Origin of the sequence: Prevotella sp. 20925_1_30 (genome assembly GCF_041433025.1) — a bacterium.
Lineage (GTDB): Bacteria > Bacteroidota > Bacteroidia > Bacteroidales > Bacteroidaceae > Prevotella > Prevotella vespertina.
The window spans coordinates 1-44,014 of sequence record NZ_JAPWAR010000022.1; the positions used below are offsets into that span (position 1 = coordinate 1).

Genomic DNA, 44,014 nt, shown 5'->3' on the forward strand with positions numbered 1-44,014 from the left:
AATAAAAACAACACTTTTCTTTTTCATTATTTATGGTGTAATGGACATTTGGTAGGCTGAAACCTCTCGGAACGCTTTTATTTACTACCTTTGCAGCATTTGAAAATCTATGAATAAGAAACAGTATCTTCTGTAATAGCTCAAATGTTAAAAAGAATGGGCATCGACGTTCTATTCAGATGTATTCCTGCAAGGATTGTGGTAGACAATTTCAAGGTGGTCTGCGTATAAATAATATTTCTCTATGGAACGACTATCTGACGGCAAATCGAACGATATCTGATCTACCCACTCTTTATAAATGTTCAGAGCGAACCATACGACGTAGGTTGAGCTTAGTAGTAGATAGCTTTACTGCTACTTACCCCAAATCTGCAGTAATAATATTGGATACAACATACTTTTCCAGGACATTTGGTGTGATGCTGTTTCAGGATGCTTCATCAGGCAAAATACTTTATCGCAAGTTTGTCAAAAACGAAACTAACAGAGATTATCTTGATGGACTTCGGTATATTGCGGAGCGTGGAACTATGATAAAAGCAGTGGTGTGTGATGGGCATGTAGGACTTTTACAAGCTATAAGTTTCTGCCCCGTACAAATGTATCAATTTCACCAATTTCAAATAGTTAGAAGATTCCTTACTAACAATCCACATTTGCCTGCAGGCGTTGAACTATTGGCATTAATGAGAAGGATGTTCTCTATGAGAAAAGAAGAGTTTATAACCGCTTTTGATAAATGGTGTGATAAATGGAAAGAGTTCCTAAATGAACGAACTCTCCTAATCTCGGGTAAGACAACACACAGAAGACTGAGAACGGCAAGACGTTCTATTAAGACACATCTGCCATGGCTCTATACGTGTGAGGAGCATCCGGATATGCAAATACAACAAACCTGTTGGAAGGATTTAACTCACAACTTAAAAGAGCACTGCATAATCATAATGGATTGAATGAAGCTAACAAGAAGAAGTTTATAGATGGATTCATAAATACAAAAAAGTAGGCTAGAATAACCAGCCTACCAAATGTCCATTACTAAAACCCGAGAGGTTTTCAGCCTACCAAATGTCCATTACGCCCAGAAATTCAAATAATTCGACCTCTCAAGTCATTCCCTTCGTCCTTTCATGGATTCTTTCTCCATCTTACATCAGCCTAAGTAAGACACAAGAAAGAGGCAATCTACATGAAACAAGATAATCTCTATCTTACTTTATAACTCTCATATCGCTTATTGACAATAAGGATAAAGAAGGGTTGTGTTGAATAGCTCTGCTTCGATCCCTGCTTTAAATCATAGGTCAAAAGCAATTCCTTCTTACCAACCTCGCAGAGTGACAAAGGTCGGAGGTCTGTTTTAAGACTAGTCTTAGGCATGATATAGGCAACAACAAAACTCTTATTAAAGTCAATATGAGTAGGTTCTCCCCCTTTACCCATGAATGCAGCCTCACCAAACTGCCGCTCAAACTCAGTCTTCGAAGTAATTTTTAGAATTACAGGCTTTGTTTCGTCACCAATATGGAAGTAGTTCCGCGCCTCAACAAAGGCTACTGGTTTACTCTCCTTCAAACTCTTCTGACTCGTTACACATGATGACAATAACACCAATGCAGCACTAAATGCAATTAAAAGTCTCTTCATCTCTATTTTTAATATCATTTAATTTCTAAAAAATTAACCCTATGTATCACTACAAAAAACATATGCGAAACACGTGCCAAAGGACTGACAAACTGCCAAAACATACCATTTTCTATCACAAAAGTAACCATTTAATGGACACAAAAACACATTTATGCACTTAAAAGAGGTTAATATTCTTGCTGGCACAAGCTTTGTTAATACTAATCATAGGCAGAGATTTCATCTTTGACTGACATTATAAACACATTAAAACATCAATTATATGGCACATGGACATGATGTTCTCCACATGATGGAGGGCAATAGTTACAGAACAAAAGAGGATTTGGTAAAAGCAATCATAGAGCACTTTGGATCAGAGGAGGAGTTCCACACTTGCTCTAGAGAGGGTATGAATGCAACAGAACTAGTTGATTTCCTCACCGAACGAGGTAAATTTATGCCTGCAACAGAGGGCTTCACGGTAGATACAACAAAGATTTGTAATCATTAAACATAGGCTTTTTAGTATAGAACAAACCATTTAATAAAAACAAAGAAACATGATAAAAATATATGGAATGAGCACTTGTCCGGATTGTATTGCCGTCGACGAGCATGTAAAGGGAGATAGCCGTTATGAAGTAATAGACATTGGTTCACACATACGATACCTCAAGGAGTTCCTTCGCCTACGCGATAATAACCCTGTATTCGACGATGCGAAAAAGCATGGATATGCTGGTGTCCCTTGCTTCCTACTTGAAGATGGCACCGTAACATTGTCTCCTGAAGAGGCAGGAATCCATCTTGATGATGCACCAGCGGCAGCTTCTTGCCGACTTGATGGCTCTGGTTGCTAAGCAAAACAGACTTAACAACAATCGTTTATATATAATGAGGGGAGGCACAACTGCAGTTACCTGCTATTATGCCTCCCCTTGACTGTCGACAGACAGTCTAATGTGTCTCTCCTGAACAATAATCAATCTAACCTTAATGACTTGATTATCTCTATTGTAACAATCACTAGTTATTTAATCAAAAGAAGACTGAGAAAGTAGTACACCACTACTCATTCCCTGTTAGTCTACCATTGCGTTGCAAATGTACGATAAATAGTTGATAGTAATGTAACGATTTCCGAAAAGATTGAAGAGCCTCTCTTCTTTTTGACATACATCAACATTTCAACCGCAGAAAACCAAGTTTCTTAGATATAATTAACCGTTTAATATATAACTATCAAGCCTTTATCGTTATTACATATTAGTCCTATTAAAAGCAAGAAAAGCTATTTTTAAAAACAAGACAGCAGTTATCTGTCTGCAAATAAGCAGTTACATCAAAGGCTGAGAACCAACCTATGAAATAACTGCTCCTACTTTGCTATCCTATTGTAAGAACCTACTTGTCAACAACTAGATGATCCCTTTCAATCCGTCAGGAACCACAATAGAGTCGCAATGAACCTGTTCCAATTTCTCTAAACCATGTTTGGTAATATGAAATCGTTGGCATCGTCCATCTTCCGAACAAGCCCGACGACGAATAAGAGAGTCCCGTTCAAGTGCAGCAATCACCTTAGATGCATTCGAACGAGTCATCCCCATCTCATCAGCAATCTCACCTGCTAACATCGGATTAGGCTGTTCGGAAAGCAAACAAAGTAGTGCCGCCTCATTGAGATTCAGCCCCACACGTTGTTGCAAGTCGGACTCAAAGCCCGTTACAAGGCGTGAGAGATCACGAATCTTACGAACACATTCACTATTCATGCGCCCTTTCTGCGTTACTTACTTTAGCAAGGTTGACTTGATAACCTCCTCAAATTGAGGCTTATTCATCGCTCCTGTCTGCATTGTAGGCTTACCTTCTTTAGGGATAAAGAGCAATGATGGGATTGAACGAATACCAAAGAGCGAAGCCAATTCAGCCTGTTTATCAACATCAACCTTATATACATCGATCTTACCTTCATAGTCTCCTGCTACCTCCTCAAGTATCGGAGCAGTTGCTTTACAGGGTCCGCACCATGTTGCATAGAAGTCTATAATAACTGGTTTATCGCCTTTGAAAACCCATGATTGTGGGTTCTTCTCATAGTCCATCACCTTCTCTTTGAACATCTCAGCAGTCATTTCTGTTACATTCATACCTTTTTCCTTTCCTTCATTTTGGTTATTTACATTTGTTTCTTTTGTTGCTTTGCCAGCAACAGTACTATCATCTGTCTTCTTAGCAGGCTTGTTATTTGCAGAACATGCTGTCATTCCTAAGATCATGATGGCAAATGCTAGTGTCGAGATACGCTTCATTTCCTTTTTACAATTATCTATTTTTATTATTACTTAAAGGTTTGATAAAACCTTATTGGATTATTCTTTCAATATTGTTTCCTATGGAAAACGATGCAAAGATACGCACTTTTATCAATAAGACCAAATTTCCTTTGGAAATTATTAAACCTTAACAATATCGCACGTGAGCCTTATTTTTGTTAAAACTAGCACTTTGCTCCTCTCCACATAACCAACACTTGGAACATTAGACATTATTTTTTGTACCTTTGTAAACAATCAATCTACTTGGTTGTTAGCACCCTCTTCGTGCCAAACTAAGGTGATAAAGAACTAAGATCATAAATCGTAAATCATAAAAACATCATTCGCATGAAAAGAATTATCTTATCTCTTGCTTGCACAATGGCTTCTGCAACAGGCTTAGCACAGCAAGCGCTCGATTGGAACAAGGCTCCTCTGGCATCACCAGTGGTAAATGCTGATAAGTCAGTAACCTTTAATGTCAATGCACCTGAGGCTCAAAAGGTGGAGATTGTGGGCGACTTTCTACCTATAGAAAAGGTGAAAACACCACAAGGAGAGTACGACCGACAAGGGCCACAACTCTTAAAAAAGAACGAAAAGGGCGTTTGGTCCTTCACTTCTACCCCTCTCCAACCCGAGTTATACACATATAATATACTGATAGATGGCGTCAAAGTAACTGACCCACTGAACGTTTATGCGGTCCGCGACATCGCTAGTACCTTCAGTATCTTTATGATTGATGGGGGCGTCAATGGCTTATATCAAGTGAAGGATGTACCTCATGGCACTGTTTCTAAGACCTGGTATAAGAGTCCAAAGGCTAATATGACACGCCGATTAACCATTTACACACCTGCAGGATACGAACAGAGCAAGGAGAAATATCCTGTTCTTTACCTCTTACATGGCATGGGAGGCGATGAAAATGCGTGGTCGGAACTAGGTCGAGCAACGCAGATTATGGACAATCTCATCGCTTCGGGCAAGGCGAAACCCATGATTGTTGTAATGACAAATGGCAATATCTCGCAGGAAGCAGCACCCGGTGAGACATCCGAAGGACTAAAAGTTCCATCCTTACAACTACCTAAGACGATGGATGGAAACTTTGAGTCTGCCTTCCAAGATGTGGTTAATTTCGTTGAACAAAACTATCGAGTAAAGGCGGACAAAGCGCATAGAGCCATCGCTGGTTTATCAATGGGTGGGTTCCATTCATTGTACATCTCTATCAATAACCCTAACTCTTTCGATTACATCGGATTGTTTTCTGCAGCTGTTAAACCCCATCAGAAGGAGACTACTTCACCGCTATACGAGGATACAAATAGCAAGGTTGACAATCTCTTCAAAGGCTCTCCTAAACTCTTTTGGATAGGTATTGGCAAGGCTGACTTCCTATATAATGAGAATGAGAAATTGCGTAATTACCTTGATTCCAAGCATTATCCTTACACCTACCTAGAGACAGATGGCGGTCACATCTGGCGTAATTGGCGCATCTATCTAGCAACTTTCGCACAACAGTTATTCAAGGATTAAATATCAAGAGAACCTCGCTTCCTATCAAGGAAACACCCTTCTCTATTTGAAGAGGGCGTTTCCTTGCTATGAGAAGAGCCTCCCTTTGATGTGAAGAAACGCCCTCTTCAAATGGAGAAGGGCGTTTCTTTAATTCTAAAATATGATTACCTCTATTCCCGTTCACCATCCACTCTCATCCAACTAGCAGTTTTCACTCCCCTCTCCATTCGGAGAGGGGATGGGGGTGAGGCTTTAGTTGGGATGGGAGTGAGGCTTCTTCTCCATTTCAAATGATATATGTGAAGTTTACTGGTGGGCATTTTATACCTCGCAACTAGCTACTCTTTTCCCAATAATAGACCAGTAGAGAGGATTATTAGTAGAAGCTAATGAGCAAGCAAAATAATGATGATTAGATTCAAATTATGCCTTAGCAGCATTTCAAGTATCGTTTATCAGGAATTGTCGTAACGCCTATTGAGGGTTATAAAAGAGCTTATCAGCAGTCTAAAAAACAAAAGAAGGTGTGCCTCACGACATACCTTCTCTTTCGTTTCTAGTCATTTTATCTATTCGAGCCTCTTGTCGGATTCGAACCAACGACCCCGAGATTACAAATCACGTGCTCTGGCCAACTGAGCTAAAGAGGCGGGTGGACAAGCGATTCCTATCGCACCGCTACAACCTTCTACCCTTGCTTTGTTCCCAACCTGGGGGATTTGAAGGGAGCTGGTCGTAGGAGACTTGCCCGTATGAAGCTCTCTCCTTACTTGGAAAAAGCGCTGCAAAGGTACATAAATTATTTATAAACACGAAAAGAAAGAACACCTTTTTCGCTTTTTAACAAATAATCTTAATTTTAGGAAGGAGGCACCTTATATATAATAAATAATCTGTAATTTTGCAGTATGACACACGATGAGCTCAAACAATTATCGGCGTATTCTCGTTACGACGGATTCTATCTTGCAATCCTTTGGGTTGCTAGTTTCGCCTGTTTATTATACTCTAGTTCCCTTCCAATATTGGGTCAGTTCTATACGATATTGCTCTTTTCTACCCCCTTCTTTGTGGCTTATCGGTTTAAAAAGTTCCGTGAGGAAGGGCGCAATGGGGTCATTTCTTTCAAGCGCGGATTGTTTTACTGCCTTCGAGTTCACTTCAATGCGGCACTCATCTTCAGCCTCCTTCAATGGTTGTATATGAATTATGTCGACAACGGAAGGTTGTTATCTATCCTTACAACTGTCTATTCCACACCACAAGCGAAACAGATGTTTACAACCATGAACGTATCTTACAATGATATAATTCGGCTCCTTTCAATGATGACGGAACCGGCTGTCTTGGCTGCAAATAGCTTTATTTCTGCAGTGGTATTCGGCGTTTTCTTATCATTAATCATTGCTGCATTAATGATGAAACAAGTACCCTCCTCTAATTCAAAACAATATTAATCCGAACATAAACAATGGATATTTCCGTTATAGTTCCTCTATTTAATGAGGAAGAAAGTCTACCAGAATTGCACGCATGGATACAACGCGTGATGATTGCCAACGGCTTCTCTTATGAAATAATCTTCGTTAATGACGGCTCAACTGACAATAGTTGGGGCATTATAGAAGAGCTTCATCGCAAGGACGAGCACGTTCATGGCATTAAATTCCGCCGTAACTATGGTAAGAGTCCAGCCCTATATTGTGGCTTCAAAGCGGCTAAAGGCGATGTTGTCATTACAATGGATGCAGACCTACAAGACTCTCCTGACGAGATTCCAGGGCTCTTCCGAATGATCACGGAGGATAAGTTTGACCTCGTAAGTGGCTATAAGCAGAAGCGTTACGACCCGTTATCTAAGACCTTGCCTACTAAGCTTTTCAATGCGACGGCACGTAAGATTAGTGGTGTACATAACCTCCATGACTTTAATTGCGGACTAAAGGCTTACCGCCGTGATGTGGTGAAGAACATCGAAGTATATGGTGAGATGCACCGTTACATCCCCTATCTTGCCAAAGAGGCAGGCTTCGATCGTATCGGAGAAAAGGTGGTTCACCACCAGGCACGTAAGTATGGTAAGTCTAAGTTCGGCATTAATCGATTCTTTAATGGGTATCTCGACTTACTCACCTTATGGTTCTTGACCAACTTTGGAAAGAAGCCTATGCACGTCTTCGGACTGCTTGGTTCCTTCGTATTCTTCATTGGCTTCATTGCACTCATTAGTCTATTTATAGAGAAGACTGTGATGCTCTTCAATGGAGAATATGGTGATTTGCTTTCAAATCACGCCTCTTTCTATATCGCTCTGACCGCTATTCTCTTGGGTACACAACTCTTCCTTGCTGGTTTCATAGGCGATTTAATCAGTCGAAGTAACCCTCGACGCAATGATTACCAGATAGAGAAAGAGATGTAAAAAAACTACTGATGTAATGCAAATGATGATAAATGACAAATATGCGAAGGCTAGCATGACGAGTAAAAAAGGGCTAAGAGTAATGCTCCTAGCCGTTTTCACTTGTTTGACAGCAGGTGTATTCCTCTCTTTGACAAGCTGTTCTGATATTGATTGTGGCGTTCACAATCCCGTAATGGCTAATTATGTCATACAGGGCGACAGCCTTCGTGACACCTTAACCATCAGTGCCCTTCGTGACGGAAAGGCTGATACTATATTGATTAACAGCCTTATTAAGACTTCAAAATTCAGTCTGCCGATGAGCTACGGAGGTGCACAAGACCGCCTGCGGTTCGTCTTAACCAATGCAGCAGGGCAATCTGTCGTTGATACCATCACGATAAGTAAGACTAATATTAGCCACTTTGAAAGTGTCGATTGTGCTCCTGCTTTTTTCCATAAACTTACTGCCGTAAGTACAACGGGACGTGCAGTTAGTCAGATAAACATCAATAATCCCAACGTAGACTACGATGGAACGAAAGAGAATATATACCTTCGTCTTACTCAGCATTAGTCTGTTTCTCCTTCTGCCAAGTGTTGCCCATGCACAACGAAAGCAAAAGGTGCAACCCACAAAGCCTGATACTGTGGCGTTCTTCAGGGGTGTTGCCGTTGGAGTTGACGTCGTCGGTCCCGCAATGAAGGCGCTCTCTTCTTACGGACAATACGAGGCTTTGCTACGAGTAAACCTCCAAGATAAGTATTACCCAGTGCTGGAAATCGGTGTGGGAGAGGCTAATAAGACGGATGATAACACTTCGACACAATTTAAGACACGTGCTCCTTATGGTCGTGTAGGTATCGACTTCAATGTTCTAAAGGACAAGCATGATGCCTATCGTGTGCTGGCAGGAGGACGAGTAGGCTATACATCCTTCAAATATGACGTTTCGGCACCTGCCGTGACGGACCCTATTTGGAGCAACCAAGTGCCTTTTGGTGGTACAGGTGTGCGTTCGCACCTTCTTTGGATAGAGGCTTCTTTCGGTGTAGATGCCAAGATTTGGGGTCCAATACATATGGGTTGGAGCCTGAGATATAAGGTTCGTGCCCATCAGAAGAGCAACGACTTAGGTGATCCATGGTATGTACCAGGCTACGGGCGAGGCGGTTCTTCAACGCTCGGAGCCACATTTAATGTTCTTCTCGAACTATAATCAACCAACTAGCAAATGCTCCATTCAACTCTAAAATGACCCTATTACGATTATGAAGAATAAGAAACTATATTGGCAAATACCCTTTCTTTTGGTGCTGCTCATCGGTTCCATCATTATTGTGAGGTGCCAACATGATATGCCCTATCAGCATAATACGGGCTTTATCTTCGGCACTGTCTATCACATCACGTACCAGAGTGATGAGGACCTGCAGCCTGAAATAGATGCAGAACTTAAACGCGTCAACCAGACCTTCTCAACTTTTGAGCCTTCATCGGTCATCTCGCAGATCAATCAAAACAAACCCGTCAAGATAAATGAGATGTTTGAAGAGGTGTTTACACTCGCTCAACAGGTGTCTAAGGAGACCAATGGTGCATTTGACATCACGGTTGCGCCAATGGTAAACATGTGGGGCTTCGGCTTCAAAACAGGCGTTCATCCATCAAAGGAGAAGATTGATAGCCTGCGACAAATCGTTGGTTTTAATAAGGTGAAACTGGTTGGTAACACCATACGAAAGCAAAACCCACGTATCATGTTGGACTGTTCTGCAATCGCAAAGGGCTATGGCTCCGATTGTGTTGCACGTTTGTTGGAACGAAGGGGAGTAAAGAATTTCATGATAGAGATAGGTGGTGAGATCGTTACTAAGGGCAACAGCGAGAAGAGATTGCCCTGGCATATTGGTGTAACAAAGCCTACTGACGATAGTGTGAACGTCAATCAAGAGTATGAGGCGGTACTGAATGTGACCGACCGAGCTATGGCGACAAGCGGAAACTATCGTAACTTCTATTATAAAGGAGGTAAGAAATACGCGCACACTATCGACCCTAAGACGGGATACCCCGTCCAACACTCTCTCCTTTCGGCTACTGTTCTAGCCAAGAACTGCGCTACTGCGGATGCTTATGCCACCTCCTTCATGGTGATGGGCATAGAGAAAGCCAAGCAGTTACTCGATCGTCACCCTGAGTTGATGGCGTATTTTATCTATTCAGATAGCAAAGGAAAGATGCAAGTATGGTATAGTAAAGGCCTCAGCCCAGCCCAATAAAAGCCTCACCCCCGCCCCCTCTCCGAATGGAGAGGGGAGTGAATAGATAGCAAGGGAATGGTTTGCTCAAGGTTTCCTAACCTTCATTTACAATACTATCTACTCCCCTCTCCATTCGGAGAGGGGTCGGGGGTGGGGCTTGATCGGGACTTGTTTGGGTTTATTTAATTGTTATGTTACAACTTTACAACGACCTTCTCCGCCTCCCACTCTTCCTCGGTATAGGTTCCAGTGAGCTTTCTGAGATTGTTGGGAACACCAAGTTCGGCTTCCACAAGCTGTTGGCTGGACAGTTATTGGCGGCAGAAGGCGACCGATGCACGCAACTCTTCTTTCTCATGGCAGGGTCGTTGAGCGTGGAGAGTCATGCTGATAACCACCGATATAGTATTGTAGAAGAGTTATCAGCACCGGCTGTCATACAACCAGAACACCTCTTCGGACTCATGTCGAGATACTCCCGTACCTTCTCCGCACAGACTGATTGCAGTCTATTGGCACTCAGTAAAGAGGAGATTCTACGCCTCCTTGACTCCTATCTCATCTGTCGCTTGAATTTTCTTAATATCCTTTCCATGCAAGCGCAACGGCAGGGTCGCACTCCATGGAGGCAGAATCCAACGGATATTCGCCAACAGTTCTTTGCTTTCCTGCGCCTTCGTTGCATTACACAAGCTGGTAGGAAAGTATTGAAAATAAAGATGGAAACACTCGGACATGAGCTTCATCAAAGTCGTCTGAACGTCTCTCACATGCTGAATCAGTTGCAGGAAGAAGGACTGATAAGTATTACTCGCAGTTTAATCACTATCCCACAATTAGAATTGTTACGATAGGAAACAAGCCTCTCCAAGCCTTTCTGTAGGAGGAGATGTAGCTTCGTGGGACATAGAAAACGATTATCTGCTTGCCTTTCGTGAGGCACACTCCCCCTTTCAGAGGGTGCAAGTAAGGTTTTCAAAGAAATCATTTCCAATCAAGCAAACGCTTTTTATGAAACAAAGAGAGCCTCCCTTCACTGCAAGGAGAGGCTCTTCTTCATGCAACGAAACGCCTTCTTCAAATGGAAAAGGGCGTTTCGTTCTTTTTGTCTTATTGCTTACTACAAAAGAATTAACGAGGACTTCATCTGCAAGTAAGCCTTTGGCTCTGTGCTTGCGCCTGTCATGATGATGAGAGCGAATTATCTTTTATAAAACTTCTCATACTCCCGTGCTACTTTGATATGGTCATGGTGCTTGCGAACATAGGCGTAACTCTGGTGGCGAAGGGCTGGGATTTGATTGAGATGAGTGACAAGCTGCGTAAGAGCTGACACACAACTCTCATACGAGGGGAGGACATTAATGATTGGGCGGAGCGTTGTCTCGTGCAGAAGAGCATAGTGTTCGGGTTCGCCCCCACCAATACATATAATGCCATGTGCCATCGCTTCAAGTGGATTCATTGATGGAGTATAGCTGTAGAGTTGGTCCATGATAGCATCAGAACCACGCATCGTCCGCACATACTCATCGAAGGGTAAGCCCGTAACAACCTTCAGATTCAATCGACTGGGATAGTCGACTTTCACCTTCTCAGCCGCTCGCAACATGATATCCGTGCCTTTATACACTGACCGGTTACGGCTGATTCCGATAAAGAGATTTAATTGTTTGGGGGATTCAGGGGCTATCTTCGGTTCGTCCCCCACAACGATTGGAAAAGGAATAAAGGTTGTCTTTGTGGGAAAAAACGGCTGATAGCAACACCAGTATTCGTAGAGTCCAGTGATAATACCATCACATTCCGCTGCCATCAGGCGGTTCAAGCGTTCCTTCTCAGTGCCAATCCAATCCTTCCGCTCGCTTACTGCCTCTTCATTCTGGCGCAGTTTCGTACCGAAATTGAAGTCACTATACCGCAAAGGCATCGTCGTGGAACAGGTATGAACCCAATAGTAATCCATGCCGAAAGCCCCCAGAAAGAGTTTTTTATTGTGCTTTTTGAGGTAACGAAAGATGTAGAAAAGGCGTTCGGCACGCAGTTCAAAGAAGATAGGGTTGATGAATTGCACCACATCATAGCCTCTCAAACGTGGTAAAAGAGCGTATATCTTTGCCAAGAGGCGCACTCCTCCCAGTCGTCCCGTTGGTCGGCTCACATCAATGTCACGTGGGTAATTCTTCCAAAAGTCGCCATTTGAGACCACAGTCACTCGATGTCCAAGTGCACGCAAACCCATTGCCAGCGTGTTATGAACATTGCTGTACTCGCCTAAGAGGAGGATTTTCATTATTCTATCAGTGCTTTTTTACCAGTAAAAACTATCTCTTCAGCGTCAAAGCCAACTGCAAGATCTTACGTCCCCAAGCGGTGTTGATGAGTCTTCGGAATAGTTTATAGTTACGCGTGTAGTCCTTTTCTGGCAATGGGAAGAGCCCTTGGTCGGTCAGTCGTAACAATACTTTCTCCAAGTGACCAGCGTCATGAGTGAGGCGAATAACATTATATAGATAGTCCATCGTTAGTTGCGCAATGCGCCGCTCCATAGCTATTCGATCCTTAACAGGCAAGTATTCCACCTTATCCTTCAGTCGGTTGATGATCTTCTCGATGTCAGTTAGACGCTTCAACTTGCTCTTCAAGTCCCGAGAATGGGTGATGGAACCCTCGTGCTGACGATAGTAATAAGCCTTGTTATTGCTTACGTAAAGTTTTTCAATGCGTAACATGAGCTGCGGAGTGAACTCTTCATCCTCATGTACAAAGCCCTTTGGGAATCGTAACTCATGTAGACAGCAACGGCGGAAGAGGTATCCCCAGGCACTAGCGTGTATGTTGTTATGCGTCATATAGTCCGTTCCGCTCACCGGACCAGTCCAGTCTGGACTTGGATTAGCCGTTGGCTTGTCCGAAGGAAAGAACATCACCATGTCTGCATCCTTGTATCTTACGATGTCAAGGCACTGCTCGTAAGGGCTAGTAAGCAGATAGTCGTCAGCATCAACGAACTGAATAAAGTCGCCTTCAGCCAATGTTATGCCTCTATTTCGAGCCTGACTCAACCCTTGATTATCCTGTCTTAGATAATAGATAGTCGATGACAACTCCATGAGTTCAGCAATGGGTGAACGGTCAGAACCATCATCTACGACAATAATCTGGCGTTCCGTCTCAGCGAGCGAGAGCGCAAGAATACTGTTGATACACTCTCGAAGCATCTCAAGAGGCTCATTGTGATAGGTCACGATGAAGCTAACTAGCGGTTTCGTAAGCCCATTTTGTGTATAAATTGATTGAGTTGACATAAGCGTTTAAGCCCTATTAAATGAAGAAACAATAGTTTCATTGTACCCTTATAAGGGAGTACTGGGAGCACAGGAGCAGCCTTCGTTGCCTCATAAACATCCATTTGAATGTTCAAAAGTGACTCATAATAAGCTGCTGTCAACGTCCCCCATTGTGCGAGATGACGCAAGTGAGCCTCCAAAAGATGGGTTAGCTCTTGTCCACCGGCACGTGCCGTAATACCCTGAGGGTTATCTGTGTAATAATAAAGACCCCGTCCCGTCGTCCCTATCACACCCGCTTTTGCGAGTAAGAAAGGCAATGTGTAAGCATCTTCAAACACCTTTCCAACAGGATAGCGAACGCCCTCGAAGAGCCGTCGACGATAGTATTTATTACAGGCGTAAGTATGCTGGTAGCCTCCACCAAGCCAATAGTCTCGAGCCGAGGTGAACGCCTTTTCGGAGAAAGTAAGCAACTTCTCGCATTGCTTATTGCCGTGATGTTGCATCACAGGATACTCCAGTATGTCATATTCTGGGTGCATATCCAGCACTGCAAGTAACGCCTCAATCGTACCCTCTTGGATAAAGTCATCAGAGTCAATGAAGGTCACATACTCCCCTTGCGCATGCTCCAGTCCCGTGTTACGAGCCGCCGATAAGCCTTGATTCGATTGATGAATAAGCGTGCAATTCGCCCGCCCTTGAATCATTCTCGAGGCTATCTTTGCCGAATCATCGGGGCTTCCATCATCAATGATAATCAGTTCCATCCTATCGTCCAACTGCATGAGCACACTCTCCAAACAGCGTTGGATGGTGTCTTCAACACGATAGATTGGAATGATAATAGACAGTAACATGTAATATTATTTGGTGCAAATATAATAAAAAAGAATGGTTTCCGTTCATATAGAAGATGAAAAAAAGCACTAATACCGATGGTTATCTCCATGTCTTGAAGTATATCAGCTTGTTTGGTGGTGTACAAGGACTTAATGTGCTGATAGGCGTTATTCGCAACAAAATCGTGGCTTTGTTGTTAGGTCCGCAAGGTGTTGGTCTTATCTCATTATTCAACTCTTCGATTCGACTAGTTAGTGATTCCACCAACTTCGGCATAGCAATAAGTGCCGTGCGAAACCTCTCCAGCGATTATGACAATGGTGAGGACGAACGTTTACAGGCTGATATTCGCATCGTGCGGTCGTGGAGTTTGCTTACAGCTGTGCTCGGAATGGTGGTCTGCATAGCCTTGAGTCCGTTGTTAAGTCACTATTCCTTCTCGTGGAATGGTTATACCTTCGATTTCATCCTACTCTCTCCTATCATCGCATTGACGGCTATCACAAATGGTGAAATGGCTATTTTAAAAGCCGTCCGACGCCTCCGACAGCTGGCAGAACTATCCGTTTATAACGTTCTCGGCACTTCCTTGCTCACCATCCCATTATATTACTTCTTCGGAGAGCGTGCCATCGTCCCCTCTTTACTGCTTGCTGCTGTGGTGCAAGTGGTGCTCACCCTCAGTGCTTCTTGGCGTCTCTATCCGTTCAAACTGTCCTTTTCACGTTCCGACCTCGGTGCTGGCTTGGGAATGATTCGGCTCGGTGTGGCGTTCGTACTGGCTGGTGTATTGGGTTCAGGAGCCGACTTCATCATCCGAAGTTACCTCAACAACGTAGCCAATACAGCGACTGTCGGCTTCTATAATGCTGCTTATATGATGACAATGGTATATGCAGGAATGATCTTCTCTGCCATGGAAACCGATTATTTCCCACGTCTCTCGGGGGTCAATCAGCTGTCATTTACTTTCCGTCAGACCGTCAATCGCCAGATTGAAGTGACTCTTTTGCTCGTTTCCCCACTGCTTGCTCTCTTCCTTCTGTTGCTTCCGCAGCTCCTTGAAGTGCTCTATTCAGGGCGATTCCTGCCTGCTCTTGGCATGGCACAAGTGCTCGTCTTGGCTATGTATGTGCGTGCCGTGCGCTTGCCGATGGAGTATATTAGTTTGGCAAAGGGCGCCTCTCGTGCCTATCTCATCCTCGAATCGACTTACGATCTATTGTTAGTAGCATTGCTCCTCACGTGTTTCAACAAGTGGGGAATCACTGGTGCGGGTATCGGAATAGCCCTCGCTGGTACGCTCCACCTGCTCATTGTCTATGTTTATATGGCTCGCAAGTATCGTTACCGACTGTCGGCTGATGTCGTGAAACTCGCTGCTTTCCAGTTTACATTGGGTATTCTCACCTTCTTCTGCGTACGTTCTGAACTCTGGCAATGGCGTTGGTGCGTGGCAAGTGGACTTTGCCTTGTGAGTGCGATAGCGTCCGTTCGGGTGTTAAGGAGTAAGACCGACCAGCAGTGGAACAGCCTCCGTAATAAGATAAAAGATAAGTTTATACGCCATGATAAAGGTTAGTGTGATTGTAGCCGTGTATAACACAGCACCTTATTTACGCCAGTGTCTCGACTCATTAATGCGTCAGAGCTTACGAGACATTGAAGTGCTTTGTGTTGACGATGGCTCTTCTGATAGCTCACCCGCCATACTTCGAGCGTATGCCGAGCGTGACGCACGAATCAAACCCACCTTCTTAAAGGAGAATAGGGGCTTAGCGCATGCTCGAAATGTGGCTCTTGCACAAGCCACGGGAGAGTATGTTTGCTTTTTGGATAGTGACGATTGGTTTGCTGATAATGCCCTTGAGAAAGTCTATAAGGCGTTCACGGCTGATATAGACACGGTTCTTTTCCATCTAGTGCTGCACTATGAAGATGGGAAAGAGCAAGATTTTCAAATGCAACCTTTCGATACTTTGTCGGGAGAGGAGGCTTTTAAAGAGAGTTTGACATGGCAGATTCATGGTGTATATGCCATTCGCAACACAATCCATCAAGCCTTTCCTTACGATGAAACACAGAAGACTTACACGGATGAGAATGTAACACATATTCATTACCTAAGGTCTCGGAAGGTGGCACTTTGTAGTGGTACTTACTTCTACCGACAGCGTAGTAGTTCCGTTACTCATCAAGTGAGTGGACAGCGATTCGACTTCCTTTTAGCGAATGAACGTCTACATCAACAACTCTTATCGTTGCGTGTTTCCGATGAAATAATCGCCTTTTATGAAACGAAACGATGGTTGAATCTCGTGGGACTCTACTTGTTTTACTATCGTCATCGCCGTTCGCTCTCTCCAGCCGACCGCCATCTTGGACTTGACATCATGCACCATGTGTGGGCAACAATCAACCTTTCTCTTGTCCGCCCCAGCCTTCTCCGCAAGTTTGGCTACCATCCTTTCCACCGTTCTTGGCTCCTCTTCCGTCTGCAAGAAGAGCTGTATTTCTGGTTGAGAGGAATCATTAAAGGCAATGAATAACCCTCCCGAAGAAAGGAATCGACCTACGGGAGTTCGTTAGAAGAGGTGCGAACGGATTGTAACGAGGTAGTGCCTTGTTAGTTGGAACAGCAAGATAAAAAACGAGGAAACGCTCTTCTCCATTTGAGAAGGGCGTTTCCTTGCATGAAGAAGAGCCTCTCCTTGCAGTGAAGAGAGGCTCTCTTTATTTCAAAAAAGGCGTTTCCTTGCTTCCATTACTCCTCTATCTCCGACAGACTACGCACGAAGTTGCTGAAGAAATTACTAACCGTCTCCACAGGAGCATAGCCCACATAACGCACACTGCGACGCAAGTTACGACGCAAGACAGCCCCATTATTCTGTACGAAACCAGCCGAGTTCTGTTTAAAATGCCACTCTTGAGCTGTGTCTTTAGCCAAGTCGGAAACACTACGAAGCGTCAGTTCGTAGGCTTTCTTATCAATTTTATTAACGAAAGGGAGTTCCTCTTCCTCAAAACCAAAGACTGATATAAGGATGTTCCCTTGTAGTTCTGCCATCGACTGAAGCTGTAGGTTAGCCAGCCAAGAGTCTAGTTTCACAAAGTCCACCTTGTCTCCTCGCACCCTCAAGTACTGTCCGATGGTGATAATCCCACCTAGATTCATTCCCCGATTGAGCATTGTTTCAGAGTTAGAGACGATGAGTTTCAATATATCCAAAGCCTCAACGGAGGTGTCAATACTATGTAATTCGTCATGGATGAGCTTCTTCAATCGCCTATTTAATAGAGAGTTACTAAGGCGAACAGACTTCGGGACTTTCGCTGTTAACGCCTTGTTATCCCCCATCTTGGTCCTCAGTTCGGCAATGATAGCGTCAGGGAGGTTCAGACCCTCATCCATGCTGTGGGCTGCAATACCATTAACAAAGATGGAAGTAACCTTTTGTGCCTCCACCATCTGCATGAGTCTGCGCCATTTGAAAGGCGACATCGGCTCAATACTCGACTGGGTTCCAAAGGCACCAGAGCTTAGAATACGAAAGAAGTTACGCTGTATGACGTCCATAATAAGCGAATAATATTAACATTAAGAATACCTCCTTGGATAACGGAAGAAGATAGATAGCAGAGCAAACACACCTATCAAGAAGGGGTAATAAAGGTAAGGCACAATGCTCACAGGGTTTATCTTTGCCAGTCCAGCAGCCATTAAGAGCTGCGCACCATAGGGTATCAAGCCCTGAACACAGCATGAGAAGGTGTCGAGGATACTTGCTGCTTTGCGCTTATCTACCCCATACTTATCGCCAATCTGCTTCGATATGCCTCCCACAGTGAGGATAGCAACGGTGTTATTTGCCGTACAGATATCAACAAGAGACACCAAGAAGGCTATCGTGAGTTCTGCTCCTCGCTTGCTACTAACGTGCCGTGTGATGATACTAATGATGTAGTCAATGCCACCATTAGCCCTTATCATCTCGAGCAAACCGCCTGCCATCATCGTAATGATGATTAACTCGCCCATACCAGTGATTCCGTTACCCATACTAGAGAACCATCCATAGATGTCGTAGGTGCCATCTGCAATGCCAATAACGCCTGTTAAGATCAAACCAATGGTCAGTACCGCCATCACATTCATACCCAATACGGCGCAGATAAGCACTGCCATGTAAGGTATTATTCGATAATAACTAACCGAAGGTGGGGCTGATAGCGTGTGAACATCCCATCCCATGAAGACATAAGCAGCAAGGATAAGGAAGGCAGCAGGGGCTACGATGAAGAAATTAACACGGAACTTATCAGCCATCTTACACTCTTGTGTACGCGTGGCAACGACTGTTGTATCACTGATAAACGACAAGTTATCACCGAAGAAAGAGCCTCCAACGACCACAGCAACGACAAATGGCATTGAAGAACCCGTCGAACTCGCTACGCCAGCAGCGATTGGTGTAAGCGCAACGATGGTTCCCACACTCGTACCAATGCTTATTGAAATGAAGCAAGAGGCAAGGAATAAGCCTGCAAGGAGCATGTTGCTCGGTAGAACTGACAATGTCATGTTCACCGTGGCATCGATACTTCCCATCTGTTTAGCGGCATTTGCGAATGCTCCCGCTAGTACAAATATCCACAACATCATCATCATGTTATCCGTACTTGCGCCTTTGCTGTATATCTCGATACGCTTATTAAGAGGAAAGCCACCCGACATTATGATAGCAAAGATGCTTGCCACCATAAAGGCAACAGTAATTGGTACCTTATAGAAGTCGCCTGATACAATCGAAGTGACTAGATAAAGTAGGATGAAGACAAGTAGTGGACTGAGTGCAAGAAGTCCTTTTTTATGATTAATCATTCTGTTTTTAATTTAACAAAAAGCTCTCCCTTACAGGTCCCAAGAGCGCAGATAGAAGTCGATGTTCTCCTTTGTTAGGAGGTCAATAGGCATGTAGTTCGTTTGTTCAACCTTCTTCTTCAATACGATGGCACGGAAGAGTGTGTCGATACTAAAGAACCCTTGCTGGTAAGCATGCTGTGCGATGAGGAAAGAGATGCTCCCTGCTCTGAGGCATTCAGCATTCTTATGCACAATATCATAGCCCATGATCTGTACGTCGTGACGCTTAGTTTTGAGCAAGAACTCGCCTACGATGTGCGCTTTCGAGTTCACTGCAAGGCAATGATGCACCTCTGGATGGGCTGTAAAGAACCTCTCTAAGATGCCATCATAGCGTTTCCTCTCTTCGTCAAGCGGTAGATTCACGTCGAGAATGTCCACTTCTGGGAAGTGCTTAGCCATGTAGTTGCGGAAACCAACCTCTCTGTTCTCCTGCTGTCTACTTGCCATCTTGCCGTCTTTCGTTTGTTTCATCAACATAATCGAGCGCTCATTACGTGCCAAGAGCATAAGCATTCGAGCTGCAAAGTGCCCACTCTGAATAGAGTCCTGACCAAAGAAAGCAAGTGGCTGAAGGCTAGGCATATAGGAATCAAGCAGCACAAAGGGGATGTTACGCTCGTGTAACTCGTCAGTAAACAGGCGTGTTCTCTCAAGCGTGGTAGGTACGAGAATAACTCCATCAGGGTTCTTCTTCAAGCATTTCTGATAGGTATCGACAAACGACTGAGGGTTCAGTCGACTGTAATACATGATTTCCAGGTCGATATAAAAGTCTCTTCTTTGCTCGACAGCCTTCATTGCGCCCATCTCAATCTCGTCCCAATAAGCCTCGCTGGCATGCTTTGGAATAAGACAATAAAAGGTATAGCTCTTGTTATGAGCCAGTGCGCTAGCATACATATTAGGCTGGTAATCCATCTCTTTCAGGGCTTTCTCAACTCGCTCAAGAGCCGATTTCGACACGTTCGGACGCTTATGAAGAACGCGGTCCACCGTACCCACACTCACACCAGCACGTTTTGCAATATCCTTGATTCTAATTTTCTCCGCCATAGAGGATGCTAAACAATTTCATTATTCAGTGCAAATTTACGAATAATTGTTGGATTGTGTAGCATGGACAGGGTGCTTTCTTACAATTCAATAAAGACTCTCTAAAAGGAGGAGAGAGCCTCACTTCCATCCCAACTAAAGCCTCACCTCATCCCAACTACAGCCTAACTCCCATCCCAACTAAAGCCTCACCCCCATCCCCTCTCCGAATGGAGAGGGGAGTGAAGACTGTTAGTTGGAAGAGAGAGGATTGTTAAGAGAAATAGAGATAGTTGTATTTTTGAATAAAAGAAGAGCTTTTAGGAATAACATCCCCTCCATCGGAGGGGCTTGGGGAGGCTTTTAGTTAAATAAAAATGGGCGTCAGCTTCTGTGGATTCCCATGTTCCTTTAGGAACTCTGTGTCCCTTTTAGGCTCTGTGCCATCCGTGTATTCCGTGTTAAAAATGCCCCAGCAAAGAATTTATTAATGCCTTTCAACAACAGAACTAATCACATTTTTGAATTGTGAACTTTGTATTTTGAATTAAAGAAAGGTTTTTAGTAGAATGAAAGAAACGCCCTTCTCGATTTGAAGAGGGCGTTTCCTTGCAATAAAAAGGGCGTCTCTTCACATCGAAGAAACGCCCCCTTTGTTTACAAACAATGGTCTTCACGCCCCTCTCCATTCGGAGAGGGGACGGGGGAGAGGCTGTAGAGGGGATGTGGTTAGGCTTTACCTCCCTACTTAAATGTGCGCTTTCCCTCATGAACAACGGGCTTGACGATGATCTCACGTTGCTTAGCTTGTGTGAGAATCTTCGTTGCGACCTGCGCAATATCTTGTTCCGTGAGGGTCTTGAAGATAGGTTCTGAACTAGAGTTATCCGATGGTGACAACTCTTCACCAGTCTCTGCATAGACATTCAGAAGTCCCATCCACAATGAAGGATCAGCTGTATTCGGTTGTGCATTAGCATCTTCCTCTTGTACAGCTAATGGTACCATCGCTGCCTTGAAATCGTCAGCACTAATGCGACCAGCCTTCACATCCTCAATAAACTGATATACTAACGTGAGGACACGATCGATATGCTCCGCTGCAGTAGAGAGGTGAATACTTAGGTTCTCACTTGCTTCTGGCTGCGAATTATAAGTACTTTGCACACCAATCGTATAAGTGAGATGCTCCTTCTCACGCAACACATCGAAGTAACGACGCTCCAACAACGCACGCAATACCTCTAGTGAAGCCTGCTCACGATCGCTTAGTTTCTGTTTATTCGAGTATGAGATTTCAATTTCAGCCATGCCTCCGTCGGTCTCAGTCTCAAAGGTATGCTTGATGACAGGGGCACTCGCTGCAAAATCAAGTGGCGTCACTGACGTTACAGCTGGCTTACCCGAACCCTTGAGCGAAGCGATATATCGTGTGATTAACTCCCTTGCCTTCGCCTCTGGAATATCGCCCATCAGACAATAAGTGAAGCCTGAAGCATCGCCTAAATGCTTTTGGAACTGCTCTGCGAGTTGGTCATATTGCATTGAATGGAAGAACTTTTCATCCTGACGAGGGTTCAATGCGCTCACTGGATAGAGCAACTGACGGATAGAATCCTGCACTGCCTCCATACCACTCAATGGTCGGTTGTCATAGAGATAAACGCTGCGTTGGATGTACTTATCGAATGCTGCCTTTGAAAAGTTCTGTTTCGACAGAACGAGATGGAGGTATCCGAAGAAGTCATCAGCGTTTGCAACAGCTGCAGAACCGCCTATTCCGTCACTGTAATCCTCGAGTGATAGGGATAGATTCAGGTCTTTCCCTTGTAGCCATTGGGCAAGTTGATTGCGGTTATAGTTATATACTCCCGACTGCATTAAGAGCGAGCGCATAGCCGTATAGTTGGCTAGCTCTGTTGCAGGAACAACCGATTTGCCACCGATGGAAGAGCCTGCAAAGAAGAAACGACCCTTTGCTTCAGGTACATACTTATAGATGACTCGTGCGCCATTACTTAGTTTCCACACCTTCGATTGGAGCTTCTTTAATGTCGTCTCACTGGTTATCTTCCCTGGAACGAGATTATAATCAATGAGGTTCGTGATAGGTTTCACGTTAGCAGCCTGCGCCAAATCGTTGTTGGAAGAGGCATTCTTTAGAGCAGTATTAAACTCGTCTTCGGTGATATTCATCTCTTCCTTCGACTTTGAATAAGTAACGAAAGCAAGGTTCTTATCATCGAGTAAGGTCTTCAACCACGCATTGATATCGCTCACCTCAAGCTCTACTAAGGTCTCAAGGTTGCGACTAATCTGTGAACGGAAGTCTTTTACAGGAATGCCATAGAGGTAGTTTTGGCGGAAGAGCATTAAGGCGTTATCAGGAGTTCCTAGTCCCTTTGCCTCCAAGACATCCTTCATTCCGTTGTACATCGCCTCTTTCTCGGCATTAAACTCCGCTTCGGTAAAACCCTTGTCACGAAGGTTAGCACGTACGGCAAGCAACTGCTGCAAAGCAGCTTGCGCCTCCCCCTGATATGGAACCATGTCCCATGCCATTTGAGAATAGTCTCTCACCAATGGAGAAAGGCTCAAATCGGCAGCAATAAACTTCTCTTTATCCGCATTCTTCAGCATTGCGAACCGCTTAGGAGCAAGTGTATTGAAGAACTTAGTGAAGATGAATTGACGGGTGCGAGCCTCTTCCTGCGCATTACCTGGCGTCTCATAGCGTTGGTAAAGACCGAAGGAAGCACTCTTATTCTCGGGGTCGATGAATCGAAGATAGAGTGGCTTGTCATTCACGGGGATGTTCCGAACCTGCGCATCAACGGCTGGTGCGAGCTTATTCGGTAACGTTTTGAAGATCGACTGAATCTTTGCTTCTGTCTTATCAAGGTCGACATCGCCAATAACAGCTATGAATTGGAGGTTAGGACGATACCACTTATCATAGAAAGCCTTTACCTGCTTCTGCTGAAAAGACTGTAAGAAATCAATCGAACCAATAACATTGTGCGTTGCATAACCCGACTGGTTATAAACGACAGGAGCAATGGCATCCGTCAAACGGCGGTTCACTCCAGCACGATGTCGCCACTCTTCAAGGATGATACCACGCTCCTTCTCCACATCTTGTGGCGTGATTTTAATACCATGACACCAGTCACGAAGAATCCACAATACCTTGTCATTGAGTTCGTCGTTAGTGCTTGGTACGTTGTGAATAGCATATCTCGTATCATCAACACCCGTAAAGGCTTCGAAGTCATTGAGGTTATTCTTGCGGAGAAAAGACATCACTCCAGTAGGGAAATGATCGGTTGTGTTGAAGGCTAAATGCTCCAAGACGTGAGCCAACCCCATCTCATCTTTATTCTCCATGATGGCTCCCACGTTTTGATAAAGATAATATTGAGCATCGCCACTTGCCGACCCGTCATTATATATATAATAGGTAAGCCCATTCGGTAAAGAGCCTTTCCTCAAGCCCTTCATCTGCGCATGTGCAGGCGAAGAGAGTAAAAACAGAAAACTCACGAGTAGGCACATTGGCACACTCGTGAGGTTCTTTATGATGTTTCTAAACATATACATTCTTATTTTTCAAGTAGTTCGAGGGTAGAGAGCTTATGCTTAATTGCACTTTGCAACATCGCTTGTGGCATCTCCATATTCTGTAGTGTGAGGGTCTCAGCAAAGGCTTGGTTGTAATACTCGCGAGCCTTCGCATAGTTCTTCAACTCACGATATGAGTCGCCAATCATTACCATGTAATTGACGCGATCCATAACTGCATTCTCCTTTTCGAGGGCTTTCTCTGACCACTGAATAGCTACTTCATGGTGCTTAGGTTTCAACACCTTGCCTGCAGCCATGTATAGATTCTGGGCAGCCTTACCATAGTCAGCAGCTTGAACATTGCCCTTCATCTTGTCAAAGTAAGTCTGCATAGCCTTGATATAACCATCGACATCCTTGTTCTTATATAGGTTGAAGAGGGCATCATTGTAGAGTTTTGTCTTGTCATAAGGTGTGATACCCGTCAAGCCAATTACACTGTAAGCCTTAGCATACTTGCCTTTTACATTCTCAACATAGTCCTTGTACTTAGCATTACCATCCTTTGCTAAGTCTTCAGCAAAGCCATCATTCGCCTCAACGATATAGTAGGCAGGAGCCTTACCAACCGCTTTTGTCCAATCATCGAGATGGTCATTGATGAGGTCAACTATGTATTGCTTGTGTTCCTTATCATCGTCTCCCTCAAGTGCAAGAATAATCTTGTAATCATTCTCATTGATAAGTTTTAAAGGTGCTTTAGCGGTGATGTAGCTCTTATATAACTTCTGCAAACGGGTAACCCACTTGTCGGCTTCCATTCCTTCTTGCGCTTGTAAGAAGGAAGGAGCTTTGAGAAGGAGTTGCTGCTGGACGTCGAGATCATTGTTATCTGCCTTATATTTCTCATAAAGAGCTTCAAAGCTCATACTCTGACCAGCGGCTATCTTCGCTGCTTCCAATAGCTCATCTTTATTCATTGCACCCGTATTCACTGATATAGCTTTCCCATCAGGTGAGATGAAAGCAACCGTTGGGTAAGCAACGACCTTATAGTTCTTTGCGATGTTGACATTGTCTCCCTTCTCTGCATCCAGCTGTATGCTAACGAAGTGTTCATTGAAGAACTTACCCACTTCCTCTTGTGTGAATACAGTCTTAGCCATCTTCTTACAAGGTACACACCACACTGCATAAAAGTCGACAAAGAGCACTTTATTCTCTTGCTTTGCCTTTACAAGAGCTTCATTGAAGGTTCCTTGAAAGAACTGAATACCCGTTGTACCCTCCTGCGCAAAGCTTTGCAGGGTGAAAGCAATCAGTGCTACTAGCACTAAGAAATATCTTTTTATTCTCATAATCTATGGTATTTTTAAACTATACAATTATATGTCTACGATTAATCGACAGCTAACTCATCATCCGTCACAACGACTGTGAAGATGTTTTCTAACAATGCTTCGTGATCCTCGTTATAGACCTTCAAGGTGAGATGATAGCGCCCATTGGTCAACTGTTGAGTTGCTTTTAAAGAGACTATGACCTTTCCGCCCACAACAGAAATCTCTCCCTCCTTATATAACTTCATAAAGAGTTCGCCTGCTGCAGGCGTATCTGCCTTCACACTGGCTAGCTCGAAGTTAACAGGATTGGTACCTGCAACACCCTGAATACTCGTTGATACGAAGGGTTGTTGCTCTATATATCGATCAGAGGTAGGGTCGATATTATGGAAAACATTGATGAAGTCTGGTGCAAAAGAAGCCCCCGCAGTACGGAGATAACCCACTTTCATCTTGCTGCATGATGCCATAAAGCCTACAGCAAGTAAGGTTAGACATACTAACACTATACTATTTTTTATTCTTTTCATACCTTAAAAGTCTGTTAAACTAAAGTTATATTCAAGTGAATGAACCACTCCGGTTTGGGTTTCTATATTACAAGAAGCAACGCGAGTGGTCTTTGTTGTGGTGCGAGAAACCAAATAGATCTGCAATGGACCAGCGTTTGGTACACCATCGTAAGACTCACGGAAGGTATAAATCCATAGTTTCTCACCTGATGCCATAGTGAATGTTTCACCACCTTTACCTATTGGGCTAGAGGGGTCAGAAGACTTAGTACCAGTCTTAAAGTCGTCGAGCATTATGCGTTTGTGTGGTAAGACGCAATTCAATATAAACTTCTTACAATCACTAACAGGCATCTCTGATACGCTTGTCATACCATTCTTATAGAGGTAACGACGAATGCTATGACTCGTTGGACCAAAGAAGGTGAAGTCCTTACCATACTGACTTGTACCCTGGAAGAGCCCTACAAGCTGTGCACGCTCTGCCATTTCGCATAACATACTCCAGTTGTAAGAATCGGTTTTGAAGTAGTCCCACATGGTAGTCTCATGCTTACCATTAGCAAGACCAGTATCATCAAAATTGTAGTCGGTACAGCTTGACATCATTCCTAACGTCAAGCAGAGTACCACAATATAAATTATCTTTTTCATTATTCAACCTTTTTAGAGTTCGTAATAGAACCTATTTACTTATAAGCCTGCCAATAAGGTTTCTGTCTCAACTTGTTGTTTATGATGTGACCATCCTTATCTTGCCATGAATCAGCAGGTAATGGCAAGAAGAGAGCACCACCCTGAATGTCCTGATTGGTCAATAGTTTGAACTTACCATTGAGCTCTTCTTTGACATAACCATTGCGTATAATATCTGCATAACGAGCATCATTCTCACCTATAAACTCTTTCTCTCTCTCAAGGAAGATAGCCTTCTTCAAGCCTTCTGTATCATAGGTTGAAGGATAGAGAAGAGCACCTGCACGAGCACGAATAACATTCAGATCGGCAATAGCATGCGCCTCATCACCTAACTTCTGATAGCATTCTGCACGCAAGAGATATAAGTCTGCCAAACGCCAATAGACGTAGTCTGCATCAATGGTACGGTAGCTGTAACCACTTGGCGAGAACTGGTCAGGATCCATGATAGCCTTGCGGAACTTGTACATAATGGCATATTCCTGTCCGTCAACCTCATGGCTTGTATCCCATTCATAGAAGAATGCGTGCAAACGCTTATCTGTTGCATCAGGGAAGAGAGCCTCAACAGTAGACTTATAAAGCTGACATGGCGTCTCTGATGGTAGGTCGGCTAAGGTTAAATCACCCCTCACTGGCCAACTAACAAAGTTACGTGCTATCTCATTAGGAGAGGCTACATTCTCTGAACGAGTCTTATCGAAATAGAGGCTAAAGATGGCTTCTGGGTTCGGACTCTTCTCATTGGAAAGATACTCACAAAGCTCCTCTGGCGTACTACACAAGCGATAAACACCATCCTTGCCAGCTATGACATCGGAAGCATACTTGATGGCATTCTGATAGTCAGCCTGTGCATCGTTATTGAGGTGATAAAGCCCCGTTATACTTCCTCTCCAGGCATAAATCTGTGCTAATAAAGTTGCTGCAGTACCCTTTGAAGCTGTCTGACGCTCGGTGATAGCCACTCCGTTGATATCAGTTAACTTATCCCATGTTGGCAAAAGGTCTAATGCTTTCTTCGCATGAATAATTGCTGTGTTGAGAACATCAGCCTGTGAAGACTGGTCATAAGCCTTAATAACAGAAGAGTTCTCTGTTATAATGGCATCCCCATAACGCTGTGCAAGAAGGAAATAAGCCAGTCCCAATGCAAACTCGGCTTGTCCCTTGTGATAGTTTGCACGCTCTTCTGTGAGGTCCTTTGTACGATGGATATTATCTAACAATAGGTTTGATTCAAAGATAAGATCGTACAATCCCTTCCAAGAATAGTCGTTTGAAAGAACCGTACGAGGGTTCCATTCGCGCAACTGAGTGTTCGACTGCACATTATCTGCTAGAACTCCAGCCATTGACAAAACGAAGTTGCTGCCAATAGTTGAGTTGATATAATATTGTATGGAGGTCGTTGTTGCATTCAACTCTTTCTCTGTGTTGAAAGAGTTTCGGTATGTCATACTATTCTCTGGCTCAATATCAAGATTACATGAAGAGAGCAGCGAACATACAAGAACAGACCCTAATATGATTTTACGCATCGTCTTTAGAATTTTAAATTAACACCCAAAGTAATCTTTCTATTCAATGGATATTCACGTCCATCATCCTTTCCTGTATAAGGATCTATCACTTCAGGATCTACTCCCGAATAGTTAGTTAGGAGGAAGAGATTCTCTCCGCTGAGGTAGAGATTAGCCTCTTTTATAAAGGTCTTCTTCAACCAGTTCTGTGGGAACTTATACCCCAACACGAGTTGCTTTAGGCGTAAGAAGCTGATTGTCTCTATGTTTGAATCAACGTTACCATCAAATTGTCCGATGTAATCCTTGTCTGCGAACTCCAAAGAAGGATATTTCGCATTACGGTTGTTGGTGGTCCAGAAGTCGTGAATATTAAACTTATTCATGACAACGCCAAACTCCTTTGTGAAACTAAAGGCACTGTTCTTGACCATATTCATCACCTTACGACCGAGGGTGTAACTGAAGAGTAAGTCGAGACTAAAGCCGTTCCATTCCAAGTGACTATTGATACCACCATAAGCAGCAGGGAGTGTACTACCTGCATAATAGAGGTCTTTATCATCGATAACACCATCATAGTTCTGGTCTTTAATCTTTCTTCCACCTACACGCAAAGGGTTATTTGCTGATTGGAAATACAATGGCATCAACTTACCTGAGGCGTTACGATACATTGGAATATCCTCTTCACGCTGTACAATTCCCTCATCCTTATAAGTATAAATACCATAGACTGGACGACCAAGAACCTTATCGTTCAAGTCTTCTCCATTATAGGTTTTACGCAACATATTGCGGTTGTGTGAGAGATTGAAGCCCACTGTCCAGTTCCACTTCTTATTGCGGATAATATCATAAGAGGCTTCAAACTCAATTCCCTCATTAGAGATTGCAGAGGCATTATCCCACATACGAGATGCAAGGAAGACGTTACCAGGGAGGTAAGACTGCATCAAGAGTTTGCTAGAATACTTATAATAATAATCGAGCTTGAGCTTCAAACGATAGTCTAACATCTGAAGATCGAGACCAAGGTCATACTGATCACTCTCCTCCCAAGTCAACTTTGGATTCGCCATGTCTTGTGGTATCAATCCGAGAGAACCATTAAAGACGTTACTTTCTGACATAATACCTAAGGCTAAGTAAGGCTCTTGGAACTTCTGTCCAGACTTACCCCATGAGGCGCGAACCTTACCGAAGCTCAACCACCAAAGCTTCTTCATGAAGGCTTCCTCACTGAATGCCCAGCCTAGACCCACTGATGGGAATGTACCCCAACGAACGTCCTTTCCAAACACACTTGATCCATCAGAACGAATAGACAATTCTGCCATGTAACGTTTCTTATAGCTATAGGCTGCACGCCCTAAGAAGCTGACCATGGATTGTTCCTGCTTATCGGTTCCGAAGCTCTGAGCGGCTCTTATCGTTCCATTATCATTGAAGAGTGAAGGCCAGCCTTCGCCTGCATACTTAATAGAATTGGTTGGACCACCCTTTGCAGTACCATTCAAATTCTGCAAAAGTTCGTGGTTATAGGTCATACCTGCCATCAACTCCAACTTCTGATCATGTGGGAGAAGGAGATTGTAGGTCAATATATTCTCTGTCTGGATATTGGTCATCGCAATGTTTGCAGCTTGTATCGCTGACTTGAGGTCATAGGTCAGATAATCTGGCGTAAAGCTGTAGACACGTGTGAAATAATGGTCGAGAGAATAAGTTGAAGAGAACTTCAAATTCTTAAGAATATTGTAATTGAAACCTAAACTCAATCGAATATTATAGTTAGAATTCAATTTGTCAATATCACGTAATTGCCTTAATGCAACACGCTCTGCCGTACTTCCCTTACCTGGCAACAATGTGGATGTGCGCTTCGGATCGAAGGTCAATCCTTGAACACGACCCGCATCGGAGCCTGTCTGTTGCGTGGCATAAGAGAGATTAATACGTGTGAAGGCACTCAACTTGGTGGAGAGATTGAAGTCAAGATTACTCAACAAGCTATAACGACGGAAGTTGGAACTAATCATGATACCCGTTTCGTCATATACACCACCATTCACCATATAACGAAGATTATCGGTTCCACCTGCCAACTGAAGGTCGGCTTTGGTCACACGACCTAAACGGAAGGCATATTTCCACCAGTTTGTTCTATTATTATAAAAGGTGTTCAATGAGTCTTGTGCTATAGCTGGTAAATTGCGATCGCTATTAAGCACCTGACCATTGCGCCATAAGTAGTCATACGAACCATCGTATTCTGCATCCCAACCATAGGAGTCTTTGTAAGATCCAGGATTAATCAGTCGGTCGGTTGTATAGTCATAATGAGACGTACGTTGGTTCTTCGCCAATAGCAAAGCAATATCACGCTCTCCCTTACCAAGTGTCTGTAATGGTGTGCGTGGTAACCAAGAAAGCGACTGAGAAACATTCACGCTTACCTCTGTACGCCCTGACTTTCCTTTCTTTGTTGTAATCAGAATCACACCATTACCAGCACGCGAACCATAGAGCGAAGCCGAGGCTGCATCCTTCAATACCTGTACGGACTCGATACTTGAGGGGTCGAGAGCTGACAAAGGATTGATACCACCCGTATTCGCATTACCTGTACTATTGACAGGAACACCATCAATAACGAATAACGGACTGCCATCATTCACTCCTTGCTGATTCAAAGAACTAAAGCCACGAATCGTGATTCGAGAGCCACCACCGCCTGGCGAACCTGAAAGATTGGTAACATCTACACCCGCCATACGACCTTGCAAAAGATTCTCAAGGCTCGCTGTAGGAGCTTTCTGCAAGTCTTCCACCTTCACAGAGGTTATCGCGCCCACTTGCTCACGTGTGTTTCGCTTACCATAAGCAACCACTGTCACCTCGCCCATCGTATAAGCCGAAGAAGGCAAAACAACATTCATTGGTTTTCCAGCGTGATACTTCAAGTTCTTACTCTCATATCCCACACTGGAGAAGCTAATCATGCCCTCCTCCTTTTCTACAGGCATTGAGAAATTGCCATCAATATCGGCAATAACGCCCTGCGACGTTCCTTTAATCTGTACAGTGGCGAATGGAATCCCCGCCCCATCCTTGTCTTTCACCGTACCACTCAACGTGAACTGACCCTGAGTGGCGTTCTTCATCTTAAAGACATTGATGTCCTTCTCACTCACATTATAAGTGAAAGGAGTGTGGGAAAGCAAACTTTGAACGGCTCCCAACTCATCAACCTCATCAAAAGAAATGGTCAATAGCAATGAGTCGTTCCGTACATCATCCGTGTAATTAATCTTATAATCGCCCTTCGTAGCGATAAAGTCTAAGATTTCTGCTACCCCTTTATCCTTAAAAGAAATAGAAAACTTCTTCCCAACCACCTGTGAGAAGGCTGGAGAAGTCCACGAAATCATCAAGAAGAAGGTAGCAAGGAATAGCAAAGAAGGCAATTTCTTCCGTATTCCTGACATGTGTTGGTGATACTTCATTGAATAGTTTTATTGTTTTACTAAGTTTATGATATCAAAATCAGGTAAGGCCGAATACTTTACTTCAATATAAAATAATAACTCCAGTCTGCCTACTTATCATCGTTTGAAAAAACCTTTAGAAAGATTCCAAAACAAATGACTTGCAAATATAAACATATATTTTCACTTAACAAGAAAATCTATGCAGTTTTTTTCCAATTATAACCTTCTAAATCAGAGAAAAGAACTAACTGAAACTAAAATAACAAATTACAAGTGGGCTGTTAGGGACTAACAAAAGGATGATTTTTACCTCATTGAATTGCACAAAGCCCATAGCTTTTTATGCAAAATATACTTTACAATCTGTTTTTTCATTCTAGACTTACAACAAGAAGAATATAACGAAAAATCGAGAAGATTACTAGCTTTTTATGAAAAAGTACTATCGTTTTTGTGAAAACGTACCTCCGTTTTGGGTAAAACGTACCTCCGTTTTGGGCAAAACATACCTCCGTTTCAAGTAAAAAGCACCTACTTTTAGACTAAAAACAAGCTCCTTTTGACGGAATTAGCACACAAATCTCTCCTGAAAGATAGCATCCTTACATGCAACTCATTATTTATCAACACCTTACGCCAACCATCATTTCCTTCTCCATAATTCGCCTATTTACAGAGAAGGGCATTGCTTGCTGAAAAAAACGCAAATACAAGCCCCTCAATTAGCAGTATTTTATTACAAAACATCTCCTCTCATTTCCACTTTCTGCAAATAATTCTTAAGTCATATCAGCCCCTGATGAATAGGAAACAAACCCAAGCAACGAGACACAATATGCCTATTTCGCAGGCTTATCTAGGTAAAGCAACAACACATCTACCCGTTCGATTAATTGACAATGAAGGACAAGAAGAAACTTTCGCATAGCGTTTGAGCACCTCTGGTTATCCAACTTCCATGATTAGAAGTAATGCTCCTAACTGGACAAATATATTTACTTGGTAAACAGGAAGAGCTTTCTGGAGGAATTTATTATAAATAAAGAACAAAACAGAAGAAACTATTAATGTAAAGGAACAATCTTTATGTTAAACATATCTAAAATGACTTTCAAATCAAAATTTGTGTTTATATTTGTTTCAGAATATAACTAAAGAAGAAGAAAAGACTTACTAATAATTATATCCACAACAGAACTCAAACATACATTAAATGGTATCTAAGTTTTCTAAACATATCATATTACAATAGTCCGTTAAATATTATGCTGCATCATCAGCGAAACTAAATATATCATTTATCCTTTCTTTATTTAATGGCGTGTTCGGGTTTTTCTCGAACACGTCAATAATTCGTTGCGCATAATAGGCATTGTTCATCTTCGCTTTAAGGCGACCGATGGACGTACCAAGTTCCTTGCATATAATCTTCGCCACATTGAGTGCTGTGAATGAAGAGTTAAAAGCAAATTCAAGTTTTTTCTTGTCGCGTGCCTGACAATCGGTAAGACCTAGGAACTGCTTTGCGTCGCGAAAGCAAAACTCCTCTTGGAAACGTGTGGTGTAGTACTGAAATGCGTTTTGTAAAGTCTATTTACCGTAGCTTTCAATCATTACACCCAGCTTTTTAAACCCAAATCAATTGTAAGACCACTAATCACACAATTGATGTTGCTTACATTTCATCCAGTTCATCTTTTGTTGGCTTGTCGGCATCTTGCCTATGATATTGTTTGAGCGTAGTGCACTACATTTTCAATAACAACATCGGCAATGTGTCCAGCAATACACAAAATCAAAACAACTCTACCCACTGTTTTTGGTAAAAAAGACATAATACCTAGTACGAAAACTTCACCCCAAGAAACAAACTGCGGGGTTGAGTAGGTCCGTAAACATAGTCGGAGGCACGCGAAGCCCCTTTATCCAAATCCTTTTGGTAAGCATCGAGCATGTTTTGCACCCCCGCACTAGCCTCCAATTTCACCTGCTTAGTTATGTAGAAATTATAGGCAAGCTTCAGGTTAAGCGTGAGAAACGCGGGAGTGTGCTCAATGATAGCAAAGTCGTTGGTGCGCTCGCTCCCCCCTTTGGGGTGGCCAACATACATTCTACCCGTGTAAACGCCCGATAACGATAGGGCAAAATCGATGGTGGGATGCACAGTGAGGGTGAAATATCCGTAGGTGTTGGGCGTTCGCAGCAGACGTTTAGTGGTTTTAAACTCGGGAGCAGCATCGTCGTCCCATTCTTCGGGCGTGCGATAACGGCTGCTTTGCCAAGTAAAACCAGCTTGCAATTGCGCCCACGACGAGAGCGAAGCCTTGCCCTCGAGGTTAATTCCATACACCGTTGCACCGTTAGAATTGAAGCGTTCTTCAACACGTGCGCCATCAATAATCACATTATCAGCCAGTTTGCGTGTAGCAAACATGTTGTTAAGGCGTGTGTAAAAGCCCTCAATAAGAACGTTGGTTTGTACTGTTCCAAAACTTTTATAGAGGTCGGCCGATGCACTAAAGCTGTGCGAACGTTCCTCTTTCAAATCCTTAGCCAACGCAATTTTCACACGGTCGCCATCAGCAATACGCGTATGAAGGTCTTCATCAAAAGCCTGTGGGGCTCTAAATCCGCCAGCGTAAGTAAGTCGGAAATTGGTGTTGGGCGTGGGATTGTAGCGCAGATTAACGCGCGGACTAAAGATAAGATGCGAGATAAGGTTGTGTTTGTCTAGTCGTCCGCCCAGAAGCAAGCCCCAATGGTTGTTTTTCCATTCGTTTTGAGCAAAGAAGCTACCAATATTCACGCGCTGTTCCATCAGGCTGTTGTAGCCCAGCGAGTGGTCTTTAATGCGGTCGTAGCTATATTCGGCCCCCACAACAAGACTCGAAGGCATGAACCACAGACGGTCGAAATTGTGCACATATTGCGCACCAGCTATGTAATTGATGTTATGCGTAAGGTTATAGGCTCGTTGTGCTTTGTCGTAGGCTTGCGCATCGGCCAGCATTTGTTGTTGGTTGGCGGGCAGCGTGGCGGCATCGTCTTCGCTCATATCGAGGTTAAGTCCCAGTTTATAGGCTTCGTTCAAGGCCTTAAGTCCATCGGCAGCGGTGGCCAGTTCGCCCAGTCCTCCGTAATAACTCTTACGGTCAACGTTTTGAAACGAGGCATAAGCACTGAAATGTCCCTTACCATTAAGGCTAAAGAGGTCGTAGCCCAAACTTCCGCCGTTGATGGTATGTTCGATTTGTTCGGCAATATTGGCCTCGTGAGCAGGCAAGTAAAGTTTGTTTCCGCCACGTCTATACTCCTTCAAGCCGTGGTATTTAAGGGTTATTTTGGAGTAATCGGTGAGTCGGAAGAAAGAGCTAAGCCCCACAGTTTTATTATCTAGCGTGGGAAGGTCGGTGTAACCATCGCCATCGCGGTCGTAAGCAGCGCGGTGTCGGCTTTGTCCATAGAGATAAAACCCAGCTCTATTATTGGTTGTAACAACCGATAGGTTGCCCGTGGTGTTGTTGTCGAAAGCAGTAGAGCCATTTGTTGCGCCTGTGATGGTGTGCGCCACATCGGCCGAATTTTCGCTAGGTTCTTTGGTAATGATATTGATGGTGCCACCAATGGCCGAAGCACCGAAGAGCGCCGAGCCACCACCGCGAACAATTTCAACACGTTGCACCATGTTAGAGGGTATCTGTTCGAGTCCATAAACACCTTGAAGGGCCGTGAAAACGGGTCGCGAGTCGATTAATATTTGCGAATAATGACCATCAAGCCCATTGATGCGCACCTGCGAGAATCCGCAATTGGTGCAATTATCTTCGGTTCGCACGCCCGGTTGGAAGTTTAAACCCTGCACCAAGGTTGTAGAATGGGTAGACTCGAGCAACTTCGTGTCCAGAACATTCACAACCACAGGCGACTCACGTCTAAGTGTTTGACTACGATTGGCCGACACAACAACCTCGTCGAGCGCAATTTCGTCGGGTTTGAGCATCACATTCAGCTCATGGGTAATATTTTTTTGCGTTGTCACCTCGTGTTTGTAAGCCCTATAACCAGACGAGCGCACTTCCACAATCACCTTTCCCACAGGCAGATTTCGCAGCATAAAATGGCCATCGGCATCGGTGGTGGTAGTGATAACTGTACCCAAAACCAGCACGCTCGCGTGCGAAAGAGGATGTTGTGTTTTACTATCCACTACGCGTCCCTTAATGTTGGCTTCGGTATTAACTTTCACTTCGTTCTCGTGCCTTGCGTAAGTGGGCAGCGAAAGAACGAACGTAGCGGCGAAAACAAACGCCGATTTACATAAAATCTGTTTTACGGTTCTTTTCTTTATCATTTTAAATTGTTTTAAATTCAGGCATGTTCTGTAAATCTTTGATATAGTCACAGCACGCCCCATAGGGCTTTTTGTGACCTTATCAATGATTCTAGAGCTCGCCTTTGATTTGTTAATGCAAAGGTAGGATGTTGTAAGGAATAGTGCAATACCTAGAAGTAGGGAAAAAGCCTCACCCCTCTGCCCCTCTCCAAAGGGGAGCTACTCTTTCTACACATCTTTTTTAAGACTTGTATAGAAGCAATAGTCCGTTAAATATTATGCTGCATCATCAGCGAAACTAAATATATCATTAACACTTTCTTTATTTAATGGCGTGTTCGGGTTCTTCTCGAACACGTCAATAATTCGTTTGGCATAGTATGCATTGATCATCTTCGCTTTAAGGCGACCGATGGACGTACCAAGTTCCTTGCACATAATTTTCGCCACATTGAGTGCTGTGAATGAAGAGTTAAAAGCAAATTCAAGTTTTTTCTTGTCGCGTGCCTGACAATCTGTAAGGCCGAGGAACTGCTTTGCGTCGCGAAAGCAAAACTCCTCTTGGAAACGTGTGGCGTAGTACTCCACCACATCGCGTCCGTCCATACTCTCATCCGTACAGAAATACAAGCGCCGACTGCCATTAGGTAACTCGTGGATGACAAGTGACACGACCCTATGCAAGGACTTGCACCATGCCTTTAGCGCATAGGCTTTGCCTTCGGTCTCTCCTAAATCAAGCTCATTGACTTTGGATATGTCGATGTTCCTTACGTCAATCTTATCACCTTTGACACGAGGACGGCCAGGCTTTCCTGTAGGTTCCCCGTCCCACGTGTAGAACAAGGCTGCGTCATGACGCAAGCGGCTCACAACATGGAAGCCCATCTTCATTACCTTGTCGATGAAAGGTCTTTTGGAGAAGGCTGAGTCGGCGACAAGAACCTTGCTAATACGCTGTAAGGCTACCTTGTCGTCCTCCAATACTTTGGCATACCAGTCGTATAGGCTCATCTCTTTTTTCTCCTCGCCTTTTTCCAATGTGGTCTGCACAGCCTTCAGCATCATACACTCATGCAAGTCCACGTCTATCACACCGATGCCGAGATATTATTAACTTCTAAATAAATTATCAATTATGAAAAAATTATTTTATGCAGCTACCTTAACACTCCTATTTGCAACGGCTACTCCACTCTATGCAGCCATACCAGGTACCAATGAAGTGCAAGAAGTACTTAGGGATAATTCTGGAGAGATAACGAGAGAAACGTATTATATAGGCAAACAGAAAGTAACAATTATAATGCATCGTGTGAAAACAAGAAGAATTTCTGGAATTGATGATGTTGAGTCTGTTTATGAAAGATCCTCATGGAATGGTTATTTCTACTACAGGCAAGGAGGAAAGAGAATCAAATACACTGTTAGAATGGAATCTTTTATGCACGGATCTAGAGCCACCTCCGCAGGTGATATATATCTTAATGGGAAAAAAGTAGGAGAGTTTGGAGACTCATTTATGTCTCCAGATCACCCCGAGAATAGTTGTTGGCTGATTTTACATGGTAAGAAATATAAACAGCCAAAGCAATAAATATCAACTAACTACATATTGAATGTAAGCGTTTATTTCTATTTGCTGTCATTCCTTTCACTAACTATCGGTTTATAATCCACTAAGAACAAAGGATGTATACAAAGTGTTAAGAATGACAGCAACATAAATAAGTCTAGGTTTTTAAGGTGCAAATATACTCCTTGAATAACCTAAAGAAACAGGGAAGCCATAGAGTGTTTACTGATAAAAGGATGTGCCACAGATAAGTAATAATTATCCTTATCTGACGAAAGAATCATAATTTCCACCACGAAGTAACATTGGGAAGTGTCGTCGATAAGCATAAAGAGGATAGCTGTCAGCCTCATCCGAAGCAGTAAAATCATACTGATGAGTGACTTGATATTGCGCAGTTGAATTGCATTCTTCTACATCCAAGTTCATTAAACAGGGCTGACCAAAAGACATTGCGATGAGTATATTGTAATAGTACTTATACCCTTGTCCTACCATATAGATTAATTCTAATCCTTCTTCTCCTGCTCTTAAATCTTCAAAACCGAACGAGTCTTCACAATCGGTGTTACGGATAACATTAGCATATACCCATTTCTTCCCTTTGTATTCAATGATAAGTAGGCGATCAGTATAGACTGAATCTGTATTACTATCAGCACCTGCTATCATGGTGACTGGTGACAATATCGCAGCAGACATCCCCTGGAATGTAGCTTCCGAACACTTCACATAAAAGTTAGAAATCGTAAAACCTCTCCATTGATAATACCCCTTGTTGTCTTTGGGGACGGAGATTCTTAGCTGTATGGTATCGTTCTGAAAGTTCATAAGATGTTGAATAGGTTTATTCAAATAATTAGCAACGGTGTCAGCAGTCATATCATAACCATCTTCATCTAATGTATTATGTGACATTCCATTACTAATTGCAATCGTATCGGGCTGGAATACTAATGCCAGGCAGTTATTTGCTAGCATCAAAAGGAATATTAATAGCTTATATTTCATTTCTATTTGATATTTAGTGTACCACTATCTCTGTGCCAAAGATATTAAAAAATCTAATAAAACAAGCATTCACATCTCTTTTTTCCACCGATGTTCTCCTTTTAAAATATGGTGATAAGGATGACTCTCTAAAATCTCAATACACAAAAGTGGGATATTATTGTTATTCAACACAAATATATTATCATTGCAAATGACGTCACTAATTATCGTCTAATCATCTCCTAAGAACAAAGGATTTATGCGAAGTGTTAAGAATGACAGCAATATAAAACAGAAATAAATATAGGTTTTTAAGGTACCAAATAACCTTGACTCTACTCTTAAGAACTGGAATCCTGCCTTCTCGTTGATAGCAATCTTACATCTACAATAGCCCAAAAATGATAACAACTTTTTTATTCTATACTTATTAGTTTACATAAAAAACATCAAGACAAAAGTTATCATTAGGACGTAAAAAAATCTTTTGAAGTACTTTTATTCAAGTAAAGCGACCTTATTGGTGGTATCATTGTAAGAAAAGGTTACTTTCTTTTTTTATACAAGCAAGCAGTTATCCGAATATAACTAACAGATAATCAGTAGTTTTAATTTTGTATTAGTTGGATATTGTTTATAATATTATTTTTTAACTCTCACGGCTAATTGGAATGTTCTATATTTGTAAACGAAAAGTTTATACTGAGTATTTATAACTCTCTTGTTAAAGACAAAATTTAGTGAAAGTATGAAAAAGAAATTGATGTTAGCATTAACACTTTTGCTTACAGGAACCCTCATGATGCATGCAAGCTATGCAGATGAAGTTACTGTACCTGGTGCAAATGCCAATGGACGTGTAGGTGCATTAATGCCTTACACACGTTACGATTCTGAGACGGCAAGGCTTGGAGGCGGAGCAACTCTTGTTAAATCCACAAACTGGAAACGCATGGATATTGCAACGCAGGCTTCTAAGCAGTCATATATAGAATTGCCTTCAAATGGTTCGTATGCTGAATGGACGATGAAGACTTCTGCCAATGGTGTTACACTGCGTTTCACATTGCCTGATACATCAAATGGTATGGGGCAAAATGGTTCATTAGATGTTTATATCAATGATAAGAAAGTGCAGACGGTTGACCTTACTTCTTATTATATGTGGCAATATTTCTCTGGTGGTCATCCTTCTGATTCAAATGATGGTGGTCCTGGATGTTTCGCCTTTGATGAGACTCACTTCCTTTTGAATAAGCCTTTACACCCTAATGACCGTATTCGTATTCAGAGTTCTGGTGCAAAAGGATTGAAATATGGTGTCGACTTCATCGAAACGGAGATTGTTCCAGAGGAGATCGAACGCCCAGCAGGTGCAATTAGTGTCACCGATTCTAAATATAAACAATATGTTCATGGCAAAGATTATCTGAAGGCTTTCGAGGAAGCTCTAAAGGATGCCGATGCAGGTTCTAAGAAGCTTTACATTCCAGCAGGTACTTATGAGCTTAGTGGTATATGGTATATGTTTGGTTCAGACGTAAAGATTACTGGTGCTGGTATATGGTACACGAACCTTAAGTTTACCAATCCTAACCAATCTGGTGGTGGTATCTCTGGCGGTAATGGCAAACATGGTCCTGATGATTACTGCAAGAACATGGACATTAGCAACTTTTACATCAATTCTAGTCTGAGAAGTCGTTATAACCAAGAAGCTGTCTACAAATGTTTCATGGATGTTTTCAAAGGTGGAAGTGCTATTCATGACATTTGGGAGGATCATTTTGAATGTGGTTTCTGGATTGCTGACTATAATGGAACGATTGATTATAGCAATAATTTGAAGATTTATAATTGTCGAATCCGCAACAACTTTGCGGATGGTGTGAACTTCTGCCAAGGAACATCAAATGCTACTGTATATAATTGTAGTATTCGCAATAATGGCGATGATGGGTTAGCAATGTGGAATGACGATTATCTAGGAGCACATGATGAGAAGAATAACACTTTCGCATATAACACAATTGAATTTATATGGCGTGCGGGTGGTATTGCCATCTATGGTGGTGACGGACATAAGGTTTACAACAACTACCTTGCTGATATGTTTATGGCATCAGGTATCCATTTGAACGACAACTTTAGAGGTCCGAAATTCCAAGCTACACAGAACATCAGCTTTGATAATAACGTGCTTGTACGTTGCGGTACGAATGATGATAGCTGGCATGAGGATCTTGCAGCCGTTGATGTCAGAGGTGGTGTGCGTAACGTAACCTTCAATAACACGAAAATATACGACTCTCCTTTCGATGCGATTCGTATAATTAAAGGTCCAACTGATATCGTATTTAAGAATACTGAGATTCTGGGGGCTTCTCTTGCGGGGCAAACAACGAAGTACTCTACATGGGAGCACTCAACAGGTGCTATCCGTTTAGAGAACGATAACGTTAAGTTCATCGATGGACTTAAGATTGCAAACGTAAGTTCTGATAAGGTTGGCAACAATCAAACATGGCCTTTATGGACTGACAATAATAAGGATCGTGCAAAGGCTGTTAACTATGATTATCTAACAGATGTAAGTTACAAAGTTCCAGAGGCACCAGAAGCTGATAAGAATCAAGGCGGTGGTCTGGTTGATCCAATGGAAGGCATTACCAACTATGACATTATGCTTAAAGGCTTACGTTGGGAGAATGCAAATGGTAATACGAATCTTAAAGAAGGTGACCAAGTAACATTCAAGACGGCAGTTGTTTCTAACAAGAACATCCCTGCAGGCGTTCGTATTGGTGTAAGAGTTACGGTGGATGGCAAAGATAGTTACATCTCAACGAACTATAAGAATGGTCTGAAAGCTAATCAGCCTATCATTATAACAACAAACACTACCTGGACAGCGCAAGCTGGCGGTCATACAATCGTCGCAGAAGTTGATTACCGCAACTATTTGACGGATGACATAAATAAGGACAATAATCTCCGAACAAAGAGATTTAATGTACTCGAATCTGCTGATGATAAAGGCTCATTCACCCCTGTAACAGGTGGTTACGACCTTGTCGTTACCAAGATTCTCATGAACAAAAAGAGTATTAAGCCAGGTGATAGAGTTAATTTCTCTGCTTATGTTGCCAATGCAGGTGATCAAGATGCACCTGCCGGTCAGCAACTAGGAGTTGAATTTATCATTGATAACAATACAAACGTTATTACGTGGTCGGATAATTACACCCAGGGTGTGAGGTCGCACGCCTTTGCGAAGGTGACGGCAAATGGTGGTCAGCAAGGAAATGAATGGGTTGCGACACCTGGTAAGCACATTGTAACAGCATGGATTGACAACTATAATGGTCGTTACGCTGGTGAGATAAATCACGACAATAACAAGTTTACCATTGAATTGAATATTCCGCTTGAGGAGATTAGATTCATCACAAATCCTGATCAGCCAGATGATTTGGGCGATGGAAAGAATACTAACACAGCAATAGAATATATCAGTGTTAGACCTCAGACTAAGGATGAGCACTATTATGACCTACAAGGTCATCGTTATGGTACAACAACTGAGGGCTTAAAGAAGGGTATTTACATCCATAATGGTAAGAAGATTGTTGTCATGTAATATGACAAATAAGTAGAATTACTCTTCGATAAAAACAAATCATAAGGTCGGTTGGAACTTTCTCCAACCGCCTTTTTTTATGCGTTCATCATATTTGACAAATCAAATAATATCTTCACGAAAGAAACCTGTAATAGAAAAGAAATTAACAATGGCAGGTCTTAAAAAAAACGATACTACCTTTTCATGAAAACGATAGTACTTTTTCTTTGAAACGATAGTACTTTTTCTTTGAAACGATAGTACCTTTTTTAGAAACGATATTTGCATAATTTTACGGGGCTTGACCATCCCTAAAAAACATACTATCAACATCGAAAGTTATACGGAAATATCATTCCAAAAGGAATAAAAGAATCGCATTCAAGCAAGGCAATTAAGCTTTATGATAGGATTGGATAAACAAAATCCCTTTAGATTCTTCCAGAAACATTATGACAGAACTGATAGAATTATACTCATTTATGTAAAGAATAGAGTCGTATCATTACACATTATTGGGTTGATATGACTCTTTTTGATTAAGTAAAAGTATTATATCTTAGGAACTGTCTCTAGGTTCTTTTTAATTTCCTCATCCGACAGCGTATAGTTTCTCAAATCACCATTAATATAATTATCGTAAGCAGTCATATCAATAAGCCCATGACCTGATAGATTGAAGAGAATAACCTGCTGCTTGCCCTCTTCTTTTGCCTTATTTGCTTCACGTATTGCTGCTGCGATTGCATGACAACTCTCAGGTGCGGGAATGATTCCTTCTGTGCGCGAAAAGAGAATACCTGCCTCAAATGTCTCTAATTGTGGGATGTCGACCCCATGCATATAGCCATCTTTTATCAGCTGACTGACGATGACACCAGCACCATGATAGCGCAAACCTCCTGCATGGATATTGGCGGGTTTGAAATCGTGACCTAATGTGAACATTGGCAATAAGGGAGTATAGCCAGCTTCATCACCAAAATCATATTCAAACTTACCTCTTGTCAGCTTGGGACAACTATTAGGTTCTGCTGCAATGAACTCCGTTTTCTTACCATCGAAGATGTTATGACGCATAAAGGGGAAAGCAATTCCTCCAAAGTTACTACCTCCACCGAAACAAGCAATTACCTTATCGGGATATTCTCCCGCCATTTCCATTTGTTTCTCAGCCTCAAGCCCAATAATCGTCTGATGTAATGTTACATGATTCATCACAGAACCTAAAGTATATTTACAACTTGGAGTTGTTGTTGCTAGTTCAATAGCCTCAGAGATAGCTGTTCCCAAGGAACCAGGATGAGTGGGATCACGTGTAACAATATCTTTTCCAGCACGCGTTGACATAGAGGGCGACCCTTCGACCATAGCTCCAAAGGTACGCATGATGAGCGAACGATAAGGTTTCTGTTGCATTGATATCTTCACTTGATAGACTGCTGCCTCTAATCCAAAGACTTTCGCAGCATAAGACAAGGCTGCACCCCATTGCCCAGCGCCAGTTTCCGTCGTAACATTGGTAACTCCTTCCTTCTTACAATAGTAGCATTGTGGAATAGCGGAGTTTACTTTGTGCGAACCTAAAGGATTTACACTTTCATTCTTAAAATAAATGTGGGCAGGCGTATCCAATGCTTTTTCTAAAGCGTAGGCACGTACAAGCGGAGTGGAACGATAATACTTATACATATCCAGTACCTCTTCTGGAATATCTATCCATGCGTGTTCTGTATCTAACTCCTGTTTAGAACATTCTTTACTGAATATCTTTGCAAGATCATCTACTCGCATAGGCTCATGAGTAGCAGGATTTAGCGGTGCAAGTGGCTTGTTCGGCATATCTGCCTGGATGTTATACCACTGCGTAGGGATATCTTTTTCTTCAAGAAGAAATCTTTTTTGGTGTGCCATAACGATATCTTTTTAATATTTGACAATACTTGTTGTTATCAGACTATAACAATCGCAAAGATACAAAAATGAAATATTAAAAGATATTGCTGTCCGGTAAACCTTTTCCACATATAAAAGTTAAGGGCTAAAATCCGTATTTGGATTTCAGCCCTTTTTGTTACTTTTGTTTCTGCGATAAAACT

General features: G+C 42.7%; 33 protein-coding genes, 1 tRNA gene, 1 other RNA gene and 1 pseudogene. 14 read left to right on the forward strand and 22 right to left on the reverse strand.

The annotated features are described in order from the left end of the window. Nucleotides 1–179 precede the first annotated feature (179 nt). Nucleotides 180–1,012 (forward strand): annotated as a pseudogene (locus tag O3603_RS09290) (transposase). Between the two features lie 200 nt (nucleotides 1,013–1,212). Here O3603_RS09290 and O3603_RS09295 read toward each other — a convergent pair. After that, on the reverse strand, nucleotides 1,213–1,653 hold the full coding sequence (locus O3603_RS09295; protein WP_371522399.1) for a hypothetical protein: 441 nt from the start codon (nucleotides 1,651–1,653) through the stop codon (nucleotides 1,213–1,215). 265 nt (nucleotides 1,654–1,918) lie between these two features. On the opposite strand from O3603_RS09295, the gene O3603_RS09300 reads away from it, so the two are divergent. After that, complete coding sequence (locus O3603_RS09300; protein WP_371522401.1) at nucleotides 1,919–2,149, forward strand: YecH family metal-binding protein; 231 nt, start codon at nucleotides 1,919–1,921, stop codon at nucleotides 2,147–2,149. Nucleotides 2,150–2,198: 49 nt separating this feature from the next. Continuing rightward, entirely contained in the window at nucleotides 2,199–2,498 is a 300-nt protein-coding gene (locus O3603_RS09305) for a glutaredoxin-related protein (protein ID WP_314868298.1), read from the forward strand. 558 nt (nucleotides 2,499–3,056) lie between these two features. Here the strand turns inward: O3603_RS09305 and O3603_RS09310 are convergent. Together O3603_RS09310 and trxA are read right to left on the reverse strand one after the other, a co-directional pair. After that, the gene (locus O3603_RS09310; protein ID WP_314574159.1) at nucleotides 3,057–3,413 is read right to left on the reverse strand and encodes a MarR family transcriptional regulator; all 357 of its coding nucleotides are present in this window, start codon (nucleotides 3,411–3,413) and stop codon (nucleotides 3,057–3,059) included. Between the two features lie 18 nt (nucleotides 3,414–3,431). After that, entirely contained in the window at nucleotides 3,432–3,953 is a 522-nt protein-coding gene (gene trxA, locus O3603_RS09315) for a thioredoxin (protein ID WP_036895040.1), read from the reverse strand. A gap of 354 nt (nucleotides 3,954–4,307) precedes the next feature. Between trxA and O3603_RS09320 the strand changes: the two genes are divergently transcribed. Then, nucleotides 4,308–5,507 (forward strand): esterase, encoded by a 1,200-nt coding sequence (locus O3603_RS09320; protein WP_371522404.1) that lies wholly within the window; start codon nucleotides 4,308–4,310, stop codon nucleotides 5,505–5,507. A gap of 558 nt (nucleotides 5,508–6,065) precedes the next feature. Here the strand turns inward: O3603_RS09320 and O3603_RS09325 are convergent. Beyond that, a tRNA-Thr gene (locus O3603_RS09325) sits at nucleotides 6,066–6,139 on the reverse strand. 3 nt (nucleotides 6,140–6,142) lie between these two features. Further along, an RNA gene (gene ffs, locus O3603_RS09330) (signal recognition particle sRNA small type) lies at nucleotides 6,143–6,239 on the reverse strand. A 158-nt stretch (nucleotides 6,240–6,397) separates the two neighbouring features. Here ffs and O3603_RS09335 point away from each other — a divergent pair. The 6 genes from O3603_RS09335 (at nucleotide 6,398) to O3603_RS09360 (ending at nucleotide 11,012) form a co-directional block, all read left to right on the forward strand. After that, nucleotides 6,398–6,946: a DUF4199 domain-containing protein gene (locus O3603_RS09335; protein WP_009434683.1), complete on the forward strand. Its 549-nt coding sequence runs from the start codon at nucleotides 6,398–6,400 to the stop codon at nucleotides 6,944–6,946. 14 nt (nucleotides 6,947–6,960) lie between these two features. Beyond that, nucleotides 6,961–7,911: a glycosyltransferase family 2 protein gene (locus tag O3603_RS09340; RefSeq protein ID WP_371522406.1), complete on the forward strand. Its 951-nt coding sequence runs from the start codon at nucleotides 6,961–6,963 to the stop codon at nucleotides 7,909–7,911. 82 nt (nucleotides 7,912–7,993) lie between these two features. Next, nucleotides 7,994–8,470: a DUF6452 family protein gene (locus O3603_RS09345; RefSeq protein ID WP_371522442.1), complete on the forward strand. Its 477-nt coding sequence runs from the start codon at nucleotides 7,994–7,996 to the stop codon at nucleotides 8,468–8,470. Beyond that, nucleotides 8,427–9,113 (forward strand): DUF6048 family protein, encoded by a 687-nt coding sequence (locus O3603_RS09350; RefSeq protein WP_371522408.1) that lies wholly within the window; start codon nucleotides 8,427–8,429, stop codon nucleotides 9,111–9,113. Before O3603_RS09345 ends, O3603_RS09350 begins: the two co-directional genes overlap by 44 nt. A gap of 52 nt (nucleotides 9,114–9,165) precedes the next feature. Then, nucleotides 9,166–10,176: an FAD:protein FMN transferase gene (locus tag O3603_RS09355; protein ID WP_371522410.1), complete on the forward strand. Its 1,011-nt coding sequence runs from the start codon at nucleotides 9,166–9,168 to the stop codon at nucleotides 10,174–10,176. Nucleotides 10,177–10,349: 173 nt separating this feature from the next. Beyond that, nucleotides 10,350–11,012 carry a cyclic nucleotide-binding domain-containing protein gene (locus O3603_RS09360; protein ID WP_311453593.1) on the forward strand — a complete coding sequence of 221 codons (663 nt, stop codon included), beginning with the start codon at nucleotides 10,350–10,352 and terminating at the stop codon, nucleotides 11,010–11,012. A 347-nt stretch (nucleotides 11,013–11,359) separates the two neighbouring features. Here O3603_RS09360 and O3603_RS09365 read toward each other — a convergent pair whose 3' ends face one another. The 3 genes from O3603_RS09365 to O3603_RS09375 are packed head-to-tail and all read right to left on the reverse strand — an operon-like array spanning nucleotide 11,360 to nucleotide 14,311. After that, nucleotides 11,360–12,451 carry a glycosyltransferase family 1 protein gene (locus O3603_RS09365; RefSeq protein ID WP_371522413.1) on the reverse strand — a complete coding sequence of 364 codons (1,092 nt, stop codon included), beginning with the start codon at nucleotides 12,449–12,451 and terminating at the stop codon, nucleotides 11,360–11,362. Nucleotides 12,452–12,482: 31 nt separating this feature from the next. Then, on the reverse strand, nucleotides 12,483–13,466 hold the full coding sequence (locus O3603_RS09370; RefSeq protein WP_371522415.1) for a glycosyltransferase family 2 protein: 984 nt from the start codon (nucleotides 13,464–13,466) through the stop codon (nucleotides 12,483–12,485). Next, on the reverse strand, nucleotides 13,418–14,311 hold the full coding sequence (locus tag O3603_RS09375) for a glycosyltransferase family 2 protein (RefSeq protein ID WP_371522417.1): 894 nt from the start codon (nucleotides 14,309–14,311) through the stop codon (nucleotides 13,418–13,420). Before O3603_RS09375 ends, O3603_RS09370 begins: the two co-directional genes overlap by 49 nt. Nucleotides 14,312–14,367: 56 nt before the next feature. On the opposite strand from O3603_RS09375, the gene O3603_RS09380 reads away from it, so the two are divergent. Together O3603_RS09380 and O3603_RS09385 are read left to right on the forward strand one after the other, a co-directional pair. Further along, on the forward strand, nucleotides 14,368–15,876 hold the full coding sequence (locus O3603_RS09380; protein WP_371522419.1) for an oligosaccharide flippase family protein: 1,509 nt from the start codon (nucleotides 14,368–14,370) through the stop codon (nucleotides 15,874–15,876). Further along, nucleotides 15,863–16,843, forward strand: a complete 981-nt coding sequence (locus O3603_RS09385) for a glycosyltransferase family 2 protein (protein WP_371522421.1) — start codon at nucleotides 15,863–15,865, stop codon at nucleotides 16,841–16,843. Before O3603_RS09380 ends, O3603_RS09385 begins: the two co-directional genes overlap by 14 nt. 215 nt (nucleotides 16,844–17,058) lie before the next feature. On the opposite strand, the gene O3603_RS09390 is transcribed toward O3603_RS09385, so the two are convergent. From O3603_RS09390 to O3603_RS09445, 12 genes are all read right to left on the reverse strand, one after another. Beyond that, complete coding sequence (locus tag O3603_RS09390; protein WP_009435647.1) at nucleotides 17,059–17,874, reverse strand: hypothetical protein; 816 nt, start codon at nucleotides 17,872–17,874, stop codon at nucleotides 17,059–17,061. A 21-nt stretch (nucleotides 17,875–17,895) separates the two neighbouring features. Beyond that, nucleotides 17,896–19,179 (reverse strand): Na+/H+ antiporter NhaC family protein, encoded by a 1,284-nt coding sequence (locus tag O3603_RS09395; protein ID WP_009435584.1) that lies wholly within the window; start codon nucleotides 19,177–19,179, stop codon nucleotides 17,896–17,898. A 30-nt stretch (nucleotides 19,180–19,209) separates the two neighbouring features. After that, nucleotides 19,210–20,277, reverse strand: coding sequence for a substrate-binding domain-containing protein (locus O3603_RS09400; protein ID WP_371522423.1), 1,068 nt, complete (start codon nucleotides 20,275–20,277; stop codon nucleotides 19,210–19,212). A gap of 723 nt (nucleotides 20,278–21,000) precedes the next feature. Next, nucleotides 21,001–23,850 carry a M16 family metallopeptidase gene (locus O3603_RS09405; protein WP_371522425.1) on the reverse strand — a complete coding sequence of 950 codons (2,850 nt, stop codon included), beginning with the start codon at nucleotides 23,848–23,850 and terminating at the stop codon, nucleotides 21,001–21,003. An 8-nt stretch (nucleotides 23,851–23,858) separates the two neighbouring features. Then, a complete protein-coding gene (locus O3603_RS09410) occupies nucleotides 23,859–25,178 on the reverse strand; it encodes a thioredoxin family protein (protein ID WP_371522427.1) in 1,320 nt (439 codons plus the stop codon). Between the two features lie 41 nt (nucleotides 25,179–25,219). Further along, nucleotides 25,220–25,693, reverse strand: a complete 474-nt coding sequence (locus tag O3603_RS09415; protein WP_371522429.1) for a hypothetical protein — start codon at nucleotides 25,691–25,693, stop codon at nucleotides 25,220–25,222. A 3-nt stretch (nucleotides 25,694–25,696) separates the two neighbouring features. Further along, nucleotides 25,697–26,329, reverse strand: a complete 633-nt coding sequence (locus O3603_RS09420) for a fasciclin (protein WP_315441085.1) — start codon at nucleotides 26,327–26,329, stop codon at nucleotides 25,697–25,699. Nucleotides 26,330–26,364: 35 nt separating this feature from the next. Further along, a complete protein-coding gene (locus O3603_RS09425; RefSeq protein ID WP_371522431.1) occupies nucleotides 26,365–27,915 on the reverse strand; it encodes a RagB/SusD family nutrient uptake outer membrane protein in 1,551 nt (516 codons plus the stop codon). Between the two features lie 5 nt (nucleotides 27,916–27,920). Continuing rightward, entirely contained in the window at nucleotides 27,921–31,406 is a 3,486-nt protein-coding gene (locus O3603_RS09430; protein ID WP_371522433.1) for a SusC/RagA family TonB-linked outer membrane protein, read from the reverse strand. Nucleotides 31,407–32,654: 1,248 nt separating this feature from the next. Next, complete coding sequence (locus O3603_RS09435) at nucleotides 32,655–32,828, reverse strand: hypothetical protein (protein ID WP_234423000.1); 174 nt, start codon at nucleotides 32,826–32,828, stop codon at nucleotides 32,655–32,657. Between the two features lie 403 nt (nucleotides 32,829–33,231). Continuing rightward, nucleotides 33,232–35,742: a TonB-dependent receptor domain-containing protein gene (locus tag O3603_RS09440; protein WP_371522435.1), complete on the reverse strand. Its 2,511-nt coding sequence runs from the start codon at nucleotides 35,740–35,742 to the stop codon at nucleotides 33,232–33,234. Nucleotides 35,743–36,000: 258 nt separating this feature from the next. After that, nucleotides 36,001–36,819 carry a transposase gene (locus tag O3603_RS09445; protein ID WP_317163222.1) on the reverse strand — a complete coding sequence of 273 codons (819 nt, stop codon included), beginning with the start codon at nucleotides 36,817–36,819 and terminating at the stop codon, nucleotides 36,001–36,003. A gap of 43 nt (nucleotides 36,820–36,862) precedes the next feature. On the opposite strand from O3603_RS09445, the gene O3603_RS09450 reads away from it, so the two are divergent. Further along, nucleotides 36,863–37,321, forward strand: a complete 459-nt coding sequence (locus tag O3603_RS09450) for a hypothetical protein (protein ID WP_155716615.1) — start codon at nucleotides 36,863–36,865, stop codon at nucleotides 37,319–37,321. A 243-nt stretch (nucleotides 37,322–37,564) separates the two neighbouring features. Here O3603_RS09450 and O3603_RS09455 read toward each other — a convergent pair whose 3' ends face one another. Beyond that, nucleotides 37,565–38,311, reverse strand: a complete 747-nt coding sequence (locus tag O3603_RS09455) for a hypothetical protein (protein WP_371522438.1) — start codon at nucleotides 38,309–38,311, stop codon at nucleotides 37,565–37,567. A gap of 730 nt (nucleotides 38,312–39,041) precedes the next feature. Between O3603_RS09455 and O3603_RS09460 the strand changes: the two genes are divergently transcribed. Continuing rightward, a complete protein-coding gene (locus O3603_RS09460) occupies nucleotides 39,042–41,933 on the forward strand; it encodes a right-handed parallel beta-helix repeat-containing protein (RefSeq protein ID WP_371522439.1) in 2,892 nt (963 codons plus the stop codon). A 534-nt stretch (nucleotides 41,934–42,467) separates the two neighbouring features. Here the strand turns inward: O3603_RS09460 and O3603_RS09465 are convergent. Then, on the reverse strand, nucleotides 42,468–43,829 hold the full coding sequence (locus O3603_RS09465) for a TrpB-like pyridoxal phosphate-dependent enzyme (protein WP_371522441.1): 1,362 nt from the start codon (nucleotides 43,827–43,829) through the stop codon (nucleotides 42,468–42,470). Nucleotides 43,830–44,014: the final 185 nt, after the last annotated feature.

Excerpts from the sequence above, each read along its gene's own strand:
- O3603_RS09395 (WP_009435584.1), bottom strand. The coding sequence starts at position 19,179 with ATGATTAATCATAAAAAAGGACTTCTTGCACTCAGTCCACTACTTGTC.
- O3603_RS09355 (WP_371522410.1), top strand. The coding sequence starts at position 9,166 with ATGAAGAATAAGAAACTATATTGGCAAATACCCTTTCTTTTGGTGCTG.
- O3603_RS09465 (WP_371522441.1), bottom strand. The coding sequence starts at position 43,829 with ATGGCACACCAAAAAAGATTTCTTCTTGAAGAAAAAGATATCCCTACG.
- O3603_RS09450 (WP_155716615.1), top strand. The coding sequence starts at position 36,863 with ATGAAAAAATTATTTTATGCAGCTACCTTAACACTCCTATTTGCAACG.
- O3603_RS09350 (WP_371522408.1), top strand. The coding sequence starts at position 8,427 with ATGGAACGAAAGAGAATATATACCTTCGTCTTACTCAGCATTAGTCTG.
- O3603_RS09390 (WP_009435647.1), bottom strand. The coding sequence starts at position 17,874 with ATGGACGTCATACAGCGTAACTTCTTTCGTATTCTAAGCTCTGGTGCC.
- O3603_RS09310 (WP_314574159.1), bottom strand. The coding sequence starts at position 3,413 with ATGAATAGTGAATGTGTTCGTAAGATTCGTGATCTCTCACGCCTTGTA.
- O3603_RS09460 (WP_371522439.1), top strand. The coding sequence starts at position 39,042 with ATGAAAAAGAAATTGATGTTAGCATTAACACTTTTGCTTACAGGAACC.
- O3603_RS09360 (WP_311453593.1), top strand. The coding sequence starts at position 10,350 with ATGTTACAACTTTACAACGACCTTCTCCGCCTCCCACTCTTCCTCGGT.
- O3603_RS09430 (WP_371522433.1), bottom strand. The coding sequence starts at position 31,406 with ATGAAGTATCACCAACACATGTCAGGAATACGGAAGAAATTGCCTTCT.
- O3603_RS09425 (WP_371522431.1), bottom strand. The coding sequence starts at position 27,915 with ATGCGTAAAATCATATTAGGGTCTGTTCTTGTATGTTCGCTGCTCTCT.
- O3603_RS09335 (WP_009434683.1), top strand. The coding sequence starts at position 6,398 with ATGACACACGATGAGCTCAAACAATTATCGGCGTATTCTCGTTACGAC.
- O3603_RS09405 (WP_371522425.1), bottom strand. The coding sequence starts at position 23,850 with ATGTTTAGAAACATCATAAAGAACCTCACGAGTGTGCCAATGTGCCTA.
- O3603_RS09295 (WP_371522399.1), bottom strand. The coding sequence starts at position 1,653 with ATGAAGAGACTTTTAATTGCATTTAGTGCTGCATTGGTGTTATTGTCA.
- O3603_RS09380 (WP_371522419.1), top strand. The coding sequence starts at position 14,368 with ATGAAAAAAAGCACTAATACCGATGGTTATCTCCATGTCTTGAAGTAT.
- O3603_RS09305 (WP_314868298.1), top strand. The coding sequence starts at position 2,199 with ATGATAAAAATATATGGAATGAGCACTTGTCCGGATTGTATTGCCGTC.
- trxA (WP_036895040.1), bottom strand. The coding sequence starts at position 3,953 with ATGAAGCGTATCTCGACACTAGCATTTGCCATCATGATCTTAGGAATG.
- O3603_RS09340 (WP_371522406.1), top strand. The coding sequence starts at position 6,961 with ATGGATATTTCCGTTATAGTTCCTCTATTTAATGAGGAAGAAAGTCTA.
- O3603_RS09420 (WP_315441085.1), bottom strand. The coding sequence starts at position 26,329 with ATGAAAAAGATAATTTATATTGTGGTACTCTGCTTGACGTTAGGAATG.
- O3603_RS09400 (WP_371522423.1), bottom strand. The coding sequence starts at position 20,277 with ATGGCGGAGAAAATTAGAATCAAGGATATTGCAAAACGTGCTGGTGTG.
- O3603_RS09415 (WP_371522429.1), bottom strand. The coding sequence starts at position 25,693 with ATGAAAAGAATAAAAAATAGTATAGTGTTAGTATGTCTAACCTTACTT.
- O3603_RS09345 (WP_371522442.1), top strand. The coding sequence starts at position 7,994 with ATGCTCCTAGCCGTTTTCACTTGTTTGACAGCAGGTGTATTCCTCTCT.
- O3603_RS09320 (WP_371522404.1), top strand. The coding sequence starts at position 4,308 with ATGAAAAGAATTATCTTATCTCTTGCTTGCACAATGGCTTCTGCAACA.
- O3603_RS09300 (WP_371522401.1), top strand. The coding sequence starts at position 1,919 with ATGGCACATGGACATGATGTTCTCCACATGATGGAGGGCAATAGTTAC.
- O3603_RS09440 (WP_371522435.1), bottom strand. The coding sequence starts at position 35,742 with ATGATAAAGAAAAGAACCGTAAAACAGATTTTATGTAAATCGGCGTTT.
- O3603_RS09365 (WP_371522413.1), bottom strand. The coding sequence starts at position 12,451 with ATGAAAATCCTCCTCTTAGGCGAGTACAGCAATGTTCATAACACGCTG.
- O3603_RS09410 (WP_371522427.1), bottom strand. The coding sequence starts at position 25,178 with ATGAGAATAAAAAGATATTTCTTAGTGCTAGTAGCACTGATTGCTTTC.
- O3603_RS09370 (WP_371522415.1), bottom strand. The coding sequence starts at position 13,466 with ATGTCAACTCAATCAATTTATACACAAAATGGGCTTACGAAACCGCTA.
- O3603_RS09455 (WP_371522438.1), bottom strand. The coding sequence starts at position 38,311 with ATGAAATATAAGCTATTAATATTCCTTTTGATGCTAGCAAATAACTGC.
- O3603_RS09375 (WP_371522417.1), bottom strand. The coding sequence starts at position 14,311 with ATGTTACTGTCTATTATCATTCCAATCTATCGTGTTGAAGACACCATC.
- O3603_RS09385 (WP_371522421.1), top strand. The coding sequence starts at position 15,863 with ATGATAAAGGTTAGTGTGATTGTAGCCGTGTATAACACAGCACCTTAT.